The sequence below is a fragment of the Endozoicomonas sp. ALE010 genome (genome assembly GCF_049310165.1).
In the GTDB taxonomy this organism is placed as follows: domain Bacteria; phylum Pseudomonadota; class Gammaproteobacteria; order Pseudomonadales; family Endozoicomonadaceae; genus Endozoicomonas.
Map to the genome: position 1 here is coordinate 1 of NZ_JBLYNV010000036.1, position 54397 is coordinate 54397.

Sequence of the window (54397 nt, forward strand, 5' to 3'; positions counted from 1 at the left end):
ATCGTGGTCAGCGCACTGGTGGCGCTCCGGCACCTTCTTTCGGTGATGCACCGCCGCCGGCAGATGACCGCAAGTCCCGCAACAAGCGTGGCAGCAAGGGTAAAGATCGTCGTAATGACAATGACGATCTGCCACGCCGTGGTAAAGGTGGTCGCAACGAGCGTGATGATCGCCGTGGCGGCAGTCGCAAGTTTGCCCGTACCATGGCACCTGAGTCCATGGCGGCTCACGGCTTTACCAAGCCGACAGCGCCGGTTGTTCGTGAAGTTTCCATCCCGGAAACCATCACGGTTGCAGAGCTGGCCAGCAAGATGGCCATCAAAGCGGCGGACGTTATCAAGGCCATGTTCAAAATGGGCTCCATGGTAACCATCAACCAGGTTATCGATCAGGATACTGCCAGTATCGTGGTTGAAGAAATGGGCCACAAATACAAGCTGACCAAGGCAGACGCCATCGAAGACACCCTGGTGGATGATCAGCTGGAAGACGTTGCTTACGAAGCCAGGCCCCGTGCGCCTGTAGTGACCGTTATGGGTCACGTTGACCACGGCAAGACCTCGCTGCTGGACTACATTCGTAAGAGTCGCGTTCAGGCTGGCGAAGCCGGTGGTATTACCCAGCACATTGGTGCCTACCACGTAGAAACGGATCGTGGCATGGTGTCCTTCCTGGATACGCCTGGACACGCGGCCTTTACCGCCATGCGTGCCCGTGGTGCCAAGGCGACGGATATCGTTATCCTGGTTGTTGCTGCTGACGATGGTGTCATGCCGCAGACCGAAGAAGCGGTGCAACACGCGAAAGCGGCTGGCGTACCTATCGTGGTTGCCGTGAACAAGATGGATAAGCCGGAAGCAGATCCGGATCGGGTGAAAAACGAGCTGTCTGCCCGTGACGTTATTCCTGAGGAGTGGGGTGGCGATACGCAGTTTATGCCAGTATCCGCCCTGACCGGTGAAGGTGTTGAAGATCTGCTGGAAGCAGTTATTCTTCAGGCCGAAGTGCTTGAGCTGACTGCTCCGGATGAAGGTCCTGCCCGTGGCGTCGTTGTTGAGTCCCGACTGGATAAAGGTCGTGGTCCTGTGGCCACCGTTCTGGTGCAGGGCGGTAAGCTGAATCAGGGTGATAATATCCTGGTGGGACAGCAGTACGGTCGTGTACGTGCGATGCTGGATGAGAACGGCCAGCCCATCAAAGAAGCAGGCCCTTCTATCCCGGTAGAGATTCTGGGTCTGGATGGTACGCCGGATGCCGGTGACGAAATGCTGGTGGTTCGCGATGAGCGTAAAGCCCGTGAAATCGCCCTGTTTCGTCAAGGCAAGTTCCGCGAAGTCAAGCTGGCTCGTCAACAGGCTTCCAAACTGGAGAATATGTTCTCCAGAATGGGAACTGAAGATAAGAAGACGCTCAACATCGTCCTCAAGGCAGACGTACGAGGCTCCCTGGAGGCGCTGACCGCTTCTCTGGAAGAGCAGGGTAACGATGAGGTCGAAGTAAGGGTTATCTCTGGTGGTGTTGGTGGTATTACCGAAACCGACGCCAACCTGGCCCTGGCTTCCAACGCCGTTATCGTTGGCTTTAACGTTCGTGCCGATGCTTCTGCCCGTAAAGTGGTAGAGACTGAAGAGCTGGATCTGCGTTACTACAGTGTTATCTACGACATCATTGATGACGTTAAGAAAGCGCTGACCGGTATGCTGGGCTCCGATACCCGTGAACAGATCGTGGGTACCGCTGAAGTTCGTGAAGTATTCCGTTCACCGAAGTTTGGCGCTGTGGCTGGCTGTATGGTTATTGAAGGTACCGTGTACCGCAACGACCGTATCCGCGTACTGCGTGATAACGTGGTGATCTACGAAGGTGAGCTGGAGTCTCTGCGTCGTTACAAGGATGATGTCAACGAAGTTCGTAACGGTATGGAGTGTGGTATCGCCGTTAAGAGCTACAACGACGTTAAGCCTGGTGACAAGATCGAGGTTTACAAGACGATTGAAGTACAGCGTACGCTTTAATTCGTTATGCGTGTGAATGTGAAATAGACGCCAGAGCCTGCGGTTTTTCCCGCAGGCTTTTTTAACCACAAAGGCACAAAGTCACAAAGGGAAGGATTGCTTTGTGTCTCTGTGCCTTTTGTGCCTTTTGGGTATTGTGGTTTACGGAGTGAGTATTCAATGGCTAAAGAGTACAGTCGTACCCAGCGAGTAGCCGACCAGATTCAGAAAGAACTGGCTCAGCTGATTCAGCTGGAAATGAAAGATCCTCGTCTTGGCATGGTCACGGTCAGTGTGGTCGAAGTAAGTCGGGATCTCGCTTTTGCAGATGTTTATGTCTCGTTTCTTGGGGTGGATGATCAGGAAAAAATTGATCAATCCCTGGAGATATTGAGTCAGGCCGCGGGGTTCCTGCGTTCTCAGCTGGCCAGGGCCATCAAGCTGAGGTTTACCCCGCGACTCCGCTTTTACTATGACAACAGTCTGCGGCGCGGGGCTTACCTGTCCTCGCTGATCGATCAGGCGGTTGCCAAAGACGCTAAAGCGGATAAAGGCTCAGAAGAAGGTACCGAGGAGTAAGTCATGGCCAGAAGAGGTCGACGCGCTAATCGTGGCCGTCCGATGGACGGTATTATTGTGGTTGATAAAGTCTATGGCGCTTCTTCCAACGAGGTGCTCCAGCGGGTGAAGCGGTTGTTTAATGCCGCCAAGGCGGGCCATACCGGCAGCCTTGATCCGCTGGCAACGGGCGTTTTACCCATCTGTCTGGGGGAGGCCACCAAGTTTTCCCAGTATTTGCTGGATTCTGATAAATCCTACCGCACCACCATGAAAATGGGGGTGAGAACCACCACAGGTGATCGTGAGGGGGAGATTGTCGAAGAGCGTCCGGTGACGGTCACCCGTTCTGATGTGGAGGCCATTCTGCACCAGTTCCGGGGTGATGTTGAGCAGGTGCCCAGCATGTTCTCTGCGCTCAAGCACAACGGCAGGCCATTGTACGAATATGCCCGGGAAGGGATTGAAATTGAGCGCCCTTCGCGCACCATTACCATTCATCGTCTGGAGCTGCTGGACTTTGATGGGGATGAGTGTGTCTTCGAGGTGGATTGCACCAAGGGAACCTATATCCGCACGCTGGTTGAAGATATTGGTGAGGCCCTGGGCTGCCTTGGTCATGTTGCTGAGCTGAAGCGCCTCAAGGCAGGCCCTTACACTGAGCATCAGGCGCACTCCCTGGATGAGCTGGCGGCCATGCGGGATGAAGCCCGTGAGTCGGCCCTGGATGTCGACCAGCGCATTGAGTTTGCCGAGCTGTCCGGACTGGCGGAGGAGCTGGGCCGCGACAAGCTGGAACCAGCGCAGTCAGAGCGCCTGAGGGAGTTGTCAAAAATCCGCAACAAGGCTGGTGATCGTGTTATTGATGACCTGTTGTTGCCTCAGGATAGTGCTGTCAGTGACTGGCCGCAGGTCAAACTGGGCGCAACCAGCAGTTATTATGTTTCTCAGGGGAACCCGGTCCAGGTGCCTCAGGCACCGACATCCGGCAATGTCCGCATCTATGGCGTTGCTGAAGGTGTTGAAGGCATGGTGTTCCTGGGTATCGGCGAAATTACCGATGATGGCCTGGTAGCACCCAAGCGTCTGGTCAAAGGCTGATTCAGCCTGAAATACGCGATTCCATTTGCCCAACTGCTTATATAGTTTTTTTGGACGCGTTCACAACATAGTGATAGAATTCGTCGCTTGTTTGAATGGCTGGCTGTAAATATGCACGGTCATGCCGGTTATCTGTATTGCATATTATCTGGAGATTGAACAATGGCTTTGACTGCTGAACAGAAAGCTGAAATCCTGAAGAAATTCGCTCGCACTGAAGGCGACACCGGTTCCCCTGAAGTTCAGGTGGCTCTGCTGACCGCTAACATCGAATGTCTGCAGGGACACTTCAAGGCGAATCACAAGGATCATCACTCTCGTCGTGGTCTGATTCGCATGGTAAACCAGCGTCGTAACCTGCTGGACTACCTGAAGCGTAAGGATGTTGAACGTTACCGCAGCCTGATCCAGCTTCTGGGTCTGCGTCGCTAATCGTTTGATACAGTCATATTGGGTGGTGGTGTCTTGATATCACCTCCCTCAGTCAAGGCACCGCGAGCTGCACTATCTGTGGCTGGCGGTGTTTTGTTATTTGCGGGTTGAGAATGTTGTCAGCCCGGGCATTATCTCTCTGCGGGTTGCGACTGCCGGGCTCTGTTTTCTCTGGTAGTCTTGGGCAAGAATTACCCATGCCTGCACTCTGTCTGCATGGGGTGCAATTCAGAGACTTCGATTCAGAGGTCTCTGAATTGCATCCATCTCTATGACAGTGTGGATGCAGGTGGGGTGATATCGTTTGGTAATAAAGGAAAATAACGTGAGTATTGCTCCAAAAGCATTGACAAAGACTTTCCAGTTCGGTGAACACACCGTGACCCTGGAAACTGGACGGGTTGCCCGTCAGGCCACCGGTGCCGTGCTGGCAACCATGGGTGAGCTGCAGGTTCTGGCGACGGTAGTGGGTGCTAAAAGTGCCCGTGATGGTCAGGACTTTTTCCCATTATCCGTTCACTACCAGGAAAAGGTTTACGCGGCGGGTAAAATTCCCGGCGGTTTCCTGAAACGTGAAGGTAAGGCCAGCGAAAAAGAGACGCTGACTTCCCGTCTGATTGACCGTCCTATCCGTCCGCTGTTCCCGAAAGGATTCATGAACGAAGTTCAGGTCATCATCACGGTAATGTCGGTGGATAAGAAGAACGATCCTGACATTCTGGGCATGATTGCCACGTCTGCGGCCCTGGCTATTTCCGGTATTCCCTTTGTCGGTCCTGTGGGTGCTGCCCGTGTTGGTTTCACTGAAGACGACGGTTACATCCTGAACCCATCTTTCGAGCAGATGAAAAAGTCTGAGCTGGACATGGTGGTTGCCGGTACCAGCGACGCTGTGCTGATGGTTGAGTCCGAAGCGCAGGAACTGACAGAAGATGAAATGCTGGGTGCGGTTCTGTTTGCCCAGCAGGAGTACCAGGCGGTTATTGCTGCCATTAAAGAGTTTGCGGCAGAAGCCGGTAAGCCAACCTGGGACTGGCAGCCAGAGCCAGAAAAAACGGCAGTGAAAGAAGCCGTTGCTGCTGGCTTTGAGCAGAAAATTCGTGAGGCCTATGGCATCACCATCAAGCAGGAGCGCAGCAACAAGCTGGCGGAACTGCGCGCTGAAGCTGAAGCTGAGCTGGTTGGCGAAGACGAAGGCAAGTTCAGTGCGGATGATGTTCAGACCTACTTCAGCAAACTGGAAAAGTCCGTCGTCCGTGGCAACATCATTAACGGTCAGCCGCGTATCGATGGTCGTGATACCAAAACCGTTCGCCCGATCACGGTAGAAGTTGGCGTTCTGAAAAAGACCCACGGTTCCGCCCTGTTCACCCGTGGTGAAACTCAGGCTATCGTCACCACAACGCTGGGTACTGCCCGTGATGCGCAGTTTGTCGACGCCCTGGAAGGTGAAAGCCGTGACCCGTTCATGCTGCATTACAACTTCCCTCCCTACTCTGTAGGCGAGGCTGGTCGTATGGGTCCTCCGGGACGCCGTGAAATCGGCCATGGTCGTCTTGCCCGTCGTGGTATTCAGGCAGTACTGCCCGGTGAAGAAGAGTTCCCTTATACCATCCGTGTGGTGTCTGAAATTACCGAATCCAATGGTTCCAGCTCCATGGCTTCCGTCTGTGGCTCTTCCCTGGCGCTGATGGATGCCGGTGTGCCTCTGAAGGCACCGGTTGCCGGTATCGCCATGGGTCTGGTTAAGGAAGGCGAGCAGTTTGCAGTCCTGACCGATATTCTGGGTGATGAAGATCACCTGGGTGATATGGACTTTAAAGTGGCTGGAACGGCCCACGGTGTTACGGCGTTGCAGATGGACATCAAGATTGCCGGTATCACGGAAGAGATCATGGATATCGCCCTTGACCAGGCTCTGCATGCGCGTCTGCATATCCTGGCCGAGATGAATAAAGTCATCGCCCGTTCCCGCAGTGAACTGTCGCCAAACGCACCAATGACCATGACCCTGAAGATTGATCAGGACAAGATTCGTGATGTTATTGGTAAAGGTGGTGCCACTATCCGTTCTATCTGTGAAGATACCGGTGCATCGGTTGATATTGCTGACGACGGCACCGTTAAAATTTATGGTGAGACCCGGGAAGCCTGTCAGGCAGCTTATGACCGTGTCTACGGCGTCACTGCTGAAGCGGAAATCGGCAAGATTTACCACGGTACGGTAACTCGCATTGTTGAGTTTGGTGCTTTTGTTAATATCCTGCCAGGTCAGGATGGCCTGGTGCATATTTCCCAGATTGCTGATCATCGGGTTGAGAACGTTGCTGACTACGTCAAGATGGGACAGAAGCTTGAAGTGGTTGTGATGGATCTGGACAACCGTGGTCGTATTAAGCTGAGCATGAAAGAAGTTGCTCGTATTAAAGAGCAGCAGGCTGCAGCGGCTGAATAATCACCGCTTCAAAGAGGCTGGCCTCAGTGCCAGTCTCTCTCAATATCTGGTTGCACATCAAAATTTTCTGCTACTCCCTGATGGAGTTACTCTGTGACCCGCAAGAAAAATGAGAGTCACTTTTTTCACGAGGAGGCTGTCCGAGAATAGCGCCCGTAGCGAGGATTGCGAGAAATTGAGGATAAAAATTTCTGCTTCTGAGGAGAATAGCGGGGCTATTTGACGAAGAAGCAGGAATTTTTAGACCAATTTATCGCAACCGCAGTAGGGCAGTCTATTCTCGGACAGCCTCCTAGTCTGACTGTGTTTAACCCACATGGCAGTGGAACCTAATAATCCTCTTGAGGTCAAACTTCGGTATTCATAGTCCAGGCGTGCAGGGCTTTATTCTGAAGGCATCATCAACCGACTCCCATCGAAAGCCTGCTAGAGTTGACCGGCAAGTCAGTTCAAGCGGTATTCCTGACAGCTCCAGAAACAGATTTAACGGTAAAAGAGTCTATCAGACTCATAAAGATACAGCCTCAGCGCTGAATGATGGCAAGGATATTGAGGATGCCTTTTGGCAAAAAAAACTATTGCAGGGACGTCAAATCACCCCGGCTGATGTGCTCTCAGCTTATAGAAATGATACAACGTCTCTCAGGAGTGGTTTATTCCTTGAGAGGCTTTGCTTAAAGAACATTCTTTATAACAATCAAAAAGTATTCCCGGATCAGGTCATTCAGGAATTCAACCGGAAGCCAAATCAAAATAAGTACAAATTAGCGATAGCGCGCTTCAAATCGCAATGTTGTATAAGGGGGCGGCTGTTGCATGGTCAGCAGGTCACGCCGGATGTGGTGGTAAAAGAATATCAGGCAGCCAAAGCATCACTGGAACTGGCCCGTTTCAAGCAACTCTGTTGCCTGAGGGGGTTGCTATTGAATGGTCGCCAGGTCAGACCGGATGCAGTGGTTAAGGATTTTCCGGGTAGTCCTGAAGGCAAAATGGCACTGGCGCGCTTCAACTCGGAATGTTGCCTGAGGGGCCTGTTATTGAATGGCCAGCAAGTCACTCCCGATGCGGTGATTAAGGCTTATCAGGCAGTCAGTGCAACACTTGAGTTGGCGCGCTTTAAGACGGAATGTTGCTTTAGGGGGCTGCCGTTGAATGGCCAGCAAGTCACACCGGATGCAGTGATTAAGGCTTTCCCGTGTAGCCCGCAAGGCAAGCTGGGGATAGGGCGCTTTAAGGTGGAATGTTGCCTGAGGGGGTTGCCATTGAATGGCCGACCGGTCACACCGGAGGCGGTGGTTAAGGATTATCAGGCAATCAAGGCGACACTGGAGCTGGCCCGCTTTAAATCGGAGTGTTGCCTGAGAGGCCTGCGACTGAATGGCAAGCGGATCTCACCGGATGTGGTGCTTAAGGGTTATCAGGATGCCAGTGCAATATTGGAACAGGCGCGCTTCAAAGAGGCATGTTGCCTGAAGGGTCTGCTGTTGGAAGGCCAGCAGGTCAAACCTGAGGCGGTCGTTAAGGGTTATCAGGCAGCCAGGGCAGTATTGGATTTGACGCGCTTCAAAGAGCGATGTTGCTTGAACTGCGTGCCGTTAATGGGGCAGCAGGTCACACCCGATGAGGTGGTTAAGGGTTATGAGGAGGCCAAAGCAACACTGGAGCTGCCGCGCTTCAAACAGGAATGTTGTCTGAGAGGGCTGTCGTTGAATGGCCAGCCGGTTACACCGGATACGGTGATTAAGGATTTCCCGGACAATTCGAAAGGCAGGCTGGGGATGACGCGCTTCAAACAGGAATGTTGCCTCAGGGGAGTGGCGTTGAATGGTCGGCTGGTCGAAGCGGATGCAGTGGTTAAGGATTATGAAGGCGGTGGCTGGTTAATGGAAAGGGCTTATTTTTATGTACAGCTGGCATTAACGGCAAGAGAATTGAACGGTGCCTGTCTGGATAACCGGCAAGTGTTAGAAGTATTTAATGAAGTACCCGGCGATCATGCTGTAAAGCAAGCCGGGTATCTGATTCAAAAGTTGAAACAACCCAGGCATTATGATGAAAACAATGCAGCTCAGGAGATACTTCAAGAGGCCTGGCAAATCTTAAACAACGCATCCCATAAAGACGACGAGCAACAACGACTGCAATGTCAATTGCAATTCATGGCTATGCACTATGGGCTGTCCATTGATCATCAGAGAGTGTCAGCAGAGCAGGTATTGCAATCCATCAAAGGACTGAGAAACTCGTTTCAGAGTTCACGTATCCATTTCTTCTTCCTGGCGCATTGCTGTATCACAAGACAGTCGGTTAATGGACGACACGTTCATAAGAATCAGGTTCTGGAGTGTCTTCAACGTTTTTCTGAAGGAAGCAAGATGCGCCATGCTCTGGGCTTCTGGTTTGAACAATGCAGCTGTGAAGCCAATATAATGGATAATATGCTGTTTAAACGAGAAAATACCGTTGTCCGTGGGAGTGATAGTCATCAAGAATGCTCAGCCTGTGACAGTCAAGCTGAGGCTTCTGTTGCGGTCAGTAGAGAGCACCCCGGATCACCTGAACAGTTTACTGACAACGCCTGGTTTGGCTGTTTTTCCACAGATGTAAACGGGTGTTCAGCCAATCTTGACAAAGGAGGCCCACTTTCTTGTCAGGTTACTTATTTAAATTCAATAACGCTGAAAACACTGGAGATTATTCAGGAAATTAATAATTCTTATACCGACCCTCCCATTCTGGTTACCGGTTCATACGCACGCTTTTTACAGAACCTCCACTCATCATTTGATGAGATTGACATTATCTGCACGAAAGAAGCATCTGTCAGAACCCTTTTTGACAAGCTGCAGGCACTGAATACCGACAGTGAGTCAGACATCCCTCAAAGTGTCATCATCTGGCCTGTCCCGGAATGTCAGGCGATGAAATTGCCAAAGGCCTACAGTATTGATCTTAAAGACGGTGATCTGGGGGTAAAGGCAATGGGTTTTCAGGTTTATGTTGACGCCAGAGTAACCGATGGAAAGGCATCACGATTGCCCGTTCTCGTTCCTGGCGTTGAGAGGCCGGTATGGTGTTTGTTGTTTGCAGAAGAAACCAGATTGCTGAACGATACGCTGCAATATCTCACGGATAACCTTGATCAGCTGACAGAGCAATTGCACAAAGGCGCAGCATTCGACCTGCCTCAAACCATTCTGTTTCACAACCCCCAAAACACCGGGGAGCGTATTTATGGTTTGCTGATAGGCTGTCTGCTTATCCTGAATAAAGCCAAACAGTTTATTGCCCTGCACTCTGAAGGAAAACCTGGCTGCCGACCTAACCGGCTTCAGGAAGAATATCAACGCCTTGATGCGCTGACTGAGAGTCTTCAAATGAAATTGACTCACCATGTTTGCCGTCATGATTTTGAGCACAGAGTTAACGACTGGTTATCAAAAACCCGGCCTTTGAATGAGTGTGAGGTTAAGAGTAGGGAGGCTGTCGAGGAACTGCTTGCGCTGATGAAGCCTGCGTAAGAGCGGGTAGATTCCACTCATTGAGCATTTGTTCACACTTGGTGCAAGCCATAAAAAAAGCACCGTGTGGTGCTTTTTTTATGGTTGATGATTACTCATCAAGGAAGCTGCGGAGGTGATCTGAGCGCGTTGGATGACGCAGTTTTCTCAGGGCCTTCGCTTCAATCTGACGAATACGCTCACGGGTAACGTCGAACTGCTTGCCCACTTCTTCCAGCGTGTGGTCGGTGTTCATATCGATACCGAAGCGCATTCTCAGTACCTTGGCTTCACGAGCGGTGAGGCCAGCCAGAACCATGCGGGTAGATTCCTTCAGGCCTTCACCGGTTGCCCGGTCGATAGGCGACTGCATGGTAGCATCTTCAATAAAGTCACCCAGGTGCGAATCTTCATCATCACCAATGGGTGTCTCCATGGAGATAGGCTCTTTGGAGATCTTCAGTACCTTACGAATCTTGTCTTCTGGCATATCCATGCGCACAGCCAGTTCGTCCGGTGTGGGTTCCCGGCCCATCTCCTGCAACATCTGTCGTGAGATCCGGTTCAGCTTGTTGATGGTTTCAATCATGTGAACCGGAATACGGATGGTGCGAGCCTGATCTGCGATCGATCGGGTAATCGCCTGACGAATCCACCAGGTGGCATAGGTCGAAAACTTGTAACCACGGCGATATTCGAACTTGTCCACCGCCTTCATCAGACCGATGTTGCCTTCCTGAATCAGGTCAAGGAACTGCAGGCCTCGGTTGGTGTATTTCTTGGCAATAGAAATAACCAGACGAAGGTTGGCCTCAACCATCTCTTTTTTGGCGCGGCGGGCACGGGCTTCGCCAAGAGACATTTTACGGTTGATGTCTTTTATCTGGACCAGGGAAAGATCAAACTCTTTCTCGATATTGGCCAGCTTTTTCTGGGCGCGAACAATCTCTTCGCGATAGTTCTGCAAAGCATCTATGTAACCGCCGCTGCCAGCGGCCAGATCATCGATCCAGCCAAGGTTGGTTTCATTGCCCGGAAATGCCTTAAGGAAGATCTTGCGGGGCATTTTGGATTTGCGAACACACAGCTGCATGACCGCGCGCTCATTATCACGGATGCGCTCCACGGCATTGCGGATTCGGAACACCAGCATGTCGAAGATGCGTGGAACCAGCTTCAGCGGCATAAAAGCCTCGGCCAGTTCTTCAAGTGCCACCTGGCTGTTATCACGGCCATGAGTGGCAATAGCCTTGGTGGCTTTTTCCAGGGCATCTCTCAGAAGGGTGAAGCGCTCTCTGGCCTCTTCCGGGTCGAGTCCGCTATCGCCCTCTTCTTCGCTGTCTTCATCATCACCATCGTCGTCATCGTCATCAAGTGAATCGTCGATTTCGATATCGTTATCATCGGTATTGGTGATCTCAGTATCATCGTCGGGATCTATATAGCCACTGATAACGTCAGTGAGGCGGCCTTCTTCTTCGGTAAGGCGGTCATACTCGTCGAGGACAATCTGGGCAGAACCGGGGAATTGAGCCAGTGCCGACATGACTTCACGCCAGCCTTCCTCGATGCGCTTGGCAATCTGGATTTCGCCCTCACGGGTTAACAGCTCTACGGTACCCATTTCCCGCATGTACATGCGGACAGGATCAGTGGTTCTTCCTGCTTCCTGTTCGACGGCGGCAAGCGCTGCGGCTGCTTCTTCGGCGGCAGCTTCATCGGTGTCGGCTTCAGCCATGAGCAGGGTATCGGCGTCGGGAGCGGTCTCGTAGACGCTGATACCCATGTCATTGATCATGCGGATAATATCTTCCACCTGATCAGGATCGGAAATATCTTCCGGAAGATGGTCATTAACCTCCGCGTAAGTCAGGTACCCCTGTTCCTTACCACGGGCGATAAGCTCTTTTAATCTGGATTGTTGTTGCGAATTTGCTGACATATCAACCCTTTAACAGCGGATATTGACGAACCGGACAAAAAAACGTAAGCAGGCAATTATAGCTCATAAACTGGGTATAGTACCACAGGGCAGCGGCCCGACTTGGTTGGACGAGGTACCGGAATGCATTCCATGACGCGGGTTACCTTTCCTTGGTGTTTTCAGACCGGGTTTGAATTAGAAATGTGGCCAATAATGCAGTTCCACGGGACACAGTGAAATTCAAGTATACCTAATATTTTTTGTTGTGCAGTTATTTTTTTATGCATGGATTCGAGGAATCGGTGGCATTTGTCTGACACTACCAAAAAAAAGATTAACTTTCCCCATTTTTTTCGTGGTGGTTGCCGGGTGTTTTGTCGGTTGCCTGCTGCTGGGTCATCTGCTCTCTGAACGCTTCCTGATGTTGACGGAACTGCTGGCGAAGTTCTTCGTTAATTTGTCCCGGCTTTTTGTTCTGGAAGCTCTGGATAAGTGATTTGTACAGGTTCTTCTGATGGTTTAATCCTGCTTTCCTGCGAATGCTGGCCAGGGTTTCCAGAAACTCATCCCGGTGCGCGGTGGTGCCGTGATCCAGGGCGGCCAGGGCTTGCAGGCGCTGGCCTTTTTCTGTGTCGTACCATTGGGCAATAAGCGTGCTGGCTTTCAGTGACGGCTCTTTTTTCAGGATGGTTAACAGGTCGATCAGTAATTGACTGTCACTGTCGTTTTCCAGTTTCAGGTGGTCAAATGGCTCGGAAACTTCCCGGGCAAACTCCGGATTGCATAATAACTGTCGTATGGCATAACCGCAGGTCACCAGTCTGGCTGAGTTGGTCAGATGGCGGGTTGAAGGCCTGCGTGAAATCTCAGGTGTGTTATTGCTCGGGTGTTCTTCTGGTGCGTACTGTCTTTCTTCGTAGTCTGCATCGTAGAAAGGCGCTGGCTCATAATGACCATGATGAACCTGTGCTTCCTGGCTGATGTTGCGGGTTTCCGGCTCTGGTCGGCTTGTGGATAACTCTCTGGTGCGGGCACTTTCCTGAAAGTGAGCTTCCAGGTAGTGTGTATCCAGTCCTGTCCGGTCTGAGAGCTTTTTCACCAGCAACTGACGAAACAAGCCTTCCGGCAGTTTATCAAGATAAGGTTGAGCCAGTTTGGCCAAACGGGCACGCCCATCCATGGTGGTCAGATCCAGCTCTGACTCCAGTTCCCGGAACAGTAAGTTATCCAGGCTGATGGCCTGGCTCTTGATTCGCTCAATAAAGCTTTCGGAGCCTTCCTTGCGAACCATGCTATCGGGATCTTCGCCCTGTGGCAGAAACAGGAAACGGGCCTGACGACCATCCTGCATGTTGGACAGTGTCGATTCCAGTGCACGCCATGCCGCCCGTCGGCCGGCATCATCGCCATCGAAGCAGAAAATGACTTCAGGCACCACTTTGAACAGTCGCTGCATATGGTCAGGGGTGGTGGCTGTGCCAAGGGTTGCCACCGCGTTGGTGATTCCCTGTTGGGCCAGTGCCACCACATCCATATACCCTTCAACCACCAGGATGCGGCTCAGCTTGCGGTTGGCCTGCCGGGCTTCAAACAGCCCGTAAAGCTCTTTGCCTTTGTGGAAAACCGGGGATTCGGGCGAGTTAAGGTACTTGGGTTTTTCATCGCCCAGAACACGGCCGCCAAACGCAATGTAGCGACCCCGGCTATCCCGGATAGGGAAAATGATGCGCTCCCGGAAACGATCATACACCGTATTGCGGTCTTCATTTTTGACCAGCATGCCGGTGGTGATCAGCTGCTGCTCTTTTTCTGGTGAGGTGGCCAGCTCTTTTTTCAGGTTGTCCCAGCCCGGCGGTGCAAAGCCGATGGCAAAGTGCTGGCAGGTTTGTGGATCAAGCCCCCGGTTTTTCAGGTAGTGGGATGCCCTTGGGGATTGTTCATGCTGTTTCAGCTGGCGGCTATAGAAGTCCACTGCGCGCTCCAGCAGATGGTATAGTTCGCTGTGGTCCGGGCCCCGTTGTCGGTGCGGGTTTTCTTCCCTGGGGACTTCCAGGCCCAGCTGTCCTGCCAGTGTGTCAACCGCTTCAGGAAAGTCCAGGTGGTCGTGGTCCATAACAAAGCCAACGGCATTGCCACTGGCTCCGCAGCCAAAGCAGTAGTAGAACTGCTTGTCAGGGCTCACCGTAAAGGACGGGGTCTTCTCTTTGTGGAAAGGACAGCAGGCAGAGTAGTTGCGACCGGTTTTTTTCAGCTTAACCCGGTGATCGATCACATCGACGATATCAATGCGGGTCAGGAGGTCATCAATAAAATACTGGGGAATCCGTCCGGCCATGGTGGAGTGCTGCGCCTGAAACAGAAAAGAAAATAACTATTGGATAGATACTATCACCCGACAGGGTGAGTGTCAGCTTAACCGGGATTTAACGATTTTGCTGATGGATGACATGTCCGCACGACCCTGCGCCTGTGGTTTAACAATACCCATCACCTTGCCCATGTCGGCCATGCCGGAGGCACCGGTGCTGTTAATGGCGAGGTCGACCAGTTCGATGATTTCAGTTTCTGATAGCGGGGTGGGGAGAAAGTCAGCAAGAACCTCAAGTTCCAGCTTTTCCTGTTCGGCAAGATCCGTGCGCCCGGCAGACTCGAACTGTACAATGGCATCGCGACGCTGCTTTACCATTTTGTCCAGTACTGCCAGGGCACGTTGATCGTCTAGTGACTTTTCATCGACTTCAATTCGCTTCAGTTCGGCCAGAGCCAAACGGATAGTACCCAGTCGTGGTTTGTCGCGATTGCGCATGGCATCCTTCATGGCTTCTGTCAGTTGATCCCTGACAATGCAATCACTCATGACACGTTCCTTTTTACCTGACGTTAAGGTTGGTGGGTTCAAAGCTTAATGGTAGTCAACGCGTAAATCACAGGATTGAAGCAACCGACGTTAGGGTCAGTTGATCAATACAGACGCTCACGACGACGCTGCTCGCGCTGCAGTTTTTTAAGATGACGCTTAACAGCAGCAGCGGCCTTGCGCTTGCGAACGGTAGTTGGCTTTTCGTAGTGCTCACGACGACGAACTTCAGCCAGGATACCAGCTTTTTCACAAGAGCGCTTGAAACGGCGCAGGGCTACGTCAAACGGTTCATTCTCTTTAACTTTAACAGCAGGCATGCAGAGATCACCTTCCTTTTAATAACAAATGTTGACCATGAATCCGCCCCGGTCAGTGCGACTGAAGGCTAAAAAACTCACGGCTGGATTACAGCCAATGCTGCGCGAATGCGATAAATCACCTCTGTGATTACCAGTATCGTGCTTTGAAAAGACGGGACTTTACCCAAAGCAGGACGTTAATACTCACATTAACAAGACAGATTAGTCGCAGTTTTTCAAGGGCGCGAATTTTAAAGCTTATTCAGCAAAAATGCAAAAAACGCCTACTTAAGTAGTTAACCAAATGAAATCATATTTTCTGGCTAAGTGGACAGTCACTCTGCGGCGTTACAACTCCGGTCACATAGCTACGGCTATGCTCCCTGCGTTGTGCCTTGCATAGTAACTGCCCACTTAGCCAGAAATATACGATTCCATTTGGCCAACTACTTAACGTATGATTCTTCCCCTTTATGAAATACCCGGATTCGGGAATTTCACTGACTCTTTTTGCACACATTGTTTCACAGGTTGGTTTAATGATTGTTCTCGGGATAGAAACTTCCTGCGATGAGACCGGCATTGCCCTCTATGACAGCGGGAAAGGTCTGCTGAGCGATGCCCTGTTCAGTCAGATTGATATGCACATCGATTACGGTGGTGTGGTACCTGAACTGGCTTCCAGAGACCATATCCAGAGAGTATTGCCCCTGATTAACCAGGTGCTTGAGCAGGCAGGCATCAGTAAAGATCAGATCGACGCCATCGCCTACACCCGTGGCCCCGGGCTGGTGGGGGCCCTGATGGTGGGAGCCTGTATTGGCAAGGCTCTGGCCTGGGCCTGGGGTATACCATCGGTGGGGGTTCACCATATGGAAGGTCATTTGCTGGCACCCATGCTGGAAGAAACACCCGTAGCGTTTCCATTTGTGGCGCTGCTGGTATCCGGTGGCCACACTCAGCTGGTGCAGGTGGCTGGTATTGGTCGTTACACTCTGCTGGGCGAGTCGGTTGATGATGCCGCCGGCGAAGCTTTTGATAAAGTGGCCGCGATGCTGGGTCTGGATTACCCTGGCGGTCCTGCCATTGCCCGGCTGGCAGAACAGGGGCAGGAAGGGCGTTTTCGTTTCCCACGGCCCATGACCGATCGCCCGGGACTGGATTTCAGCTTCAGTGGCTTGAAAACCTATACCCTTAATACCGTGGCAAAATGCCGTAAAGAAGCGATAGCCAAAGAGCCTGCGGATCAGGATCGTGCGGATATTGCCCGTGCCTTTGAACAGGCGGTGGTGGCAACCCTGACCATCAAATGTCGTCGTGCCCTGCAGCAGACCGGTATGAAGCAGCTGATTATTGCCGGAGGCGTTAGTGCCAATCAGTCACTGCGGGCTGCCCTGGAATCCATGGTGGAAAAAGAAGGTGCGGTACTGCGTTATGCCCGCCCTCAGTTCTGCACGGATAATGGTGCCATGATCGCTTATGCTGGCTGTCAGCGGCTGCTTGCTGGTCAGAGCGATGGGCCTGAAGTAGTGCCTGTGCCCCGCTGGCCTATGGAAGAGCTGGAGCCGGTTGGCTAGGAGGCTGACCGAGAATAGACTGCCCTACTGCGGTGGCAGCAAATTGGTCTAAAAAGTCGGAAATTTTTAGCAAATAGAACCACTATTCACTAAAAATTTCCGACTTTTTATCCTCAATTTTCTGCCATCCTCGCTACGGGCGCTATTCTCGGTCAGCCTCCTAGAAGCCTTTTAAAGAAGGGAACCACAAAGGCACGGAGGCACAAAGTTTTTGTTCTGATGTTACCTGTCGAGCAGGTCGCGCCCATCTTTACCTTTGTGGTTTGATGTTGATTTTCTTTTTTAGCGACAGCCTCTTTAGATTTCGTTTTCTGCGCCACTGTTTTCATGATTAAAAGAGCGTGAGTGTGACTCCTATGGATAAAGTACGAATAGAAGCCATTGAAACCCGGGCGGTCATCGGTGTTTATGAGTTTGAGCATGAAGCACCGCAGCCATTGGTGCTGGACCTGGAACTGACGACTGATTTTACCCGCGCGTTCACCAGTGACGACCTGCAGGATGCGCTGGATTACGACGCTATTACCCGACAGGTCAGGGCATTTTGTGAGGCCTCCCGGTATCAGCTCATTGAGGCACTGGCTGGCGGTATCATCACTCAGGTGCTGGAGCATTTTTCGGTGGATAAAGTGGCTGTCACCATTCGCAAGCCGAAGGCTTTGACCAATGCGCTTGCTACTGTCTGGTGTGAGCGAACCCGTACACAGATGATGGGACAGGAATAGCTGGCAGTGACTGTCTATGTGCTGGGTATTGGCTCCAATATTAACGCTGAGTATCAGTGTTGTCAGATGATCGCTGCGCTGGAGCAGCGATTTGGTAAGGTCACGGTCAGTGAGCTGGTGACCACGAAAGCGGTTGGTCTTGAGGCTCCCGATTATATTAACGGGGTGGTTTGCGTTGAGTCAGACATGAGTGCTGAGACATTGCAGCAATGGTGCAAGAGGCTTGAAGAGCAACTGGGCAGGGATCGCGAACAGCACCTTTGTGCTGCGGATATTGACCTTTTGCTGGCGTTGGACAGTTCTGGTGCCCTTGCCGTGGAAAAGTTGATCAATCAGGTTAAAGAACCCTGGTTTCGGCCCCTGGTAACGGAGCTGTTAAACAGGAATATGATGTCATCTGGTTAACGACTTAATTACCATAAAAAAAGGCCGTCTTGAAAAGACGGCCAGAATATTCAGGGGTTAGCCTGAAAAAACATGGCAAATAGCCTGTGCTTATGTACTAACTTGTAGAGTGCTCATCTCCTCATCTGTGGTCAGACTATGTAATTTACCGAAATCTACCATGCGCTGCTCAGGTGTAGGTGGTAGAGCTTTAGGAAAAATGGATGGCCCAACCAAGGACTCTTGGTCACTATATACGGAAGAAGCATCATCGTCGTCGTTATTTTGCTCAGAAGCATTGTCAACCTGCGGTTCACTACCAATGCCGTGGTGGCGGCCATCACGCTCAGCTATTGTGGTTGCAACGAACTCACTGTCGGCGCGAAATTTTTCTACCTCTGTCGAGTCATCGCAAATCTCCTTCAGCAACAAACCTTGGCGCTCGGGATTAACTGGCTTTACAGGCTCCTCTGTTTCCTCCACTGTTGACTTTGTTCGCTGCAATTCAGAGAACCACCGGTCACAGATCCGCGTTGATTCGCTGATCTTCCGTTCTCGTTCCATATGCTTGAAAAATTCTCTGGCCATGACAGTACAGCTTTTGCCATCGTCAGCCTCTGACTCTGAACTGTTTGCAGAGAATTCGAAGTGATCATCATCGACAGTAGGAACTCTTGGTTTGCTGCTTGTTGCGTCCTGTAGCTCATTGTGAGCATGCACATTTTCCTCGGTCAGAGCGAAGAGTTTTTCTCCAATCGCGGCTGCCAGGCTGGCAGCTTGTTCCGGTGTTGGTTCAAAAGAAGCTTTGGGTTTAATGACAACAGGAACTTCGGGTTCAACAACAGGAGCTTCCGGTTGGCTGGCCAGTGCGCTGTTTTTGACAATGGTTTGGGACTTATCGTAGCCCTCATGCCTGCCATCAACGTCACTGTACTTAACCACCCAGTGGTTGCTGAGTCGGCCAGGTGCCTCTTCCCATTTGACCTTGCCATCACTGTCTTTCAGGACTTTGCCATTTTCATCTCTCTGGGCAACATAGCCTTGATATGGAGCCTGGCGCATCTTGCTCCACTTCATGCCTTCCTGATTCTGGTAATCCGGGGCAGACACTCTTCCGTTGTAAGCCAGGGTCAGCTTCCTGTCAGGCGTGGGGATGATCACATCGTTCACCTGGGCGTACATGGTTTTGTCGACACCAGTGACATTGCCGCCGGCATCTCTGGTGAAGATATCCAGGGCGTTACCCTTGGCATCTTTGTAAACCCAGTTTTTCAAACGCCCAATGTCCAGCCTGTCGCGTTTGTCTGATACCCTTTTATCGAAATCAGGATCTTGAGGGTCACGAACAAGTGCACCGTTTTTCCAGTCATCAATGTCTTGTGTACGGTGTTCCTGAAGGTTCGGGCACATCTGGCTCAGGTATTCAAGCTCTTGTTGGATCGAGGTCTTCTCGCACTCTTTGGCATAGATTGCCAGGTGGCGCTTGTTGATATCGATATCCTTTTGCCGATTGCTGATGAGCTCATTTAATGACTTAACCGAAGACTGGTGTCCGCCTGCTTCTGCCTTCTTCAGATCTTTGCGCATTTCTCCAAGCGAGGATTCTAACTGTTTAACCCATGCCTGCACTTCCGCTTTATAGGCTTCAGGATTCGACTCTTTTTTGATGAGCTTTTTGGTATCCCCGTTGTTCGGGTAGGCCGCATCAAAATCAGCCGTCATTGTTGCCACGTCTTTTTCAAGCGTTTGTACTGCTGCGTGAAGCTTGGCGTGATATTGTTCTCTGACCAGCTTGAATGCTGCGATCACGTTCTCGTCAGTGCATTTAAATACAGGACGTTTGGGAGGCTCGCCAGGGTGAACAGGCGCTTTTTGATCAAGCGCTTTACCTTTCTTCACCGCTTTCTGTTTGGCTTTCTGGTATTTGGCATCGTCCTTGATGAAGGCTGCCAATAACTGTTCGTAAGCTGCCAATTCTTTGTTGTAATTGTACACAGCGGTGGCCAGCGCAGGGTCGTTACCCAGTCTCATGGCTACTGATGCATGGTCAGCATCCAGTAAATGATCTACCACCTTACCGCCCGGGGTCTTCTCTTTAACCGTCACGGTTGCCCGACTATTTTCATTAGCCACCGTCAGGGTCCGGGTCGGGGTATAGTAGTACTTTTCACCAGTTTTTGGATCTTCGTGGAGTACTTTTTCTTTGTGCAGCTTCAGCTTCTCAGCCGCCAGTTGCTTATTGAACAAGTGGTTGGCTTCAGCGCGAGCTTTTTGACTGTCTACCTTGTCTTGAACTTCCTTGTCGGTAACACCGTAGTGCTCGGCCAGCCTTGCGCAATTCAATTCCTCGTGAAATTTGTTGTGCCGTTGGTTGGCCTCTGTCATACAGAGCTTGTCAAATGCCTGATTTCTTTCCTGCTTGAGAGCATCCTCAGCCTGCTGTGCAGCGGTTTTCTGCTCCAGCTTTCTGGCATTATACTTGGCCGGATGGAATACATAGAGTAACCCTTCGTAAGCAGGGGTAATCACGTAATCTTGCAGAGGTTTGGTAACAAATTTAACAGCGTTAAAGAGGAGCTTTAAGGGGGCAACAAGGTATGAGCCCACGACTTTCAACTTCTCAATTACACGCTCACCCAGGCTGGGCTTGTGAATGACAGTAATTGGCTGATCTTTAATCTCAGACGTTTTCTCAGATTTTATCTCAGCGGTTTTTTCAGCAGTTTTCGCTGGCTTATCAACAGTTTTTTCAGCGGTTTTCGCTGGATTTTCAGCAGTTTTTACGGCAGTTTTCGCTGGACTTTCAGCGACTTTGCCATCTGTGGTTTTTTCTACCGGGGTCGACTTGGCAGGTTTCACCGGAGCAAGCTCTGTCTGGACAGATTTCTGCGCAGACCCTGCCGGTGTGCCACCTATGGCAGCGATGCCTTGTTTAATTCTGTCAGACAGCAGTAAAAGTCGTGGCTGCCGCTGTGACGTTTGGGTTTGCTTGTCTACCCGGGTTGTTGTGGATGTTGCCACAGGCTGGGCATTAATAACCGGAGACGGTTTGACGCCCGGTGGAGGCGGCGGTACCGGTGGGATGTGAGCCGTAGTTACCTGTGATGTTACTGGACCTGTGTTTGCCATGGTTTATGTCCTTATTCAGTTTGTATGATTAATTACATCAATAAAGTATTGACTGAACATTTGGACACTTTATTTGGAGTTTTGTTCCAGTTTAATACTAATTAATGAAGTGTCAGTAACCAGAATGTGCTTTGGAATGCGTTAAGAGATTGAAATTATTATCAATAGCTCATAACGCTGTATCATAGATTGTTGGGGCTTTAATCGCTGATTTTATTCGTTAAGAAGTATTTTTGATTGCATTTGCTGAAGCCGCTTCTGTCTTAATGCTTCGCCGAGGGCTTTTCCTGTGATGTTTTCAGTCATCAACTCTCTGGCTTTAATGGATAAACAGCCAGTCAATAGTTCAATGATCTGGCTTTTTTTCAATTTAACCATTGCGAAGCTGTAGGAAAGAATCGTCATCAGGCTGATAAAGCGTTCAGGGCGGCGCAGGGCATCGGTGGCTTCAAACAGGGACATCAGGGACTCTGCATCGTTGCGGTGAATAACCGACGTAACGCTCTGGGCGTGCTCTGTGACCAGAAGGGCCATATCGGCATATTCTGAAGGTAATCGCAATCTGGATGAAACACCCTGAACCGTCAGTATGCCATTGGTTTTTTCCGCTTCGGCCTGAGGCAGTAGAGGCGAGAACAGGCAGCCAAACCGGATCAGTGCAGTGTTGTTGTCCCGGGCAGCCATGTTGAGGTGCAATAAGGTCTGGTTATGGATCAGGGATCGGAACTCGGGCAATACGGCCTGAAGAGCACCGCAGCACTCCAGCGTTTGAAAGTAGACCGAAGGGCTGGGTTCCATCAAGGCTCTGGACGTTTCTTGCCATACTCTTTCGGACACCAGGTGGGATGCTTCGCCGTTATTCACCATGTTGCTCATTAATTCCAGCGTCTCTTCTGCCACCTGAAAGCCAAGAGGGGCAAGTCTTGCGGCGAACCGGGCAACCCTGAGGATTCTAAGAGGATCTTCCTGAAAAGCAGGCGATATGTGGCGAAGTCGGCGGTTTTTCAGGTCTTCCTGACCTCCGTAGGGGTCAATAATGTTCCCGTGCTGGTCTTCTGCCATGGCATTAATGGTCAAATCCCGTCTCAGTAAGTCTTCCTCCAGGGATATATCAACGGAAGTGTGAAAGCTGAAACCCGCATAACCATGCCCGGTTTTGCGTTCCGTTCGGGCCAGTGCGTATTCCTCTTTGGTTTGCGGGTGAAGGAAAACCGGGAAATCCCGGCCAACCGGCTGATAGCCCAGATCCTTCATCTGCCCGGGCGTTGCACCAACGACAACCCAGTCATTGTCCTTGACAGGCAAACCCAGTAATTGATCTCTGACCGCACCACCTACCCGATAAACTTGCATAAACTAGCACTATTCCAGATATAAAAGTAAGAATTGTTTATAGCAAAATGGTGTATTTTTTTCTCTTTTTAAAATTTTATTTGGGGGGAAGGTTATGAGTGGTCATCAATGGGTTAATGAAGCCATCAGCAAAATTGAGGCGGATTTCCAGCGCAGTGCAGATACACATCTGATACGGCTTGAGTTACCGGAAATCAACGGTGTCGAGGTGTATCTGAAAGATGAAAGCACGCACCCGACGGGCAGCCTCAAGCACCGTCTGGCCCGATCTTTATTTCTTTATGCCATCTGTAATGGCTGGGTTGATGAGAATACCACCATTATTGAGTCCTCTTCAGGAAGTACAGCCGTTTCTGAAGCCTACTTTGCCCGGCTGCTGGGCTTGCCATTTATCGCCGTAATGCCCAGATCGACCTCCATGCAGAAGATACAACAGATCAGGTTTTACGGTGGTCAGTGTCACCTGGTCAATTGCTCCAGTGAGATTTATGCCGAATCCCAGCGGTTGGCAAGGGAGCTGAATGGACACTATATGGACCAGTTTACTTATGCCGAGAGGGCAACAGACTGGCGGGGTAACAACAATATTGCCGATTCCATTTTTCGACAGATGCGGGCTGAGAAATACCCGGTGCCCAGCTGGATTGTCATGAGCCCGGGAACCGGAGGAACATCGGCCACCATTGGACGCTACATTCGATACCAAAAGCTGAATACCCGGTTATGTGTTGTGGACCCCGATCACTCTGTTTTCATGGACTACTACGCCAGTGGCGACTCAAGCCTGACGATTGACCAGGGCTCTCGTATAGAGGGTATTGGGCGGCCGAGAGTCGAACCATCATTTATTCCTGGTGTGATTGATGACATGCGTCGAGTGCCTGATGTGGCCGCTATTGCAACCATTCACTGGCTGGAAAGGATACTGGGTCGCAAGGCTGGCCCGAGTACCGGGACTAATTTATACGGTGCCTTGCAAATTGCTGCACAGATGAAATCCGATGGTCAGGAAGGATCCATCGTTACCCTGTTGTGTGATCCGGGTGATCGTTATCTGGATACCTGTTATAACCCTGACTGGGTTGCTGCCCAGGTTGGGGATATACAGCCATGGATAGACAATTTATGTCGTTTTTATGGCAAATAATACCAACCTTCCCAGACTGCCTCCAAAATAAAACGGCCGCAGATGCGACCGTTGAGAGTTAAACGTCAGAAGATTAAACGTCGGTACCTGGCTGCCCGAGAGGTCCGTATTTCTCCTCCAATCCCCTGGCTTGAGCACTTAAGGCTTCACGAGCACCTTCAATTGCACCTCGTTTGGCCATTAAAAATACCTCCTGGCCCAGGGCATCCTGAAGTGAGGGCGGCAGTCCGGATTGTTGGCCCGTTTGTTGAGTTCTGGATTGCTCACTAGTCCTGACCTCATTCGTTTGTTGGCTGGCCAGTTCCCCAGTTAACCGTTGCTGTGTTTCCGGTTTTGTAGAAGGTTGAAGGTACGCTTCGCATCTAGCGGCTTCCTCGCGATGGAACTCAAGATCCCGGCGGGCATCGGCTTCCAGCCGAGTCCTTGTAGGTCCCTGCTGGCCATAATGAGAAATACCTTCATTCACTAAGCTACTCATGTGTTGAATGTCGCTGTCGACTCTCTGCTCAAGAACTGTACGTTGTGGTGTTGGAGCAGACTCTTTGCTGTCAGGAGGAACGGAGCGGCTATCAAATTGAGCATGTTGAGTTGACCCGGTAACCGAGGTCTGATGATGCGACTCATGACCTGAAGTCTGCACATTCCCGGGAGTTGCAGGGGTGTGTGTGGGAGCCGGGGTATATGGCGGCATTGCCGAACGGTGTGGGTCTTGTTGATGGCCTGTATGGGGTGATTGACTGCTCACTGGCTGATGGGCAGCGGGTGCAGGCGCGGGCGCAGGCGGTGCTGCAGATTGTTTTGCTCCCTGGTCAGGGGCTTTTTCCGGCGCTTTCTGCTCAGCACTCTTTTCCGAGTCAGCCGTCTTTTCCTTTTCAGCAGTTTTTCCTTTTTCAACATCTTGCTCTGATGTTTTTGATTCAGGTGCCCCCCCTGCATTCCTCGTATTGTTTAAGAAATTCCCCAAATTCAAGCGTTCAAGAAGGGTTTTACCGCCAGCTGATTTTTGTTTACCTTCGGCAGCTTTCTTTTCACCTTCAGCAGCTTTCTGCTCGCCGTTAGTCTTAGTCTCTTCCGGAGTTGCAGGGGCTGTTTCTGCGGCAGTTGGCGCTCCCGCTGGAGGTTGAGGTGTCATGTAACTGGTAGCAGGGTGCTGTGCAACGGAGCCGAAGGGGGGCTGGCCACCCTGTTGCTGATAGGACTGGGCTGGAGCGCCTGTTCCGGAACCTTGTAATTGAGGTGCGGGATCATGTGTGTCGACATTATGCCCAACATAGTGGCCAGTCGGCCCGGATGACTGTCCGGTCTGAAGCCCACCCGCTGCCGGTGGAGTGTAGATTGGTTGTGTGACCGATGCTGATAATGGGGTCGCCATTATTTAATCCTTGTTAAATTGATGGAGAAGTAGGGGGTTAAAAATTTTGCGGATCTCATTTTGCCGATATGGCGACAACATTCGACAAGTGGAAGTGTTATTGGTTCTATATCAATTAGTAATTATTTTTTTATAAAGATATACACTTTTTGGTGAACTATCGTAGGGTTTTATCAGTCTACAAAATGAGAATACATCCATGATTGATTCCGGGTGACCATTTAAGGAGTGTGGTCTCTGCTGCGAGTGCAGTTAACCTGGTATCGACGTGCAGAACTGGTGAGTATTATTCAAGTACTCAGGAAGAGCGATAGATATTCTAAATAACCAGTCAGGATCATTGGCTGCAGTCTGGTTGTTCATCCTGCACGCCCCAAATTGGAGAAAGGCAATATGGAGAAGGGTATGTTCCAGGCGAAAGATGCATTCAACGAAGGTATTGTCCGGCAAAAACCAGCTGAACTCTGGTCGATGATCTCTCCTCATTACTGCGTGGATGAGGCTTCCTGGTTACAGGAACTGGTTCAGATTCTGGATGAACAGTCCGGTGATTACCCTGAGACAGCCAGTCAGGCCACCAGAATGATTGAGCAGGTCAGGGGCAGTGACAATGGCATTCATATGATTGATGCATTGTTATTGCAGTACAGCCTGGATACCCGGGAAGGTATTTTGCTGATGTGCCTGGCCGAAGCCCTGATGCGTATTCCCGATGATCGCACTGCCGATGCCCTGATCCGCGACAAGCTCAGTGTGGCTGACTGGAAAAAACACCTGAGCCAAAGTGACTCTCTGCTGGTCAATGCCTCCACCTGGGGATTGCTGCTGACCGGCAAGGTGGTCAACCTTGACGCCGGGGAGGATGGCTCTGCCGGAGGGGTTATTGGCAAACTGGTGAACCGGATGGGGGAGCCGGTTATTCGCCAGGCGGTTAACCAGGCCATGAAGATTATGGGGCGTCATTTTGTCCTGGGGCGGAATATTTCAGAAGCGTTAAAGAATGGCCTGAAACAACGGGAAAAGGGGTACACCTACTCTTTTGATATGTTGGGGGAGTCTGCCCTGACCATGGAGGATGCCCGGCGTTATCACGATGAATACCTGGCGGCGATCAGAGCGGTTGCTACGGAACCTGATCACGAAAACTCCCCCCGTGCCGGCATTTCCATCAAGCTTTCTGCGCTTCATCCACGCTATGACGTGGCCCATAAAGCGCGGGTTTTCCGGGAGCTGGTACCGGCGCTGGTGGATCTGGTGCGAGAAGCCAGGGCGGGCAATGTAGCTATCAATATGGACGCTGAGGAACAGGATCGTCATGAGCTGTTTCTGGAAGTGTTTGAGCGGGTTTACCGACACCCGGATTGCCGTGGCTGGGGTGGGCTCGGTCTGGTGATCCAGGCGTACGGCAAACGGGCACTGCCATCGTTGTGCTGGCTTTCTGCCCTGGCCCATGAGCACGGAGACCGCATCCCGGTTCGGCTGGTAAAGGGAGCTTACTGGGACAGTGAAGTAAAGCTTTGCCAGCAACAGGGGCTGAGCGGTTATCCGGTCTATACCCGCAAGGAAGCGACAGATGTTGCTTACCTGGTGTGTGCCAGGTATCTGTTATCCGAGCCTGTCAGGGCGGCGCTCTATCCTCAGTTTGCCAGTCATAATGCTCACACTGTTGCCAGTATTCTTACCATGGCAGAACGTGAAGGTGCCGCTGATTTTGAGTTCCAGCGCCTCCACGGTATGGGGGATGCGCTCTATAATTTCATCCTGACTGACCATCGTCGTTCGGTGCGTATTTATGCGCCTGTTGGCAGTCATAAGGATCTGCTGCCCTATCTGGTTCGTCGTTTACTTGAGAATGGTGCCAATTCCTCCTTTGTTCACCGCCTGGTGGATGCGAAAACCCCGGTTGCTGAGCTGGTTCAGCATCCGGTGGAGACGTTGACAGGCCGGGTTTGTTTGCAGAACGACCAGATCCCGTTGCCACCGTCTATTTACGGCCAGTCACGGAAAAACTCACTGGGTGTGAATGTGGATATTGACAGTCAGTGGCAGCCATTTCAGCAAAAAGTACTGAGCTTTATGGGGCATAAATGGACTCAGGGGCCGTGGATTGATGGTCAGCTTGTACCGTCAACAGAGACCTCTGAAATAACCTGCCCCCATGACCGCTCTCAGATTGCAGGCCATTTGGGATGGAGTGATGAAACCCGGACCGATACGGCCATTGGCATTGCTGAAGCGGCCTTTGAACGCTGGAATTCCACACCCGCAGAACAGCGGGCAGAATGTCTGGAGAAACTGGCAGACTTACTGGAAGAAAACCGTGAGGAGCTGGTGGCCCTGTGCCATCAGGAAGCTGGCAAAACCGTGCACGATGCCATTGATGAAGTGCGGGAGGCGGTGGATTTTTGCCGCTATTACGCAGGTCAGGCACGGGAGCGGTTTTCATCGTCCATCATGATGCCGGGGCCAACGGGGGAGTCTAACGAGCTGCGGCTTTGTGGGCGAGGGGTTTTTCTCTGTATCAGCCCCTGGAACTTTCCCCTGGCTATTTTCCTCGGGCAGATTACCGCAGCGCTTGCCTCCGGGAATACGGTGATTGCCAAACCTGCTGAACAAACCGGCCTGATTGCGGGCAGGGCCGTTGAGCTGATGCTGGCAGCGGGTATTCCCGGGGATGTGATTCAATTATTGCCCGGCGAGGGTACCACGGTGGGTCGTCAACTGGTGGCTGATGCCCGGATTGCCGGTGTCGCTTTCACCGGCTCCACGGAAACCGCCCGGTTGATTAATCAGACGCTGGCGAATCGCCCTGGCGCAATGATACCGCTGATTGCTGAAACAGGTGGTCAGAATGCCATGATCGTCGATTCCACCGCACTGCCTGAGCAGGTGGTAAATGATGTTCTTTTGTCCGCCTTTGGCAGTGCCGGGCAGCGCTGTTCAGCGCTCAGGGTACTTTATGTGCAGAAAGATATTGCTGACCGGGTGATCGCTCTGTTGCAGGGGGCAATGAAGGAGCTGTCTATCGGTAATCCGAGTTTTCATTCTACCGATATTGGCCCGGTGATTGATGAAAAGGCTCGCCTGTCACTACAGGCACATATCGAACGCATGAAACAAGAAGCCAAACTGCTGTTTGAATGCCAACTGCCAGCGGATTGCGCTAACGGCAGTTTTGTTGCGCCGGTTGCCTTTGAAATTGACCATATTGGCCAACTGGAGAAGGAGCACTTCGGCCCTGTTCTCCATGTGATTCGTTACGACGCGAAAGCGTTACCTGAGGTGATTAAGCAGATCAACAGTACCGGGTATGGCCTTACCCTGGGAATTCACAGTAGAAACGAAGTGACGGCGACGTTTATTGAGCAGCGGGTCAAGGTAGGTAATATCTATATCAACAGGAACCAGACTGGCGCTGTTGTCGGTGTTCAGCCATTTGGTGGCCAGGGGCTGTCAGGTACCGGTCCAAAAGCGGGTGGGCCAAACTACCTGCAGCGGTTTGCAACCGAACAGACGTTGTCGATCAATACCACGGCTGTTGGCGGAAACGCTACGCTGCTGTCTTTGGGAAGTGAGTCTGTTTAAGCACTTATTCACAGGCTCTGAGGGAGTTGCGAAAGGCTTTTATGCCTCCCTCAAGGGCCGTGAAGCAGCGAGAATCCAGCAGTGCCTGGTTAATCCTGCGTTACCCGGTTCACCTCTTCAAGGCTGGTAACCCCTTGCAGTGCCTTTAATAGCCCCGATTGGCGAAGGTTGTTAAAGCCTTCTTTCTGGGCCTGTTCCGAGATTTCCAGAGAGTTGCCTTCGGCCATAATGATCTGCTGCATGCCGGGGGTGATCGACACCACCTCATAAATACCCACACGACCTTTATAGCCACCCTTACAGTTGTCACAGCCTTTAGGGCCAAAAATCTCGGCGGAGTCCGCCTGCTCTTCGGTAAAGCCCTCTTCCAGCAGTGTTTCTTTCGGGATTTCAACCTTTACCTTGCACTGGCTGCACAGTCTTCGTGCCAGACGCTGGGCAATAATCAGGCTGACCGAGGTTGCGATGTTAAATGATGGCACCCCCATGTTCTGCAAACGGGTCAGGGTCTCTGCCGCGCTGTTGGTGTGCAGGGTGGACATCACCATATGGCCGGTCTGGGCCGCCTTGATGGCAATATTGGCGGTTTCCAGGTCCCTTATCTCACCCACCATGATGATATCCGGATCCTGACGCAGGAAAGCCCGCAACGCCTGGCTGAAGTCCATACCCTGTTTGGGATTGACGTTAACCTGGTTAATACCTTCCAGGTTAATTTCCACCGGGTCCTCCGCGGTGGAAATGTTTCGCTCATTGGTATTGAGAATATTCAAACCGGTATAGAGCGATACCGTTTTTCCCGAACCGGTGGGTCCGGTAACCAGAATCATGCCCTGTGGCTGGTGCAGGGCGGTCATATACATCTCTTTCTGCTCTTCTTCGTAGCCCAGGGCATCAATCCCCATTTTGGCGCTGGAAGGATCGAGGATACGAAGTACGATTTTCTCACCCCAGAGCGTCGGCAGCGTGTTGACCCGAAAGTCGATGGCCTTGCTTTTCGACAGCTTCATTTTTATCCGGCCATCCTGAGGCTTCCTGCGCTCGGAAATATCCATGGCCGACATGATCTTCAGTCGTGAAGCAATCCTGGACCCGAGGCTGACCGGGGGGCGATTGACTTCATGGAGCACGCCGTCGGTTCTGAAACGAACCCGATAGGTTCTTTCATAGGGCTCAAAGTGCAGATCCGATGCACCGCCTTTGATGGCGGACAGCAGCATTTTATTGACGAACTTCACCACCGGCGTGTCATCCTCGCCGCCGCCGTTAGCTCCCAGGGTATCATCGGACCCATCATCCACTGCGCTGACTTCAAGGTCTTCAAGATCGACCAGCCCATCGTCGCCAAGCTCTGACAAAGCGCCACCGGTATCATCCAGAGTGGCATCAATCATTTTCTCCAGAATTTCGGGCTCCGACAGGACCGTGTGAATGGTCAGGCCGGTATTAAAGCGGATTTCATCGAGACCCTGAAGGTTGGACGGATCAGAAACGGCGGCAAACAGGTGTGAGCCCCGCTTGATCAGCGGCAGCACATTGTGCTTTCGCATCAGTTTTTCTTCGACGACGTCTTTGACCAGATGCTCTTTGTCAAAGGCCTTGAGATCGATCACTGGCAGGCCAAACTCTTCGGCAGTGGCGAGCGTCAGGGCATTACCGTTGACCAGCTTTTTTTCCAGCAGATATCGGGCGAGCGGTTTGTTGGCCTTGGCAGCAGCGGCTTCAGCGTCGTGAATGTCGGCCTCTTCCATCAATTGATCGGCCAGCAGGCGGGCCGCCAGCCCGGTCAGAGGTTTGTTTGCCATAACCTGTTTCTGTCCCTGGAGATTGAATTCATTGTCAGGGCCTGATGATGTTTCGCTGAACTGGCAACGGGGCATCAGCAGGCTCTTTGTAATATATCAGCATAAATGGCGGATGGTTAAGGGTGGTTTTGTGCGGGGGGATTTTATTGGCCCGGGTTTTTGCCGGGAATCGTGGGGATTTTATCGGCTTTGGTATTGGCTGGGTATCGTGGGGCTTTAATGGGGGCACGGTTGATGGGGTTATCAATGACGCCCAAACTCCGTTCGACCTGAGCGGAGTCGAAGGGCGCTCAGGGTGAACGGAGATTGTACACATCAAACTCATTGAAATGGTGTGCTGGAGACCGTGGGCACCAGGTTAGAAGGTATAACCAACCGTGCCGGTAATGGTGCCTTTACGCAGAACGTTGTCGGCATCGCCACCCCAGGTCACTTTGGCCATCATATCGTCGTATTTGGCGGTCAGGCCCATGTTGATCCTTTTCTCGCCTTCTTCAAAGCGACCAGTAAAATGGGAGTTGCCATTAACGTCATGAGTAAAGCGGAAAGTGGACTCAAGGTTCAGTCCCTGCATTGCGACATCGTTCCAATTGGCACCAACCATTACGTTGTAGCCCCAGCTGTTCCGGTCGAGGCGTTCTTCCTCATTGATTCCTGATTCAGCGCCCTTGCCCAGGATGCGGCCATAATATTCATCATTCAGGCCAGCTACCTGTTCAAACGCCGCTTCAGCAACAACGTACATCAGGTCAGTGCCAAGAACGGCCCCGAATGGTTGGATTATCGATAAAGAAGCATCCCACATCGGTGTCCGTTCGATATTCTGATACCATTGGTCAGCTTTGACGGTTTTTCCCGTAGCTTGAGAAATTTTAACATCACCACCAGCAGCAAAGTCTCCGATACCAAGAACACCGCTACCAAGAATGTCATCTGGGTGATCAACCCAGATTGGTGCATTCTCTCTATAGGTGATTTCACCGGCAATTTGTGTGTAGCCCCAGACTTTAGTATTAAAGCTGGCTCCCCAGAGTTTAATGTCTTCTGGGTAAATTACTCGGGCGTCAACACCATTTTGTAGCATATACATCGCTGCCAAACCCCGCTGTAACATCTGTCGAGTGGTATTGGTTGGATCAGCGCTGATACCATCAAGGAGGCTCTCAACTGTTGCGTTAGGAGATACACCTGCTGAAGCGAGACCAGAAATACCTAAGCCGCCGAGTGCAGACGCTTGAGTAACTTTTGTTTCAAAAAATGGAGTGCTTGAGTGGTAATTAGCGTAGTAAATTGCAAATTCAGTGTCTGGTAGTGACTCAGGGGTAAATGTGAACTTCATGCCCCACTGTCCAGAGTCGCTTGCATCGACTACACCACCGACATTAGCAACTTTTCCGTAGTCACCAAATGTATCAATATTTGCGCCATTTTCACCCAGAGCAGCAGCTAACAGAGCGTCGTAACCAGCGTCTCCAATAGTGTTCAGTCCGAATCTCGACAGTTCATAGTAGGCAAAGTCAGAGCCCGGAACAAAGAGATCTGTGCCGGAGTCGTAGGTACCACGTCCTGGCATAATTGAACCTTCCCAGTCATATTGGGCAAAGGCTGACAGTTTCATTTCATCATTGAACTGGAGATCGGCCATCAGCATGCCCTGGGCAATGTTCAGATCACCATCAGAGCCGGGAAGGGAAGAGAGCGCAACATCATAGGCGTTCAGATCTCTCAAACCACCGGCGTAGAAAATGGATTCGCCCCAGTTGTGGGTCTGATCACCCAGTTTAAGACTGAGTTTCTGACCACCTTCAAATGTCCAGTCACCGTATAAATAAGCGCTTTGTAACTTGGCCCCCCGGCCTTGATTATCTTTTACTTCATCGGACCAGCCGTTAAATGTTCCAGCTTCATCGTCAAGGCCTTTTGCAACATCCTTGGCGTTATTGGAATCCCACTTGTTGCTGCCATTCATCAGTACATGGTCGTAAAAAGCCGTAGCACGACCATAGAAACCGTAGTTATCTTTTTTCAGATCCAGCTCAGAAGTCAGCTTGAGAGCCTTGCTAACAAAGCCTTTATCAAAAGAACGATCGCCGTCGTTTTCGTTTTGCTCAGCACTATCTGGCGTTTCATAACCTTCCAGATCATACTTGGCCCCCAAAGTAATGGTAGTATTGAGAGTCCCCTGCACTTCACCATCCATTGCCTCAAACTCAAAAGCCTGGGTAGAAGCAGCGAAAAGCAGTGTACCGGATAAGACAAAACCAGCGGTTGCAGGTGCGAGCTGCAGTCGTTTTTGTGGTGTCAACATGAGATGGTGTGTCCTTGCCGTTTATTATTAGAGTTATTTTTTCCACCAATGGAACATTCTAACGGCGCTGTAGCGCTGGTAACCCGGATTCCTTTACAGCCTTGGAACACCTGATAATAGTCCCCACTATCACCGGCTACCTGACCATATTTTGCACCGCAGTTGGCTATATATACGACGATGTTTAGAAAGTGCTCTTGGTATTATTTTTATTGTTCTTTGTTTCGGCCTGTCTATTTGTACTAAAGAGCATAGTGGTATGCAAGAAATTTATACCCGGTCTGGTCATTTCCTTCTTGATCTTTTTCCCCTTTTTTTTACAGGGTTTTTCTTCCTGTCAGAGCGAGCTGTCTGGTGGTCACTTGTGATGCGACAACGAGTACATGGTTTTCATCAGAATTCACTATCTGTCAGAGATGAATTTTTCGAATTTTCCGGGAAGCTTGAGGTCCTTGATGCTTTTGCGGATTGGGAAATTCAGTTCGGGACGAATGACGGCACGGCATACGTTCTGAAGTGTGGGCACTGTGTCTGCCTTGCTGGCCAGCTTATCCAGTAACCTTAATAGATTCTCCATTGATTTTCGCTGCGCAAACGTGCAACCGGACCTCAGTTTTTTTTGAATATCTGAACCATCGGCTGCTAATTTTTCCAGATATTGTTGGTATTTTTGCCGGAGTCTGGTGTGTTTTACTGAATTTGTTGGGGCAACCAGAAAGGTCTCAAGCATTAATTCTAACGGTTCAATGAATTCAGCTAACTCTGTCGTGTCGATGGTCATTGGGTCGGCACCGCTTTCCAGCAGTGTTTGAATCATTGATTTTCTGACGTTTGCGCTTTCTTCTTCATCTTTGCCTTTATACAGCAGGGTAAACCTTAATGCCGTCATCCTCTTGCACTCGCCCTTGTAGGACCAGGGCCCGGTAGTCATGTTGGGGTTGGCGTTATGAAGCAACAGGGCTTCCAGCAGATCGGATTGTCCCGCTTTTGCCGCCATGTGAAGCGGCGTTATGCTATCACCGTGATGACCAGCATCGGGAGTGGCCCCCAGTTCCAGTAGCTTGAAGCAAACATCCCACTGCTGGCGGTTTGAGACGATGGTCAGTAATGTTTGCTGCCCGGAATCGCTGTCAAATAATTTATCCTTACAGCGGTAGGCTTTATTAAAAAAATAAATCAGTTCCCTGGTACTGATGGGCAGCATGGTAGCGATGAATGCTGTATCTCTGGGCTTTAAAACATGTTTTTCAACCAGAGACTGAAGGTATTCAATTTCGGTCGTGTTAGCCGGTTCTTCGGAACCAAGAACGGCTATCCCTGTTACTTCTTTCTTTGGCGAATGATCGGCTTCAGCAATCTGATATTTGTACTTCATTGTTTTGGTGCTGATTACCAGTCTGTCCCCATCTTTCATTTCACTTCTGAACATGGGGAAAACGCTTGAGGGAATGATTATCTTGGCATTTTTAGCGATGTGGTAATCATAGGGATTATTGCTACTGGCACCGTCATAGATGACTGAATTTAAAGTACCCGTTTTAGTCATATACAGGTGAGGGGGGTGATAGATCGCCCGAACGGATACACCGTTGAGGGTGGTTTTAAGGCCTGTTATATCCGGGATGAATTCACTGCCGTCGGATGCTAATGGCTCAAGGTCATGATGTTTTTGATGTACCCCATAAACCCTGTCAACAGAGTCAGAGAGGAATATGGGGTTGGTTAAATACATACTGGTAACTGGGGATTTTTCGGCCATTCAGTGATAGATCAGATAATGCCATATATATCCAATCACTGAATATCTTAGGCCATAAAACTGTTTTAAAGTTCCGTATTTTTTTCCTATTGTGTTGTTGATAGCTGATTGCCATCAACCCGTCATTATCGTTATGGTATACGCGCAATAAATTTAATAAAAACGTTACTTTACCGAGCCTGCCTATGCGTACCTTATGTTTTCTGCTGTCTTTGCTGATCTCTGCCCAGGCGTTTTCCTGGTCCAACCACACTCTGGTCACTCACCAGATGCTGGCGACACTGCCGCCGGTTCGGGATGCAGCCCCGGTGACAGTGGAAAGTCTGGAAAGCTTTCTGCTGGCTAATGAAGAGGCGCTGGAAGCGTTTCTGGATCAGCAGGAGCAGTGGATGCAGGAAAATTTATGGCACTATGCGCCCCGTCCGCAAGATCTGGCCTTCAGGGCGACGGGCAGCAAAGACGATATTCGTACCCGCTTTGCCCATGCCATTCGTGTTAACCCAAATACCAGATGGCCTCTGTATTTACAGCTTCTTCCCGGGGAAAAACGATTGTCTCCACCCATTAAGCCGCAGTCAGTGAGCACTCTGAAGAATTTTGATCATCTGGTGTCTGTGCAGTTGGTTCAGCTGCAACCGGGGGATAAGGCCTCAGCCATCGATATCGTCACAACGGCCACGGACGAACCGGATCACGGGCTGGATATAGGCCTGTTTACCGACAGCAATACCGACTACGGCAAGATCTATGGGTTTGGTAAGCAGCCGTTTGGTAATCCAAACCTGGAATATGGTACACAGGCACCTTTCCACATGGGCTTTTACCATGAGTCATCGTTGCTTTATGCCCTGGGTGGTTTTTTAAAGCAGACGTATCCGGAGTATCGCATCCAGTCTTTTAAGCAGCTATCCGAGTTTGCCTTCAGTCAGGGGCATGATTACTGGGGATGGCGTTTTATGGGATGGGGGCTCCACTATCTCAGTGATTTTTCCAACCCGTATCATGTGATGCCGGTACCGGGCAATAATACCGTGGCAACCCTGTGGGTTGGCTTAATGAACCTTGTGGGTTTTCCACAAGGGCAGAAAGAGGCGATCCAACTGGCATCCAACCGGCACACAGTCCTTGAAGACTTTCAAAGCCAGGTGATGAGTCAGGCTTATGCAGAGAAAAACCAGCAACACCCGACCATTCAGGCACTAACGAGACAAACAACCGCCAGAGTTTATGAGGATGATCATATTGTTACGGTCATTTCCAGGCAGGCTTATGAGAAAGCTCATGATATTCACGAGGTGCTGGAACAGACCATGCCGGAACACTACGTTGATGATCCCATGGTGGAATATTCTGAACTGAATACCAGGTCTTCGTTGCAGGCAACGGTGTTAAAGACTTCCGGGGAGGATGGCTATAACCGGTTGATAGCGGTTATCACCGATTTGCTGGGTGGGTTTTCTGAAAATGGCGCTTCTTATGTGGAGGCTATTCTGTCTGCCCAGAATGATCAGGCCAGGTTGGATTGAGTCGGCAGATATTTATCCCTATCACATCGGTGAGTTTTATACCGTTGCCACCTCCGGGGCCGCTGTCCTTCCATTGAGCCATTCAATTGGAAGGACAGACTTCATCAGAAATGCTGCAAAGATTTCAAATAATGTGAAAATCACGGAACGTTCTTGCAAAGTCATAGTCCAATCTGACTAACCGATCAGAAATGTTTGAAACATCTGTTCCACTACTTAACAAGAATTGAGTAAAGCTGCCTGACTCAGTGTGCAAGCCTGGCTGACCTCTCAAGTTGGATTTTATTATGATACCCGCTTCATTTGAAAATTCCCTTTCGACACACTATACAGAACAGCAAGAAGAACAAACGGCCAGTCCTACGTTCCCCCTCGTGAACATTGATTCATCGGAATTAACACCAGCACCACAAGGTATCGAGCTTCATAGACGCTCCAGAATAGAAGTGGTTAACAAATTTCCCTTGCGATACCTGCTTACCAAACCTTATCGATTGGATTTACTTCTCAGTGACAATAATCGCAAGATTGATACCTGTCACCGTGAATTTGCAAATTATGCTGATCAGAATAATCCGTTAGATACTTATAGTAGCAACAAATCCAGGTTCAGATATCTGGAGTCCAAAACCAATAAAAACCTTCGGTTACCCATACTCAGGCATAATAACACAAGATACGAAGCGCTAAAGACCAGGGTTGTAGAGCAAACACAGAGAATAAATGCTCTTCTGGAAGATAATTTAAAGCGTGCCATTCAATCATTTTCCAATATTGTTCCCTTGCTTGACTTCGTCAAATCAGAGTTGTCTGAATTTATGGTATTGCCCAATACGTTCAGTTCGTTACAGGAGTCATTAATAACGTTATTTGACAAGGACCAGCACCCCGGTAATGCCGAGACTCTTGGGTTGATATACCTGCTTTACTGGCGGATCAATCAGGAATCAGTGCGGGAACATGGTGAGTCAGGTGCTCTTCAGGGATTGAAGGAAGTACTGAGTGTCATGGCCGTCAAGACTATGGGCTGTGATCTTGATTCACTCGATACTACGGAGTCATTAAAAAAATTCGTTGAAAATAATCACTGTTATATCAGCATTCTGTCAACTTCAGGTCACAAAGCACTTATCCAGCATTTGATAAACAGAGTAGAGCGTTTACCAAAAGAGAAGGTACGTGCTGATTCACTATTTTTACTTAATGAAAAAATGGAAAGCCTTGTTAAAGATGATGAAAAAGCAATACTCAAAAAGGCATTTTCTGTATTGTGCAATGAGGCCCAAACATTAGTTGATAGTAAGGCGGCTTTTTACAGAGTAAATATCGCTGGACTGGGTCAGGATGAGGTAGCTGAAAGAATATTCAGCAAAATGCATGCATCTATTAACAACTTTGATGATGCTCTGGAGGCATTTAAGCAATTCAGTCAATTAAGCCCCGGGATTCGTAAGGAGTTCTTTGATGGCTTATATGAAAAAGTGATGTCCTGTGTTGTCAGTGCCGATCATTTTTATCAGCTCGCCTTGAACCCAGCTTTTGATAAAGATCATAGCAAGTTATGCCTGGAAGGTTTAGCAAAGTATCCATGTCATATTGAGCTCAAAAAACTTCACAAGAATCTTATTGAAAAGAAAATCTTCCAGCAGTTTGATAAAGCTGCTGAGAAATCAGCAAATGATTTTATTGAAAAGTGTCAGTCACAGATTCAGGGGATTGTTGAATTGCACGAAACCGAGTACCACAATCAATATTGCGAAACAATCCATGAGTCAATTAAACTCTATGATGAAAAAATTATGAATGCTATTACTGCATTTGAAAATGCTAATTATTATTTCGGAGGTGTTATCGTTAGCAGTCGTGATGATAGCAGGCGTAATGATAATTGCATTCGTATGAAGGAAAAATTTCAAGAAAATTTAAAAAAAGCTGTTCGGCTTGTCATGGAGGCTATGATCTTAGCGCCCAAAGACGAAATGAGAGATAAAGGCGAAAAACTGATCAACTCATATTTTGATAAACCTCACAGGGCATGGGGTGGTTATAAAAAAAAGATCCGCAAGCCAATTGAAATAGTTGAAATCATTAATAAAATCAAAGATAGTCAAACTATAGAATGCAAATATCAGAATATAAAAACCACTGCTATTGGTAATCTTGAGGCCCAGTTAAACTCTGAGGTGTCAAATAAATTATGCGAAATCCATGAAAATGCGAAACGGAAAAAGGAAGAACTAAGTCTCTCATTGCCGTTGTTTCACCAGCAACTTGACAGTTATTACTCTGACTTGGCTCAAATTAAACCCACCGAAAGATATTTTCTGGTAGACGGCTTTTGGATGCCGCATCTGTATGTTGCTTTATTCCTCACTCCGGAACGTACATTCAATCCGGCTTATGGATCTGAATCTGGTGAATTGCGTTTAGATCTTCCTCCGTCTACGTGTACAGAAAATTTATCCATACCCGCTTCCAGCTTTTCAGGTGATATTGATATTGGGGATTTTGCCCGCCTGCCACTTGATATAGGTGCAGGCTTATCATTAGACAACGTTGATATCTTTTCTGAATTAGTCGCTTCTTCGCCAGACATTGGAGACGTTGTAAATGATGTTGCTGGTTTCGATTCAGGAGGTGGTCTCGGTATAAGTAGTCTCAGCATAAGAAGTCTCGATAGAGATGGGAACAGTGGAGGTGGGCACAGTAGAGGTGAGTACAGTGGAGGTGGGTACAGTGGAGATGGGTACAGTGGAGATGGGTACAGTGGAGGTGGGCACAGTGGAGGTGGATACAGTAGAAGTGAGTACAGTAGAGGTGAGTACAGTGGAGGTGAGTACAGTGGAGGTGGTTACAGTGAAGATGAGTACAGTGGAGGTGGGTACAGTGGAGGTGGGCACAGTCGAAGTGATTATGATGGAGGTGATTACGGTGGCAGCAGTTTTGGTGGAGGCGGTTTCGGCGGGGATGATTGATTGCTGAGGTGATTAGAACGTAACCCTATAAGACCCCTTACTTTGAGATCAATAGCTATTTTAAGCGAACGGGTTCCGGAGTTTTTCAGGGAAATCGCTGATCAATTTGGCTGCGCTGTACAAAAAATAACCAGAGTTTTGTGAGGCTTGAAAATAGTGCGGTGCAGTCAGTTATCCACAGGTCATTCAATGGTTTGATCAATGAATCTGTTGATGACTAAAGATTGAGCTATATAACCAGGAATAGTTATTCACTTTTATCCATCAAAAAATAAGCCCGGAACTTGCCGGGCTTATTCTTTCAAGTGTTGAGAGGGCAGGGTGAAACTGCTTCCTTATCAGTGACGGGTTTCACTGGCGGGGAGAATGTTGGGGTGATCCAGCCAGTCTTCAGGGTTGTCATCAATGGTATCTATGGCTTCTGCTTCTTCAAGCTCTCCTCGTGTCGCCAGCACAGCCAGCTCTTTGGCAAATTTTTGCAACAGGTTAATAACATCATCACGATTACTGTTCAGGCTTTCATCGATTTCAATACTGAACAGAGGAGAGGCGTCATCCGCAAGCTCATCCTCTTCCTTGCGAACAAGGACCATGTGCAGGCCGGAAAACTCGTCATCACTGACTTCGGCCAGTTTAAAGGTAATAGACTGTGCTTCTCGAAGAATAGACAGCAGTTTCAGGGCTTCGGCAGCACTAAGATCTCCGGCATCTACACGGGCTTCGACGTACTCTCTGGCAGAAAGGCCAGAGGCAATGTAGTTATCTACCAGATCTTGAATACTCTTGTACTTGTTTTGGCTCATAGACCCTCCTGAAAGCTGTTTCAGCGGATGCCTGACCCGTAGTTTGTCAGGCGCCAAGGCCAGATTCACCAGAGCCGGGGGGCGTTCTCAATTAGCCATGAGACCAGTACTTCAAACGTGTATTCAGACATGGCCATTTGCCTGATTGAGAATGTCCTCTGACACTGATTCCTGTTTCCAGTGTACCTGATTAGCGATGAATGTATAGGGAATAATACTGATGAAGTTAAAGTGGTATAACTATAGTCTCGTGGTCAAATTGGCCTGGGCTTTTCCAGGTCAGCTGTTTTTTTCTCTCTGAGCTGATTGATCAGGCTCTTTTGTTTTAGATGGTGCTTTCAATCTTTGGGGTGCCTGTTACCAAAGTATGAACTTGTACAGACTTAACCTGAACCTTTTGCCGGGCCTCAAGGCGTTACTCGATACTCAAAGTGTTTCCCTGGCTGCGAAGCAGATGCATGTGACCCAGTCCGCCATGAGCCGGACCCTGGCTCAGTTGCGTGAGGCACTGAATGATCCGATTCTGGTCAGGCAGGGCAATCGTATTTTTCTCTCCGAAAAAGCGCTGGCGTTGAAAGACGACGTGAACCGTGTGGTGACGGAAGCCAGCACCATATTTGAGAACCAGCAGTTTGATCCCTGGATTACCGAAAAAAACTTTACCATTGCCGGGACTTATATTGTTCTTGAGCAAATCCTGCCGCAAATCCTGCACCAGTTCTGGAAACAGGCACCGCATTTTAATTTTGAACTGTTACAGTTCAGCCCGCAGCTGGATAAAAAGCTGGAGGCCGGTCAGGTCGATCTGGTGCTTGGGTATGTTGGCAAGCCACCTGCCGGTTTCAGTTATGAGCTGTTAATGGAGGATAGTATCTGTGCCCTGGTGCATGAGGATCATCCTCTCGTTGATCAGGAGATGACCATTGAAGACCTTGAGCAGTACCCGGTGATTCGTCACTCTTCGTGGATGGGAAGTCCTCATTTCATCAGGGACTACCTGGAAGGCCTCAGTGAGAATATCCGGGTGGTTGCGAAAACACCCAATCTACCCATTGGTTTGCAGCTGGTAAAGGACACCCATCATATTCTGATCACAATGGAGAGAGCAGCTCGTTACAACACTTATGTCCAGGATATGACGATGAAAACCCTGCCCGGTAAACCTCCCAGAGTCAGCTACTACGTAGTGTGGCCGGAGTACTGGGAGCATAACCGGGCGCATCGCTGGTTCAGGGAGTTCATCATTAATCGCTTCCGTCTCAAGTTGAAAGAGATGGAACGACAGGAGGCTATTATCAATGGTGAAGTGGATGATCTAACTCACTGAACTCACCGGTAAGGGCATGATTCATCCGGCCAGGCTGGCCGGGTGTATCAATAGCTGCCGACATCAGTATTGGACGTTGTATCAATGCATCTCAGTGCCAGCACATCATGGAGTTTCTCAACCTGGGTAATCAGAAGATGCACAGGTCGTGAGCTGGAAACAGTCATGGATAACTCAATTCTGCCACCGCAACGGGAAGGCGTCATGCTCATGGTGTTCACAGTAAAGCCCCGGTGTCTGATAACTCTGAGTATCCGCTCCACGACATCAGGCTGTTGATGGCATTGCAGGTATAACTGAAAGCTCATGAGTGTTGCTCCAACATTTCATGGTTAGCGGCTCCTGGTGGCACCAGGGGCCATACGTTTTCCATGGCATCAATGCACACATGAAGCAACCATGGGCCACTCACACTCAACATCTCATCCAGGGCTGACGTTACCTCATTCCGATGGGTGATGGTTCTGCCGCCAATACCAAAGGCCTTGGCCAGCGCAATAAAGTCCGGGTTATCGGAAAGATCGGTTTCGCTGTAACGGCCCTGATAAAACAGCGCCTGCCACTGGCGAACCATGCCCAGCTTCTGGTTATCCAGCAGGACTATTTTAATCGGCAGCTGTCTTCTTTTTATGGTGTTCAGCTCTTGAACATTCATCATAAATGAGCCATCACCGGATACCAGAATAACGGTATCATCCGGACGTGCCATGGCAGCGCCGATGGCGGCAGGCAGGCCAAAGCCCATGGTGCCCAGACCGCCACTGGTCAAATGGTTACGGGTGTGATGAAAAGCCATATGCTGGGCAACCCACATTTGATGCTGCCCGACATCACAGCTGATAATGGCATTATCAGGCAGCTGTCGGGATAGCTGGTTGAGCAGCAGGGGCGCATAAATCGCCTCACCGGGTTTGTCGTATCGCCATTGATGTTCTTCTTTGAGTTGCTGACAGTCGCCTGGCCAATCGTTGACGGGTAAAGCGATGGACAGTTCTTTCAGTACCCAGGGCATGGGCTGATGAAAGACGACATGTGCCGCTCTGCGTTTGTGCACTTCTGCCGGGTCAATGTCGATGTGGATAACTTTTGCATCAGGGGCAAACGTGTCCAGCTTGCCGGTCACCCGGTCATCGAAACGGGCACCCACAACAACCAATAAGTCACACAGTTGTACTGCCGTGTTCGCCGCCCGGTTGCCATGCATCCCCAGCATGCCAAGATAGGCCTCGTTGTCCGGAGGTACAGTACCAAGCCCTTTTAATGTGCAGACACTGGGCAGGCCGGTCATTTGCAGAAAATGGCGCAACGCCGGTGTAGCACCAGCCATATTCACCCCTCCACCGATATAGGCGATGGGGCGGGATGCTGAGCGCATAAGTTGCAGCGCTTGATCAACGCTGTTATGGGCTGCCTGATCAGGGTGGAAACCGTTCTCAGCCAGGTCCAGCGGTGGCTGCCAGCTGGCGGGAGCCTGTTGTATATCTTTGGGAATATCCACCAGGACAGGGCCCGGTCGTCCGGAATTGGCCAGAGTAAATGCCTGATGAAGGGTTTGGCAGAGCAGGTCCGGCTCTGTCACCAGGAAACTGTGCTTGGTGCAGGCCATGGAAAGCCCCAGCATATCCATCTCCTGAAAGGCATCGGTACCCATGGCACTGGTGGGTACCTGGCCGGTAATGGCAACAATGGGGACAGAGTCCATCATGGCATCTGCCAGAGCCGTGATCAGGTTGGTTGCGCCAGGGCCTGAGGTGGCAATACAGACACCGGTTCGCTGGCTTGAGCGAGCATAGCCAATAGCGGCGAAACCGGCTCCCTGCTCATGGCGGCAGAGCAGATGCTCAACAGGGGCGTCAAGCAGGGCGTCATACACCGGCATAATGGTGCCGCCGGGATAACCAAAAACGGTGTCAACACCGTGGTGAACCAGGGTTTGGACAATTGCTTCAGCACCATTCATATCGATGATCCCCCGACTGCCAGATGTTGAGGGTAATCGCTGCAGATAGAATGACAGGCAGGATAATGACAGATAGCACGATCAGGTTAAGCATGACTTTTCTCCTTTATCAGGTATAAAAAAACCCCCGGACCTTTCGGTGCGGGGGTTTTGTAACAGCTGTTTATTCAGCCCACAAAGCCACCCGCGGTGATAATAATCACCACGTTAAGAATGACTGGTTGGTTCAGGGCTGAAGGCATCATAGGTTTATCAGTTTTAAATGTTTAATGTACAGGTTTTATAGCACAGCATTATTTGCAGTGCCAGAAACCCAGAGGCATGATCACCATGGAGGTCACTATGAAAGGCCAGGCCGACACTCAATCCACTGTGCTGGATGTTGATAACCTCCGGCAGCAGTTTCCCCTGTTGTCACAGACCGTGCATGGCCATCCGCTGGTCTACCTGGACAATGCGGCAACCACACAGAAGCCGGTGTCGGTTATTGAGTCGCTAAACCGCTATTATCGGGAGCAGAATGCCAATGTGCATCGGGCAGCGCACTTCCTGAGTGCCTGCACGACCCATGGGTTTGAAGCCGCCAGAGAAACCACCCGCCACTTTATTAATGCCCGTTTTACGGAAGAGATTATCTGGACCCGGGGCGCGACTGAAGCCATCAATCTGGTGGCCAGCAGCTGGGGACGAAGCCAGCTGAAGGCTGGCGATGAGATTATCCTGAGCCGCCTTGAGCACCATGCCAATATCGTTCCCTGGCAACTGCTGACTGAAGTCACCGGGGCCACCATCAGGGTGGTTGAGCTGGATGATGCTGGCAATCTGGATATGCAACAGTTCCGGCAATTGCTGTCGGATAAGAGCAGGCTGGTGGCAATGACCCATACCTCCAATGCCATTGGTACGATCACCCCCATTAAAGAGGTTATTGAGCTTGCCCATCAGGCCGGTGCCCTGGTCCTGGTGGACGGTTCTCAGGCTGTTGCTCACCAGAAAGTGGATGTTCAGGCGCTGGGGGCCGACTTTTATGTGTTTTCCGGCCATAAGGTCTACGGCCCTACGGGAATCGGTGTGCTGTACGGGCGAAGGGGACTGTTGGAAAACATGCCTCCCTGGCAGGGCGGTGGTGAGATGATCGAGCATGTCAGTTTTTCCGGCACCCGCTTTAATCGCCTGCCGTTCAAATTTGAGGCAGGAACCCCCAATATTGCCGGTGCCATTGGTTTAGGCAAAGCGCTGGAGTTTTTAGCGGATATTGATGTTGCCGCCATGCAGGCCCATGAACATCAGCTGCGCCTGCTGGTGGAGGAGGGATTAAGCCAGATAAGCGGTATCCGTCTGATTGGTCAGGCAGAGTGGAAAGCGCCCGTCGTGTCGTTTGTCTCCAGCGAACATCATAATCAGGACATCGGGCTGATGCTTGACCAACAGGGGATTGCCGTGAGAACCGGGCATCATTGTGCCATGCCCCTGATGGAGGGCCTGAATCTCAATGGAACGGTCAGAGCTTCTTTTGCCCTCTATAACACCGTCGATGAGGCCGTGGCTTTTGTGGATGCCATGAACAAGCTCCACCATTCTCCGCTGTATATTGCTCACCCTGAAATGAACAGTGATCAGAGCCAGACAATGATCAGTGAGACAACTGACCTGCCAGAGATTTTTCGTCAGCAGGCTCCGAACCTTGCCGCGATAACAGAACGGTTGAATGGGCTTTCAGGCTGGCAGGAACGTTACCGCCAGATCATGCTGCTGGGCAAAGAGCTGCCTGTGCTGTCGGGGGAATGGAGAAGTGATGATGCCCGACTTCATGGTTGCGAGAGCAGTGTCTGGCTGCATCATCACTATGATGATGAAACCATGCGGCTTTACTTTATTGCTGACTCCGATGCGAGAGTGATCCGGGGGCTGATAGCCATTGTTCTGGCGGTATTCTCAGGGAAAACACCGGCAGAGATTGAGCAGGAAGATATTGACCTGTGGTTCCGTGAGTTGGATCTGTTCAATCATTTAAGCCCATCCAGGGGCAATGGGCTTAAGGCGATTGTCAGGGAGATTCAGGCGGTTGCCCATCGTTATCGATAGCACCAACCGACTATTCAGGCAGAATGGCCAGTTCTGGTCAACTTCTCAATAATTCGCGCAGCCGCAGCAAAACCGAAGGTTGCAGTCACTGCGGTAGCCGCACCAAAACCACTGGCACAGTCCATTTTCATTGAGCCTTCACCGGTTGGTTTGGTCTGGCAGATGGTGCCATCAGCCTGTGGATAAACCGCCTGCTCGGTGGAAAACACACAGTCTACCCCAAACTTTCGTTTGGTATTCTTGCTGAAGCCATGACGGTCACGAAGCTGGTTGCGCACTTTTCTTGCCAGAGGGTCGTGCCAGGTTTTGGTCAGATCGGTGATCTGAATCTGGGTAGGATCCATCTGTCCGCCAGCACCGCCAGTGGTGATGATTTTGATTTTGTGACGTTTGCAGTGAGCGATCAGCGCCGCCTTAACCCGGAAGCTGTCGATGGCATCCAGCACATAGTCAAACTCGCTGGTGATCAGTTCCTGAAGATTATCTTCCGTAATAAAGTCTTCAATGGTCTGACATTGACACTCGGGGTTTATCTGGGTGATGCGTTCGGCAATCACCTCAACTTTTGAGCGACCAATGGTGTTCGTAAGCGCATGCAATTGGCGATTGGTGTTGGTTATACAAATGTCGTCCAGATCGATCAGTGTGATGTTACCCACCGCCGTTCTGGCCAGGGCTTCTGCTGCCCAGGAGCCAACACCTCCAATACCGATGACGCAGACATGGGATTGACGAAGCTGTTCAACAGCACTGTTGCCATACAAGCGGCGAATACCGCCGAACCGGTCATTAAAGCTGTTGCTGGGGGAAGAGGCTGCTGGCATTGGAAACGACTGAGATAAAACATTAGTAGCCGATTATACAACCCAAAGTGGCATTGTTTTAATCAAATTTTGCCCTGCTTTGACTCTGACTGACCTGCCATCAATGGAACCTAATAATTATTTCGAGGTCAAACTGCGGTATTTATTGTCCAAGTGCGCGAGGCTTAATTCTGAAAGCAGCATCATCAACCCCTCACCGCTCAGAGTCCGCTCGCCGTGCTGACCGGCATGCCGGGCCACGCGTGGTTTCTGACCGTGCCGGAACCGCATTTAATGGTAAAAGAGTCTCATACAATCGGCCCTGTAGAAGCAAAGACAGCATCCGGGGTAGCAGCAAATCTATAGAGGATGCCTTTTGGGATAAAGAACCATTACATGGACGTCAAATCACCTCGGCTGATGTGCTTTCAGCCTTTGAAAAAGATACAACGTCCCTCAGAAGTGGGTTCTTTCTGCAAAAACTTTGCTTGCAGAACCTACTGCTAAACAACAGAAAAGTTACCCCGGATGAGGTCATTCAAGAATTCAATCGAGAGCCGGATCGACATTATAAATACAAATTAGCGATAGTGCGTTTCAAAGAGGAATGCTGTCTGAGGGGGCTGCCGCTGAAGGGCCAGAAAGTCACAACGAATGCCGTGGTTCAGGGGCTTCAGTCAGTCAGTGCAATACTGGAGCTGGCGCGCTTTAAGGAGTTATGTTGCCTGAGAGGCCTGGCGTTGAATGGCCGGCAGGTCACACCGAACGAGGTGATTCAGGATTATCAGGCCGCCAGGGCAACATTGGAGCTGGCGCGCTTCAAAGCGGAATGTTGTCTTAAAGGGGTGTTGTTGAATGGCCAGGGGATCCTTCCGGATGCGGTGGTTAAGGACTTTCCGGATAATCCGAGAGGCAAACTGGGGCTGGCCCGCTTCAAAGCGGACTGTTGCCTGAATGGCTTGGCGTTGAATGGCCAGCAGGTCACTGCGGATGAGGTGGTTAAGGATTTTCAGGCGGTTGGGGTGTTTCTGGAGTTAGCGCACTTTAAGGAACAGTGTTGCCTGGGGGGCCTGGCGTTGAATGGCCGGGAGGTCACACCGGATGAGGTGGTTCAGGGTTTCCCGAATAGTCCGGAAGGCAAACTGGGGATAGCACGCTTTAAGGAAAAATGTTGCCTGAGGGGGCTGGCGTTGAATGGTCGGCAGGTCACGCCGGATGAGGTGGATTTCCCTGATAGTCCGGAAGGACTGCTGGGGATGGCACGCTTCAGGGGGCAATGTTGGCTGAAGAGCCTGGCGTTGAATGGCCAGCGGGTCACGCCGGATGAGGTGGCCAAGGGTTATCAGGCAGTCAGGGCAACCCTGGAGCTAATACGTTTGAAGGAGCAATGTTGCCTGCTGGGCCAGTCTTTGAATGGTCAGCCGGTCACACCGGAGGCGGTGGTCAAGGATTATCAGGAAGCCAGGGCATCATTGGAGCTGGCACGCTTCAAACAGGAATGCTGCCTGAAGAAGCTGCCATTGAATGGCCAGCAGGTCACACCGGATGAGGTGGTCAAGGATTTCCCGGATAGTCTGGATGGTCGGCTGGGAATAGCACACTTCCGGGCAAAATGTTACCTGAATGGCCTGCCATTGAATGGCCAGCCGGTCAGCCCGGATATGGTGATTGAAGGTTATCAGGCCGTCAGGGCAGCACTGGAGGTGGCGCACTTTAAGGAAAATTGTTGTCTGAAGAATCTGGCGGTGAGGGGTGGGCCGGTCACACCGGATGCGGTGGTCAAGGCTTTCCCGGCGAGTCCGGAAGGCAAAACGGGGTGCGCGCGCTTTAAGCAATTATGTTGCCTGAAGGGGCTGGCGTTGAATGGTCAGCCGGTCACACCGGAGGCGGTGGTTAATGGTTTCCCGAATAGTCCGGAAGGCAGGCTGGGAATAGTGCGCTTCAAAGCGGAATGTTGCCTGAGGGGGCTGCTGTTGAAGGGGCGGCGCGTCACAACGGATGAGGTAGTGAAAGATTTTCAGGCCATCAGGGCAACGCTGGAGCTGGTGCGCTTTAAGGAGCAATGTTGCCTGAAGGGCCTGGCCTTGAATGGCCACCAGATCGCGCCCTATACGGTGGTTAAGGGTTTTCAGTTGGTCGGGGCAACTCTGGAACTGGCTCACTTTAAAGCCGAGTGCTGCCTGAGAGGGCTGGTGGTGGATGATCGGCAAGTCACACCGGCTGAGGTGGTTAAGGGTTTCCCGGAGAGTCCGGAAGGCAAACTGGGGATAGCGCGCTTCAAAGCGGAATGTTGCCTGAAGGGGCGGCTGTTGAATGGCCAGCAGGTGACAGCGGATGCGGTGGTTAAGGATTATCAGGCCGCCAGAGCAACACTGGAGCTGGGGCGTTTTAAAGAACAATGTTGCCTGAGAAATCTGCGGCTGAATGGTCAGCCGGTCACACCGGCTGAGGTGGTTAATGCTTTTCCGGAGAGTCCGGAAGGCAGACTGGGGATAGCGCGCTTTAAGGAACAATGTTGCCTGAGGGGCTTGCTGTTGAATAACCAGCAGGTGACACCGGACGCGGTGATTAAGGGTTTTCCCGATAGTCCGGAGGGCAAACTGGGCATAGCGCGTTTTAAGTCACAATGTTGCCTGATGGGGCTGCTGTTGAACGGTCAGCAAGTCACACCGCAAGCGGTAATCAAGGAGTATGAACGCGGTGGCTGGTGGCTCGAACGCGCTATTTTTTATGCCCAGCTGGCGTTGAATGCAAGAGAATTGAATGGCAGCCTTCTGGATAACCAGAAAGTATTGGGAGCATTTAATAAATTAACCGGGGATAATTCTTCAAGGCAAGTCAGGTATCTGATACAAAGGTTGAAACACCCTCAGCAATACCATGAAACCAATGAAGCCCGGGAGATACTTCAAACGGCCTGGCAAATCTTAAACAACGTATCAATCAAAGACGATGAGCAACATCGACTGCAAAGCCTTTTGCAATTCATGGCTATGTACCATGAGCTGCCAATTGACCGTCAGAGAGTATCAACAGAACAGGTATATCAATCCCTCACACTGCTGCGGAGTTCATTTCAGAATTCACGCCTGCATTTCTTCTTCCTGTCGCACTGCCATATCACGAGACAGTCTGTTAATGGGCGGCATATCCATAAGGGGCAGGTGCTGGAGTGCCTGCAGCGTTTTCCAGCAGGAACCGCTTTGCGCCATGCTTTAGGTTTCTGGTTTGAACAAAGCATCTGTGAAGCCAATTTAATGGAAAATATACTCCACAACCTGAAAGCTGTCGTTCCCGCAAGATGGGACAGTGATGGTGTTTACCGATACGCAACTGCTGCCAGTCAGCACAGTTCCTCCGCCGCGGCAGTTGCTGGCAGTGGGGCTCTGCAACCTTCGTCAAAACAATGGTTAAATGTCGGGGAACCGGGGGCCCCCGATATTCAGCTGCCCCGGTTACATGCGTTAAAGTTGAAAACATTTGAGATTATTGCGGAAGTTAATCGTTTTTATACTGATCCACCCCTCCTGATTACCGGTTCATACGCACGCTTTTTGCAGAACCGCTGCTCATTATTTATTGATATTGACATTCAATGCACGTCAGACGAGTCTGCCAGAAAATTCCTGGAAAAATTGCAGGTACTCAACACCGACAGTGATTCAGTCATTCCCCAAAGCATGGTCATTTGGGCAACTCCGGGGTGTCAGGCGACTAAGCAGCCAAAAGTCTACAATGTTCATCTTAATTACGGTGATCTGGGTGCCAAATTAATGGGGCTTCACATCAGTGTTGATACCGGGGTGGCCGATGAGAAGGCAACACAATTGGCTGCTCCTGGTGTTGAGAGAACGTTCAGCGATTTGTCGTTTCCTGAACAAACCAGATCACTGAACGATATGCTGGGATTCCTGGTTGATAACCTTGATCTGCTGACCGTGGAATTCCAAAAAGGAGCGGTATTTGAATTACCTGAAACCCTTCTTTTTAATAACCCCAAAAACCCTGATGAGCGTATTTATGGCTTGCTTACCTGTGCACTGATTTCCCTGAGTAAAGCCAGGGAGTTTATTGCCCGGCACTCTTCTGGAGGCAAACCCGACCTGGTGCCTGACTCGCTTCAAGAAGCATATCAACGCCTGCATACACTCACGGCAACTCTGCAAACGCAACTGAATAGCCACGATTACCGTGTTGATTTTGAGCAAATAGTGAAGGGCTTGCTATCGACCATTCAGAATGAAAGTGATGACGATATCGAGCGGAAGGACTTGATCAAAGTAATGCTGGCAATGTTGCAGCCTCCCGGGGAGGCACAATGAATTTTACAATAAAAAAGCCAGACAACTGTCTGGCTTGAGTGTGTAACAGTTCGTACGATTAACTTTGGTTTTCTTTGGTCAGATCAGCGATTTCTTTCAGGCGTTCCAGTACTTTCTGGTTGATGGAGCCTTTTGGATAATTGCCTTTGCTGTTCATAACACCCGGACGATGGCCGGTCAGCAGTTCAAGTGCCTCTTCAACATGAGAAACCGCATAAACATTAAACTTCTTGGCTTTTACCGCATCCACTACCTTGCTGTGCAACATCAGGTTCCGAACGTTCGCCTGAGGGATAATTACCCCCTGCTCACCGGTCAGCCCCCTGGCATTACAGAGATCAAAGAAACCTTCGATTTTCTCGTTAACACCACCAATGGCCTGAACTTCACCGTGCTGGTTCATGGAGCCGGTGACGGCATAGCATTGCTTGATCGGAGTATTGGTCAATGCTGAGAGCAGACAGCAGAGCTCAGCCATGGAGGCACTGTCGCCGTCGATATAACCGTAGGATTGTTCCATCGCCAGACTGGCGGAAATCGCCAGTGGGAATTTTTGCGCATAACGGCTGCCAAGATAACCGGTCAGGATCATAACCCCTTTCGAGTGAATGGCCTGACCCAGGGCGACCTCCCGCTCAATATCCACAATACCCTGGCTGCCGGGATAAACCGCTGCGGTAATCCGGGCGGGAGAGCCAAAACAGGCATCTCCCACAGAGAGCACAGTTAAACCATTGATCTTACCAATCTGCTCACCGTCAGTATCAATCAGAATGCTGCCTTCCAGCATATCATCCAGAATCTGCTTACTGACCCGGCCAGTCCGCTCGGCCTTGGCATCCAGCGCCCGGTCAATGTGCTCGTGGTTGATTTTACGGCCATTGCCGGTGCGTCGGATAAAATCGGCCTCGGCCAGCAAGTCGAAGAGTTCGCCGATTTTTGCTGACAGTTGAGTCTGGTTTTCGGTCATCCGGGAGCTTTGTTCGATCATCCGGGCAACTGCCGATGCCGACAGTGGCGGATAGTTTTCATCGTCTGCCCGGTTTTTCAGCAGCTGGGCAAAGGCCTGAATGGTTTCAGGAGAGCGTGGCAGCTGGTCATCAAAGTCCACCAGTACCCGGAACATTTCGTGGAAATCCGGGTCGAGCTGCTGAAGGATGTAATAAATATCCCGGGAGCCAACCAGAATCACCTTCACGTGCAGTGGAATAATTTCCGGGGTGAGGGTAATGGTGTTCATCAACCCCATCTCGGAGTAGGGGGATTCAATTTTCAACTGCCGCTCTTTCAGCGCCCGTTTCAGGGCTTCCCAGACGAAAGGCTCTTCCAGCAGCTTGTTGGCTTCCAGCAATAGATAACCGCCATTGGCCTGGTGCAGAGAGCCGGGGCAGATCTGACGGAAGTTGGTTACCAGGGCTCCCATCTCACTGGCGTATTCGATGCGGCCAAAGAGGTTCTTATAGTTGGGATGAGACTCATAAATAACCGGCGCAGCGGCATCGTTCTTATGGCCGACCACCAGGTTGGGGGCGTAGAGTTCTTCTAATGCTGATCGTTTGCTGGCGTCTTCTTTGGACTCCATTGCCCGTTCATCCGCCAGGTATTCAATTACTGTTCTGTGCAGGTGCTGTTTGACGGCTTCCAGGTAATCCAGAACATTCTGCTCTTTGCTGTATTTTTTCAGCATAGGCTTCATCAGGGGAGCCAGAGCCTGGTCAATGGTGTCCTGATTCAGATCCTGCAGCTTTTCGTTGGATTCCCGTTTCCACTGGGGCAGTTCCACCAGAGACTCATTGAGTTTGGTTTCCAGTTCACTGATGTCGTTATTGAACTTTTCCCGCTTTTTATCCGGCAATTGCGCGAACTCGGTTTCGTCCATCGCCTTACCGCTGGACATTGGCGTGAAGCTCAAGGCACCGGTATCCCGGTACAAGGCGATATCCCGTTTCAGCGCTTCCTGTTCAATTTGATCAATGGCCTGGTCATAACGCTTATTAAAGCTGCGCTCGATGGCGCTTTTCTTTTGTTGATAAGTGGGGTTTTCAAACGCCGCCGGGAAGGTCATCAGCAGTTTATCAATAAAACTCTCAAAATCCTTCTGCAGGTCACTGCCCAGACCGGCGGGTAACTTCAGGGCTTTCGGCTCACGGGGGTTATCAAAGTTATTGACATAGGCCCAGTCATCCGAGGAGCTCTGTCGCTTGGCTTCTGTTTCAAGGTATTTACGGAGGTAGGACATTCGGCCTGTTCCGGACTCGCCCATGACATAGATGTTATAGCCCGAGCGGTGCATGGCGACACCAAACTGAATCGCACTGGTAGCTCGCTCCTGACCCAGGATGCCGACGTAATTTTCCAGCTCTTCTGTGGACTTGAAACCCAAATCCTTCACTGGTTGCTTAGCAATAAGCTGATTCGCTGTTAGTTTGAGTTTTTTCACAAGTCTTGCCATTTCCCGCAAATTGCTTACACCATAAGAGTGGAGTGAAGCTTTTGTTATATATATGACACTTTTTTGAGCCATACTACACGTCCCGCTGAGCTCACAACGAAACGTCAACAGGCCCTATAGTACTCTCATTAAAAAGGTTTGTCGGCCTTGAGACCAGTGTGTTGAACTGAGAATCTATAAATTAAACGGTGATTTTAGTGTGGTCAGAGGCTGCAGAGCTTTTTTATGAACGTCTGGAAAAAATGGCTGTCTATTACCTTTATAGCTTTTGGAATTAACCAGGTTTTTGCGTCCATCAATGATGACCTGGATCGACTGATCGCCACATTACCGCCCGGGCATATTCATTCCATTAAAGTTATTGAAGCTGAAACCGGAAAGGTGCTGTTTGACCGGAACAGTCGCTTTAACTTGCTTCCAGCAAGCACGGTCAAAGCCATCACGGCTATCTCGGCTTATCGGGTGTTGGGAGAAGAGTATCGGTACCAAACCCGCTTGCTGGGTAACAAACCCTTGGCAGAGGGAAAGGAATATGCCGGAGACCTGATATTAACCTTTTCAGGTGACCCATCGCTGACCAGGCATGACCTTTCTGAGCTACTGGGAAAACTGATTAATAAAGGTGTAAAAGTAATACGCGGCAATATCTGGCTTGATGGTTCTATATATAGTGGTTATCCAAGAGCCGGTGGTGCAAGTTGGGATGATCACAATATCTGCTTTGCCGCACCAGTCAGTGCCATGATACTGGATCGTAACTGTTTTTTTGGCTGGCTGGTGCCTTCTGGAACAGAGGGGCAGTTGTCAAAGATGGTTTACGATGAGCCACACTGGCAGCTCTCTGTTGATAATCGCATAGCGATTAGAAAACCTCAGGCCCATGAGCCAGACGGGTGTGTTCAGGAAGTGTGGCCATCATCAAACCATGAGTACCGCCTGGAAGGGTGTATTGCCCCTGATGCCAAACCCATGCGCATGGCATTTTCAGTGCGTGATCCGGAGCGGGCTGCCGCAAGGTTTGTTGAGTCTTTTTTGCAGGCAAACAACATCAGGCTTGAAGGCAGGGTTGTGGTTGAGAAACCACAGGGGGATTTTACCTGGCTTGTGGCCAGTCATCATTCTGCGCCGGTGCCTGATCTTTTACAGCGAGTGCTGGATAAGTCAGACAACCTGTACGCTGATAGCCTGCTGAAAACCATAGGGTCGTCGGTAAAGGGTGAAAAGGGTTCTTATTCTTCAGGCACAGAGGCGGTTCTGGCTATGTTACGGGAAGAGGGCGTTGACTTGACCAGGGGGCGATTGGTGGATGGTTCAGGATTGTCCCGATATAACATGCTCAGTGCTGATGACTTTACTGAAGTGTTGCAAACCGGTTGGAAAAGCTGGGGGGAGAATGCTCCCTGGCTGGCCTCACGGGATGATGAACGTCGCTGGCTAAAGACTGGTTATATGAGTGGGGTAAACAGTATGGTGGGTTATGCCTTTCCGGAAAATAACTCACCTTTGATATTCGCTGTACTGCTGAATGGGCTGAGACCTGTTCAGCCAGCGACGAATGAAGAGGTAAGAGCCTTTCATCATGAAATCAGGCTGTTCCACCGGGCATTTCTTGAGCGACTGACGGGCACACAATAAAGAAGGCATCAGCTTGTTGGAGGGTTGTCGTATATTGTTCTGAAAATTAACGGATGAAGTATTGCCTTCGTTCGTTTTCTCTTTATAATACGCGGCTCTTCCCAGGGCATTCCCAAAAGATTGTCAGAGATCAGCAGAATAAATGTTCATTGCTGACCGGGAAGTGCGGTTTGAAAATGGGTTGTTTGGAGATGAACGAAAAACAACCGGTTGACAAATCAAACTGGCGCGGTAAGATGCGC

General features: G+C 50.4%; 34 protein-coding genes. 18 read left to right on the forward strand and 16 right to left on the reverse strand.

What is annotated here, in order from left to right; translation table 11 throughout:
- The 6 genes from infB to ACO6UY_RS15075 form a co-directional block, all read left to right on the forward strand.
- Window positions 1-2015 (forward strand): translation initiation factor IF-2 (gene infB / locus ACO6UY_RS15050; RefSeq protein WP_422490470.1); only part of this gene is annotated, 2015 nt, incomplete at its 5' end.
- A 159-nt stretch (window positions 2016-2174) separates the two neighbouring features.
- Complete coding sequence (gene rbfA / locus ACO6UY_RS15055; protein ID WP_101746600.1) at window positions 2175-2573, forward strand: 30S ribosome-binding factor RbfA; 399 nt, start codon at window positions 2175-2177, stop codon at window positions 2571-2573.
- Window positions 2574-2576: 3 nt separating this feature from the next.
- Entirely contained in the window at window positions 2577-3653 is a 1077-nt protein-coding gene (gene truB / locus ACO6UY_RS15060) for a tRNA pseudouridine(55) synthase TruB (protein ID WP_422490472.1), read from the forward strand.
- 162 nt (window positions 3654-3815) lie between these two features.
- Window positions 3816-4085, forward strand: a complete 270-nt coding sequence (gene rpsO / locus ACO6UY_RS15065) for a 30S ribosomal protein S15 (protein ID WP_422490474.1) — start codon at window positions 3816-3818, stop codon at window positions 4083-4085.
- A gap of 325 nt (window positions 4086-4410) precedes the next feature.
- Window positions 4411-6540, forward strand: a complete 2130-nt coding sequence (gene pnp, locus ACO6UY_RS15070) for a polyribonucleotide nucleotidyltransferase (protein ID WP_422490476.1) — start codon at window positions 4411-4413, stop codon at window positions 6538-6540.
- A gap of 374 nt (window positions 6541-6914) precedes the next feature.
- Window positions 6915-10061, forward strand: coding sequence for a hypothetical protein (locus ACO6UY_RS15075; protein ID WP_422490477.1), 3147 nt, complete (start codon window positions 6915-6917; stop codon window positions 10059-10061).
- A gap of 91 nt (window positions 10062-10152) precedes the next feature.
- Here the strand turns inward: ACO6UY_RS15075 and rpoD are convergent, their stop codons facing one another.
- The 4 genes from rpoD to rpsU form a co-directional block, all read right to left on the reverse strand.
- Window positions 10153-11982: an RNA polymerase sigma factor RpoD gene (rpoD, locus tag ACO6UY_RS15080; RefSeq protein WP_422490479.1), complete on the reverse strand. Its 1830-nt coding sequence runs from the start codon at window positions 11980-11982 to the stop codon at window positions 10153-10155.
- Between the two features lie 316 nt (window positions 11983-12298).
- Window positions 12299-14299 (reverse strand): DNA primase, encoded by a 2001-nt coding sequence (gene dnaG / locus ACO6UY_RS15085; RefSeq protein WP_422468307.1) that lies wholly within the window; start codon window positions 14297-14299, stop codon window positions 12299-12301.
- Between the two features lie 72 nt (window positions 14300-14371).
- Window positions 14372-14821 (reverse strand): GatB/YqeY domain-containing protein, encoded by a 450-nt coding sequence (locus ACO6UY_RS15090; protein WP_422447426.1) that lies wholly within the window; start codon window positions 14819-14821, stop codon window positions 14372-14374.
- 104 nt (window positions 14822-14925) lie between these two features.
- Complete coding sequence (rpsU, locus tag ACO6UY_RS15095) at window positions 14926-15141, reverse strand: 30S ribosomal protein S21 (RefSeq protein WP_020582360.1); 216 nt, start codon at window positions 15139-15141, stop codon at window positions 14926-14928.
- Window positions 15142-15662: 521 nt separating this feature from the next.
- Between rpsU and tsaD the strand changes: the two genes are divergently transcribed.
- The 3 genes from tsaD (at window position 15663) to ACO6UY_RS15110 (ending at window position 17830) form a co-directional block, all read left to right on the forward strand.
- Window positions 15663-16700, forward strand: a complete 1038-nt coding sequence (gene tsaD, locus ACO6UY_RS15100) for a tRNA (adenosine(37)-N6)-threonylcarbamoyltransferase complex transferase subunit TsaD (RefSeq protein WP_422447423.1) — start codon at window positions 15663-15665, stop codon at window positions 16698-16700.
- Between the two features lie 356 nt (window positions 16701-17056).
- Window positions 17057-17425, forward strand: a complete 369-nt coding sequence (gene folB, locus ACO6UY_RS15105) for a dihydroneopterin aldolase (protein ID WP_422447421.1) — start codon at window positions 17057-17059, stop codon at window positions 17423-17425.
- Between the two features lie 6 nt (window positions 17426-17431).
- The gene (locus ACO6UY_RS15110) at window positions 17432-17830 is read left to right on the forward strand and encodes a 2-amino-4-hydroxy-6-hydroxymethyldihydropteridine diphosphokinase (protein WP_422447419.1); all 399 of its coding nucleotides are present in this window, start codon (window positions 17432-17434) and stop codon (window positions 17828-17830) included.
- A 90-nt stretch (window positions 17831-17920) separates the two neighbouring features.
- On the opposite strand, the gene ACO6UY_RS15115 is transcribed toward ACO6UY_RS15110, so the two are convergent.
- Both ACO6UY_RS15115 and ACO6UY_RS15120 read right to left on the reverse strand, forming a co-directional pair.
- A complete protein-coding gene (locus tag ACO6UY_RS15115; protein ID WP_422490481.1) occupies window positions 17921-20938 on the reverse strand; it encodes a hypothetical protein in 3018 nt (1005 codons plus the stop codon).
- A 213-nt stretch (window positions 20939-21151) separates the two neighbouring features.
- Window positions 21152-22291: a polynucleotide adenylyltransferase gene (locus tag ACO6UY_RS15120; protein WP_422447415.1), complete on the reverse strand. Its 1140-nt coding sequence runs from the start codon at window positions 22289-22291 to the stop codon at window positions 21152-21154.
- A gap of 94 nt (window positions 22292-22385) precedes the next feature.
- Here ACO6UY_RS15120 and ACO6UY_RS15125 point away from each other — a divergent pair, with 94 nt between their 5' ends.
- The gene (locus tag ACO6UY_RS15125; RefSeq protein ID WP_422447413.1) at window positions 22386-23438 is read left to right on the forward strand and encodes a PLP-dependent cysteine synthase family protein; all 1053 of its coding nucleotides are present in this window, start codon (window positions 22386-22388) and stop codon (window positions 23436-23438) included.
- Between the two features lie 73 nt (window positions 23439-23511).
- Here the strand turns inward: ACO6UY_RS15125 and ACO6UY_RS15130 are convergent, their stop codons facing one another.
- Window positions 23512-24810 (reverse strand): hypothetical protein, encoded by a 1299-nt coding sequence (locus ACO6UY_RS15130; protein WP_422447411.1) that lies wholly within the window; start codon window positions 24808-24810, stop codon window positions 23512-23514.
- Between the two features lie 405 nt (window positions 24811-25215).
- Between ACO6UY_RS15130 and putA the strand changes: the two genes are divergently transcribed.
- Window positions 25216-28395, forward strand: coding sequence for a bifunctional proline dehydrogenase/L-glutamate gamma-semialdehyde dehydrogenase PutA (gene putA, locus ACO6UY_RS15135; protein WP_422447409.1), 3180 nt, complete (start codon window positions 25216-25218; stop codon window positions 28393-28395).
- Window positions 28396-28484: 89 nt separating this feature from the next.
- Here the strand turns inward: putA and pilB are convergent, their stop codons facing one another.
- The 4 genes from pilB to ACO6UY_RS15155 all read right to left on the reverse strand — a co-directional run bounded on the left by pilB (window position 28485) and on the right by ACO6UY_RS15155 (window position 34267).
- A complete protein-coding gene (gene pilB, locus ACO6UY_RS15140) occupies window positions 28485-30200 on the reverse strand; it encodes a type IV-A pilus assembly ATPase PilB (protein ID WP_422490482.1) in 1716 nt (571 codons plus the stop codon).
- A 34-nt stretch (window positions 30201-30234) separates the two neighbouring features.
- On the reverse strand, window positions 30235-30447 hold the full coding sequence (locus ACO6UY_RS15145) for a hypothetical protein (protein WP_422490484.1): 213 nt from the start codon (window positions 30445-30447) through the stop codon (window positions 30235-30237).
- Between the two features lie 111 nt (window positions 30448-30558).
- A complete protein-coding gene (locus ACO6UY_RS15150) occupies window positions 30559-32508 on the reverse strand; it encodes a DUF1302 domain-containing protein (RefSeq protein WP_422490486.1) in 1950 nt (649 codons plus the stop codon).
- A 403-nt stretch (window positions 32509-32911) separates the two neighbouring features.
- A complete protein-coding gene (locus tag ACO6UY_RS15155) occupies window positions 32912-34267 on the reverse strand; it encodes a hypothetical protein (RefSeq protein WP_422490488.1) in 1356 nt (451 codons plus the stop codon).
- A 185-nt stretch (window positions 34268-34452) separates the two neighbouring features.
- Here ACO6UY_RS15155 and ACO6UY_RS15160 point away from each other — a divergent pair, with 185 nt between their 5' ends.
- Both ACO6UY_RS15160 and ACO6UY_RS15165 read left to right on the forward strand, forming a co-directional pair.
- The gene (locus ACO6UY_RS15160; RefSeq protein ID WP_422447399.1) at window positions 34453-35793 is read left to right on the forward strand and encodes a hypothetical protein; all 1341 of its coding nucleotides are present in this window, start codon (window positions 34453-34455) and stop codon (window positions 35791-35793) included.
- Window positions 35794-36068: 275 nt separating this feature from the next.
- Window positions 36069-38768, forward strand: a complete 2700-nt coding sequence (locus ACO6UY_RS15165) for a hypothetical protein (RefSeq protein WP_422490490.1) — start codon at window positions 36069-36071, stop codon at window positions 38766-38768.
- A 338-nt stretch (window positions 38769-39106) separates the two neighbouring features.
- Here the strand turns inward: ACO6UY_RS15165 and ACO6UY_RS15170 are convergent, their stop codons facing one another.
- The gene (locus tag ACO6UY_RS15170; protein ID WP_101746581.1) at window positions 39107-39571 is read right to left on the reverse strand and encodes a hypothetical protein; all 465 of its coding nucleotides are present in this window, start codon (window positions 39569-39571) and stop codon (window positions 39107-39109) included.
- Window positions 39572-39938: 367 nt separating this feature from the next.
- On the opposite strand from ACO6UY_RS15170, the gene ACO6UY_RS15175 reads away from it, so the two are divergent.
- Window positions 39939-40898, forward strand: a complete 960-nt coding sequence (locus ACO6UY_RS15175) for a LysR family transcriptional regulator (protein WP_422447395.1) — start codon at window positions 39939-39941, stop codon at window positions 40896-40898.
- Between the two features lie 47 nt (window positions 40899-40945).
- On the opposite strand, the gene ilvM is transcribed toward ACO6UY_RS15175, so the two are convergent.
- Entirely contained in the window at window positions 40946-41206 is a 261-nt protein-coding gene (ilvM, locus tag ACO6UY_RS15180) for an acetolactate synthase 2 small subunit (RefSeq protein ID WP_422447393.1), read from the reverse strand.
- Window positions 41203-42858: an acetolactate synthase 2 catalytic subunit gene (gene ilvG / locus ACO6UY_RS15185; protein WP_422447391.1), complete on the reverse strand. Its 1656-nt coding sequence runs from the start codon at window positions 42856-42858 to the stop codon at window positions 41203-41205. Before ilvG ends, ilvM begins: the two co-directional genes overlap by 4 nt.
- 342 nt (window positions 42859-43200) lie before the next feature.
- On the opposite strand from ilvG, the gene ACO6UY_RS15190 reads away from it, so the two are divergent.
- Window positions 43201-44943 carry a SufS family cysteine desulfurase gene (locus ACO6UY_RS15190; protein ID WP_422490492.1) on the forward strand — a complete coding sequence of 581 codons (1743 nt, stop codon included), beginning with the start codon at window positions 43201-43203 and terminating at the stop codon, window positions 44941-44943.
- Between the two features lie 14 nt (window positions 44944-44957).
- Here ACO6UY_RS15190 and tcdA read toward each other — a convergent pair whose 3' ends face one another.
- Window positions 44958-45767, reverse strand: a complete 810-nt coding sequence (gene tcdA, locus ACO6UY_RS15195; RefSeq protein WP_422490494.1) for a tRNA cyclic N6-threonylcarbamoyladenosine(37) synthase TcdA — start codon at window positions 45765-45767, stop codon at window positions 44958-44960.
- A gap of 467 nt (window positions 45768-46234) precedes the next feature.
- Here tcdA and ACO6UY_RS15200 point away from each other — a divergent pair, with 467 nt between their 5' ends.
- Window positions 46235-50068 carry a hypothetical protein gene (locus ACO6UY_RS15200; RefSeq protein WP_422490496.1) on the forward strand — a complete coding sequence of 1278 codons (3834 nt, stop codon included), beginning with the start codon at window positions 46235-46237 and terminating at the stop codon, window positions 50066-50068.
- 58 nt (window positions 50069-50126) lie between these two features.
- On the opposite strand, the gene ACO6UY_RS15205 is transcribed toward ACO6UY_RS15200, so the two are convergent.
- On the reverse strand, window positions 50127-52508 hold the full coding sequence (locus tag ACO6UY_RS15205; protein ID WP_422490497.1) for a Lon protease family protein: 2382 nt from the start codon (window positions 52506-52508) through the stop codon (window positions 50127-50129).
- Window positions 52509-52745: 237 nt separating this feature from the next.
- On the opposite strand from ACO6UY_RS15205, the gene dacB reads away from it, so the two are divergent.
- Entirely contained in the window at window positions 52746-54155 is a 1410-nt protein-coding gene (gene dacB, locus ACO6UY_RS15210) for a D-alanyl-D-alanine carboxypeptidase/D-alanyl-D-alanine endopeptidase (RefSeq protein WP_422447383.1), read from the forward strand.
- Between the two features lie 53 nt (window positions 54156-54208).
- Window positions 54209-54397, forward strand: a 189-nt coding sequence (locus tag ACO6UY_RS15215; protein ID WP_422490498.1) for a hypothetical protein, incomplete at its 3' end; no start/stop codon positions are given.

Coding starts and splice junctions, on each gene's coding strand:
- rbfA (WP_101746600.1), top strand. CDS start 2,175: ATGGCTAAAGAGTACAGTCGTACCCAGCGAGTAGCCGACCAGATTCAG.
- truB (WP_422490472.1), top strand. CDS start 2,577: ATGGCCAGAAGAGGTCGACGCGCTAATCGTGGCCGTCCGATGGACGGT.
- rpsO (WP_422490474.1), top strand. CDS start 3,816: ATGGCTTTGACTGCTGAACAGAAAGCTGAAATCCTGAAGAAATTCGCT.
- rpoD (WP_422490479.1), bottom strand. CDS start 11,982: ATGTCAGCAAATTCGCAACAACAATCCAGATTAAAAGAGCTTATCGCC.
- dnaG (WP_422468307.1), bottom strand. CDS start 14,299: ATGGCCGGACGGATTCCCCAGTATTTTATTGATGACCTCCTGACCCGC.
- ACO6UY_RS15090 (WP_422447426.1), bottom strand. CDS start 14,821: ATGAGTGATTGCATTGTCAGGGATCAACTGACAGAAGCCATGAAGGAT.
- rpsU (WP_020582360.1), bottom strand. CDS start 15,141: ATGCCTGCTGTTAAAGTTAAAGAGAATGAACCGTTTGACGTAGCCCTG.
- tsaD (WP_422447423.1), top strand. CDS start 15,663: ATGATTGTTCTCGGGATAGAAACTTCCTGCGATGAGACCGGCATTGCC.
- folB (WP_422447421.1), top strand. CDS start 17,057: ATGGATAAAGTACGAATAGAAGCCATTGAAACCCGGGCGGTCATCGGT.
- ACO6UY_RS15115 (WP_422490481.1), bottom strand. CDS start 20,938: ATGGCAAACACAGGTCCAGTAACATCACAGGTAACTACGGCTCACATC.
- ACO6UY_RS15120 (WP_422447415.1), bottom strand. CDS start 22,291: ATGCAAGTTTATCGGGTAGGTGGTGCGGTCAGAGATCAATTACTGGGT.
- ACO6UY_RS15125 (WP_422447413.1), top strand. CDS start 22,386: ATGAGTGGTCATCAATGGGTTAATGAAGCCATCAGCAAAATTGAGGCG.
- ACO6UY_RS15130 (WP_422447411.1), bottom strand. CDS start 24,810: ATGGCGACCCCATTATCAGCATCGGTCACACAACCAATCTACACTCCA.
- putA (WP_422447409.1), top strand. CDS start 25,216: ATGTTCCAGGCGAAAGATGCATTCAACGAAGGTATTGTCCGGCAAAAA.
- pilB (WP_422490482.1), bottom strand. CDS start 30,200: ATGGCAAACAAACCTCTGACCGGGCTGGCGGCCCGCCTGCTGGCCGAT.
- ACO6UY_RS15150 (WP_422490486.1), bottom strand. CDS start 32,508: ATGTTGACACCACAAAAACGACTGCAGCTCGCACCTGCAACCGCTGGT.
- ACO6UY_RS15155 (WP_422490488.1), bottom strand. CDS start 34,267: ATGGCCGAAAAATCCCCAGTTACCAGTATGTATTTAACCAACCCCATA.
- ACO6UY_RS15160 (WP_422447399.1), top strand. CDS start 34,453: ATGCGTACCTTATGTTTTCTGCTGTCTTTGCTGATCTCTGCCCAGGCG.
- ACO6UY_RS15170 (WP_101746581.1), bottom strand. CDS start 39,571: ATGAGCCAAAACAAGTACAAGAGTATTCAAGATCTGGTAGATAACTAC.
- ACO6UY_RS15175 (WP_422447395.1), top strand. CDS start 39,939: ATGAACTTGTACAGACTTAACCTGAACCTTTTGCCGGGCCTCAAGGCG.
- ilvM (WP_422447393.1), bottom strand. CDS start 41,206: ATGAGCTTTCAGTTATACCTGCAATGCCATCAACAGCCTGATGTCGTG.
- ilvG (WP_422447391.1), bottom strand. CDS start 42,858: ATGAATGGTGCTGAAGCAATTGTCCAAACCCTGGTTCACCACGGTGTT.
- ACO6UY_RS15190 (WP_422490492.1), top strand. CDS start 43,201: ATGAAAGGCCAGGCCGACACTCAATCCACTGTGCTGGATGTTGATAAC.
- tcdA (WP_422490494.1), bottom strand. CDS start 45,767: ATGCCAGCAGCCTCTTCCCCCAGCAACAGCTTTAATGACCGGTTCGGC.
- dacB (WP_422447383.1), top strand. CDS start 52,746: ATGAACGTCTGGAAAAAATGGCTGTCTATTACCTTTATAGCTTTTGGA.